This is a genomic window from Streptomyces canus, from assembly GCF_001514145.1.
In the GTDB taxonomy this organism is placed as follows: domain Bacteria; phylum Actinomycetota; class Actinomycetes; order Streptomycetales; family Streptomycetaceae; genus Streptomyces; species Streptomyces canus.
In genome coordinates, this window is sequence record NZ_KQ948659.1 from 170,336 (window position 1) to 228,006 (window position 57,671).

Consider the following 57,671-nt stretch of genomic DNA (forward strand, 5'->3'; position numbering starts at 1 on the left):
CGGAAGAGGGGTGGTTCGCGGGCCGCTGTTCGCTTCGTCGCGGGTGTGCGAGCATGAAGAGGACAGGCGAAAAGACAAGTTGCTCGGCCCGGAATGAATCCGCGGCCCCGGCGGTTGCAATCGTCGGTAAGCAGTCTCCGTACAACCCGGGAGAGATGTAGATGTCCGTATCGGACGAGACCGGCACCGTCACCGACGGCATCATCCTGTCCGACGCCGCCGCGGCGAAGGTCAAGGCCCTGCTCGACCAGGAAGGCCGTGACGACCTGGCCCTGCGCGTCGCCGTTCAGCCCGGCGGCTGCTCCGGCCTGCGTTACCAGCTCTTCTTCGACGAGCGTTCCCTCGACGGGGACGTCGTCAAGGACTTCGGTGGCGTCAAGGTCGTCACCGACCGCATGAGCGCCCCGTACCTGGGCGGCGCGTCCATCGACTTCGTGGACACCATCGAGAAGCAGGGCTTCACGATCGACAACCCGAACGCGACCGGCTCCTGCGCCTGCGGCGACTCGTTCAGCTAAGCCTCGGGTTCGACCAAGGCTCGAGCGACAGAAGGCGGCGGCCCCCTCCGACGGGGCCGCCGCCTTCTCGTATCTCCAGGGCTACCGGGCCCCGGAGGTCTCCGGCAGCCGTGCCCCCGCCTTCTTCAGCGGGATCTCCTTGCCGTCCGAGCCCACGACCTTGCGGTCACCGAGTGGCTCGTTCAGCGGCACGGTCTTCTGAATCTCCTTGGCGATCATGATGCAGACCTTGTCCGGCCACGGCGTATAGGTCACCTTGGCCGTCACCTCGCCCGAGGTCTCGCTCGCCGTCGCCGCGTAGTCCCCGCACACCCCGCCCGTGAAGCTCAGCGTCAGCTCGTCGCCCTCGGCCGAGTAGCCGTCCACCTTGACGTCGCGCGTCTTCGGCGCGGAGGTCGGCTGGTCCGAGGGTGCCGTGGGTGTGGCGGGTGACGTGGGTGTCGCCGTCGCCGGGGAGGCGATGTACGTCGGGTCGACCGCCGGATACGTCACCGTGAAGGCGTCCTTCGCGCCCGTCGCCCGCACCTCGAACAGCCAGGACGGCACGAGCGCCTGCCTGCCGGCCACAAGATGCGACGCCAGCCCGAACACCGCCTTCTCGACGGTGAGCGTGTTCCTCGCGGGGCTCGCCGTCGACTCCCCGCAGGGCGCCTCCAACCGGTCCTTGAGCGGTACGGGACTGGCGCAGCCGCCGATCCCCATGCGGTGGCCGGTCGCGGGCACCTCGTTCAGCAGGCCCAGCGTCTTCTCGGCGCTCAGCACGGGATACGTGTCGCTCTTCACCGGCGCCTTCAACTGGCCGGTGCCGCCGACCACTTCACCCTGACCGTTCACGGTGACGCCGGTCGTCCAGCCGTACGTGGGCAACCCGCCCACGACCGGATCGGCGTTCACGACCCGCTGGGCGCCCATGACCTGGCTCGCGTCCAGCTTCGCGCCGTCCTGACCCGCCGCCTTCAGTACCGGCGCGGCGGCCTTCTCCGCGACCGCCACGCTCACCGGAGATCCGGTGGGGGTCTGCTCGGCTCCGCACACGGTGGCGCTGTCACAGTTGTCGATGACGCGGGAGTAGCGCTGGAACGTCCACGCGCCCGGCGCCTGCCGGTTCACCTGGAGGCTCGGCCCGGACCCGTCCTTGGTCCCGACCCGCCAGACCTGCCCCTGCGCCACCGGCGTCCCGTCGACCCCGAGCGCTTCGGCGAGCCGCACCACGTCGTCCTCGGTGACCTGCCCCTGGGTCCGGTAGACCGGCGCCGAGCGGGGCCCCGCCGGGAGGCTGCCGTCGACGCGGTAGGTCGTGCCGTACGGATTCGGCTCCCCGGGCGCGATCCCGTTCCCCGCACCACCGCTCACGCGGTAACCGTCGAGTGCGAGGGGCGGGGGAGTGTCGTCCCCCGACGCACCGGAGGCCGCGCCGTCGCCGGACCCTCCGGAGGTACTGGCGGCGAGATACGCCCCACCGCCCCCGACCAGCAGGACGGCAGCGGCGACGGCGGCGATGACGACGGGGGAGCGGTGCCGACCGGAACGGGGGGCGTCGGGGTCGGGGAGGGCGGCAACGGCGGGAACGTGATCGTGGTCGGAGTCCGCCCCGGAGCCGGCGGTATCGGGGGTAGGGGGCTGAGGCTGATCGAGATCGGTGTCCAGGCCCACAGGCTCGTCCGGGCCGGCAGAGGTGTCGGGTGCCGGAAGCCTGCCGAGGCCGGTGCGGCTGGGAGCCGCCGAGCTCTCGCCATCGGTGGGAGCCCGTGCCGTGTCAGCGTCGGCATGGGCGTCGGTGGCCGCGGGGCCGTCCGGCTCGTCGGCGTCGGCGTCGGCTACGGAGCCGGAGGCCGGGGAGCCGTCCGCCGCTTCCTCGGCGTGCTCCGTCGAGCCTCCGGCGGCAGCGGAGGCTTCCTCGGTGCCCTCGGTGCCCTCGGCTCCACCGGCGCTCGTCTCGTCGCCGTGAGCATCGGAACCCCGCGTCTCCTCGGCGCCGAGCGCCCCCGCACCGCGCGCTTCCGCAGAGCTCCCGTCCCCGCCGCCGGAGGCCTCGTCGTTGTCGGGTCGCTCGGTGTTCACCGCATCGCTCCTTCTGCTGCGCAACTGTCCCTCGACCCTGACCCGACCCTGTCAAAAAGGTCGGCAAGCGGGTCGTATCCCGCATCCCCTTTCCGGGGGACGGCGATGGGACGCAGCGGGGGAGCGCGCGGTTCCCTCGAACGCGCCGACGCGAGCGCCGTGGCTCAGTCGCCGTACTCCGACATCGCCTCCAGCAGCCGCGCGGAGCCCTCGGGAACCGTCACGCCGTGGATGAGTGAGGGAGAAACCGGAAGGGAAACGATCCGGTCGGGCGCTGCCCAGTGCGGAGCCATCCGGGCGCAGTCACCGAGCAGCGACGCGAGGCCCCCGTCCAGGTCGGCCGGAGCGGAGACGTACAGCTCAAGGTTGGTCATGACGGCACCGTATGCACGCCGGAGCCCGCGAAGAAAGATCTACTATCGGGTAGTTTTACCTGCTTCACCGTGCCGTCGGCCGCCTCGCAGTACCCCATACGGACCCGATAGCGTGAACCGTCAATACACCCTCCCCCCAGGAGAGCCACGCCGTGCGCATCGCAGTCACCGGCTCCATCGCCACCGACCACCTCATGACCTTCCCCGGCCGCTTCGCCGACCAGTTCGTCGCGGACCAACTGCACACGGTCTCGCTCTCCTTCCTGGTCGACAACCTCGACGTACGCAGGGGAGGCGTCGGCGCGAACATCGCCTTCGGTATGGGCCAGCTCGGCACCAACCCGATCCTCGTCGGCGCCGCGGGCTTCGACTTCGACGAGTACCGTGCCTGGCTGGACCGGCACGGCGTCGACACCGCGTCCGTCCGCATCTCCGAGACCCTGCACACCGCCCGCTTCGTGTGCACCACCGACGCCGACCACAACCAGATCGGCTCCTTCTACACGGGCGCGATGAGCGAGGCCCGCCAGATCGAGCTCAAGACCGTGGCCGACCGGGTCGACGGCCTCGACCTCGTCCTCATCGGCGCCGACGACCCCGAGGCGATGCTCCGCCACACCGAGGAGTGCCGGTCGCGCGGTATCCCCTTCGCCGCGGACTTCTCCCAGCAGATCGCCCGGATGAACGGCGACGAGATCCGGATACTGCTGGACGGCGCCACGTACCTCTTCTCCAACGAGTACGAGAAGGGGCTCATCGAGTCCAAGACGGGCTGGTCCGACGCGGAGATCCTGGCGAAGGTGGGCCACCGGGTCACGACGCTCGGCGCGCAGGGTGTGCGGATCGACCAGGTCGGCGAGGAGCCGATCGTCGTCGGCTGCGCGGAGGAGGAGCGCAAGGCGGACCCCACGGGCGTCGGCGACGCGTTCCGCGCCGGGTTCCTGTCGGGGCTGGCCTGGGGGGTCCCGCTGGAGCGGGCGGCTCAGGTGGGCTGCATGCTGGCGACGCTCGTCATCGAGACCGTGGGAACGCAGGAGTACCGGCTGCGGCGGGGGAACTTCATGGAGCGGTTCACCAAGGCGTACGGGGACGAGGCCGCGGCGGAGGTCCAGGGGCACCTGGGCTGAGTCCCGTCATCAGCTGATCCGGCGGATCACATAGGCCGTTCCGTTTTCCGCCGGTTCCTCTCCTACGTACTCCTGCTCCCGCATCTCGCACCATGCCGGGATGTCCAGGCGGGCCGCCTCGTCGTCCGACAGGACCCGGACGGTCCCGCCCACCGGCACGTCTCCGATCACCTTGGCCAGTTCGATGACCGGGATGGGGCAGCGCTTGCCGAGGGCGTCCACGACAAGTGAGTCCTCCCGCACCACAGCCGAAGGCGTCGGTGCGCCCAGCTTCTCCCGCACCGCCGCCACCGCCCCCGGCAACACCTCCAGGAACCGGTCGACCTCCTCAGAGACCGCCCCGAAGGGCAGCGAAACCCGCACATTCCCCTCACTCAGTACGCCCATCGCCTTCAGTACATGGCTCGGCGTCAGCGTGCTGCTCGTGCAGGACGATCCGGAGGAAACGGAGAACCCCTCCCGGTCCAGCTCGTGCAGCAAGGTCTCTCCGTCGACATAGAGACAGGAGAAGGTGACGATCCCCGGCAGCCGCTTCTCGGGATCGCCCACCACGTCCACGTCCGGCACCAGCCGCGGCACCCGTGCCCGGATCCGCGCCGTCAGCTCCCGCAGCCGTACGGCCTCTTGCGCCGCCTCGGCCCGCACCGCCCGCAGCGAGGCAGCCGCCGCGACGATGGCCGGCAGGTTCTCGAACCCCGGCGCCCGCCCCGACTCCCGCTCGTCGACCGGTCCCTGGGGTGAGAACCGGACACCTTTCCTTACGGCGAGCAGGCCGACCCCCGACGGACCGCCCCATTTGTGCGCGCTGGCCGTCAACAGCGACCACTCGCCCTCGACCGGCCCCCACCCGAGCGACTGCGCCGCGTCCACCAGCAACGGCACCCCCGCCTGACGGCACACGGCGGCCACCTCGGCCACCGGCTGCACGGTCCCCACCTCATGGTTCGCCGACTGGAGACACGCCAGCGCGGTGTCGGGGCGAAGAGCATCGACATACGACTGCGGGCTCACCGCTCCCGTACGGCTCACCGGAACCTCGGTCACCTCGAACAGCTCCGCCGAATGAAGTACCGAGGAGTGTTCGACGGCTGACACGATCAGGTGACGTCCGACCCGACGCCGACCGGCCAGCGCCCCCGCGATCCCGTCATGCACGGCCCGCGTCCCGGAGGACGTGAAGGCCAGTTCGTCAGGCCGGCACCCCACGGCCTCGGCAGCGGCCTCCCGAGCGGCATCCAACAACAGCCGAGCCCGCCGCCCTTCCCGGTACAAGCGAGAGGGATCAGCCCACCCTTCATCCAGAGAGGCCAACAGCGCCTGACGGGCAACGGGATGAAGAGGCGCACTGGAAGCAGCGTCGAAATATGACACACGGCAACGCTAACCTCCCCAGGGGCGCGGGGCTGTATCCGATAGCGGCTCCGCCGCGGGGCGCGACCAGCCACAACGGGCCCGCGGCCGCCAATTCAGCGAACGCCCTACCCAGTAGGCACCCCTCCCGCTGAACCCTCGGAGAGCGTCGGCTAGGGTTTGGTCCGCATAAACATCCAAACCCCTGCCCGACGCAGGGCGGCGACCGACCACCGAGTAAGGGCAGGCCGCAGCCAATCCGCGCGGGCGAGACTCTCGGGAAGGCGCTACGTGAGTCCCAACGGCTCCGACCGCTCGCCGCGGCGCCCGATGCGGCGGAAGCTGCTGCAGGCAATGATTGCGGGCCTGGTCCTGGCGACCGCCACCGGTTGCTCGTACAACTGGGAAGACTTCCCCCGCCTTGGTATGCCCACCCCGACCACGGAAGAGGCTCCGCGGATCCTCTCCCTGTGGCAGGGCTCCTGGGCTGCCGCGCTGGCCACCGGTGTGCTGGTGTGGGGCCTGATCCTGTGGAGCACGATCTTCCACCGGCGCAGCCGTACCAAGGTGGAGGTTCCTCCGCAGACCCGGTACAACATGCCGATCGAGGCGCTGTACACGGTCGTTCCGCTGGTCATCGTCTCGGTCCTCTTCTACTTCACGGCCCGCGACGAGTCGAAGCTCCTCAGCCTCAAGGATGAGCCCGACGTCACCATCAACGTCGTCGGCTACCAGTGGAGCTGGGCCTTCAACTACATCGAGCCCGTCGCGGGTTCCACGGGCGACGCGAAGACCGACAAGAACCTGGACGCGATTCCGACCCGGTTCAAGAACGACTTCCCGGCGAACGCCGGCGGTGTCTACGACTTCGGTACGCCCGCCACGCGGAACCCGCAGACCGGCAACCCCGGCCCGACCCTCTGGCTCCCCAAGGGCAAGACGGTCCGCTTCGTCCTCACCTCGCGTGACGTCATCCACTCCTTCTGGGTGGTGCCGTTCCTGATGAAGCAGGACGTGATTCCGGGCCACACCAACGCCTTCCAGGTGACTCCGAACAAGGAGGGCACCTTCATGGGTAAGTGCGCCGAACTGTGCGGCGTCGACCACTCCCGGATGCTGTTCAACGTGAAGGTCGTCTCCCCCGAGCGCTACGAGCAGCACCTCAAGGACCTCGCGAAGAAGGGGCAGACCGGTTACGTTCCCGCGGGCATCGAGCAGACCGCCCACGAGAAGGACCGGGAGACGACGAACCTGTGAGCATCCTCAACGAACCCCAGGGTGCCGCCGAAGCGGGGTCCCACTACGCGGACGAACTGCCGGTCCGGCGCCAGAACCGCGGCAGCGTGGTCATCAAGTGGCTCACCACCACTGACCACAAGACGATCGGCACGATGTACCTGGTCACGTCGTTCGCGTTCTTCCTCATCGGCGGCGTGATGGCGCTCTTCATGCGCGCCGAGCTGGCCCGGCCGGGTCTGCAGATCATGTCGAACGAGCAGTTCAACCAGGCGTTCACGATGCACGGCACGATCATGCTGCTGATGTTCGCGACGCCGCTGTTCGCCGGCTTCACCAACTGGATCATGCCGCTGCAGATCGGCGCGCCCGACGTGGCGTTCCCGCGGCTGAACATGTTCGCCTACTGGCTGTACCTGTTCGGCTCGACGATCGCGGTCGGCGGCTTCCTCACCCCCTCGGGTGCGGCCGACTTCGGCTGGTTCGCCTACTCCCCGCTCTCCGACGCCGTCCGCTCTCCGGGCATCGGCGCCGACCTGTGGATCATGGGCCTGGCCTTCTCCGGCTTCGGCACCATCCTCGGCGCGGTCAACTTCATCACCACGATCATCTGCATGCGCGCGCCCGGCATGACCATGTTCCGCATGCCGATCTTCGTGTGGAACGTGCTGCTGACCGCGGTGCTGGTCCTGCTCGCCTTCCCCGTGCTCGCCGCCGCGCTGTTCGCGCTGGAGGCGGATCGGAAATTCGGGGCACACGTCTTCGATGCCGCGAACGGCGGAGCGTTGCTGTGGCAACACCTCTTCTGGTTCTTCGGCCATCCAGAGGTGTACATCATCGCCCTGCCGTTCTTCGGCATCATCTCCGAGGTCATCCCGGTCTTCTCCCGCAAGCCGATGTTCGGCTACATGGGTCTGATCGCGGCGACCATCGCGATCGCGGGTCTGTCGGTGACGGTGTGGGCGCACCACATGTACGTCACCGGCGGCGTACTCCTCCCGTTCTTCTCCTTCATGACGTTCCTCATCGCCGTACCGACAGGCGTGAAGTTCTTCAACTGGATCGGAACGATGTGGAAGGGGTCCCTGAGTTTCGAGACCCCGATGCTCTGGGCCACCGGCTTCCTGATCACCTTCACCTTCGGTGGTCTGACCGGTGTCATCCTGGCCTCGCCCCCGCTGGACTTCCACGTCTCGGACTCGTACTTCGTGGTGGCGCACTTCCACTACGTCGTCTTCGGCACCGTCGTCTTCGCGATGTTCTCCGGCTTCCACTTCTGGTGGCCGAAGTTCACCGGCAAGATGCTCGACGAGCGCCTCGGCAAGATCACGTTCTGGACGCTGTTCATCGGCTTCCACGGCACCTTCCTGGTCCAGCACTGGCTGGGCGCCGAGGGCATGCCGCGTCGTTACGCCGACTACCTGGCGGCCGACGGCTTCACCGCCCTGAACACGATCTCGACGATCAGCTCGTTCGTGCTCGGCCTGTCGATCCTGCCGTTCCTCTACAACGTGTGGAAGACGGCCAAGTACGGCAAGCCGGTCGGCGTCGACGACCCGTGGGGCTACGGCCGCTCACTCGAATGGGCGACCTCCTGCCCGCCGCCGCGCCACAACTTCCTCACCCTGCCGCGGATCCGCAGCGAATCGCCGGCGTTCGACCTGCACCACCCCGAGATCGCCGCTCTCGACCAGCTCGAGAACGCCGGTCACGGTGAGAAGGCTCTGGCCGGCAACGGCGGCAAGGAGGCCGGCAAGTGAAGATCCAGGGACGGATGTTCATCTGGCTGAGCGTCTTCATCCTCGTCATGGCGATCGTCTATGGCGTGTGGTCGAAGGAGCCGGCCGGTACCACCGCGCTCTTCCTGGCCTTCGGGCTGTCCATCATGATCGGCTTCTACCTGGGCTTCACGGCCAGGCGGGTGGACGCAGGCGCGCAGGACAACAAGGAGGCCGACGTCGCGGACGACGCCGGCGAGGTCGGGTTCTTCAGCCCGCACAGCTGGCAGCCGCTCGCCCTCGGCTTCGGCGGCGCCCTGGCCTTCCTGTCGGTCGCGATCGGCTGGTGGCTGCTGTACTTCTCGGTGCCGGTGATCCTGATCGGCCTGTACGGCTGGGTCTTCGAGTACTACCGCGGTGAGAACCGCACGCAGTAGCACGAGCAGAGCTCATCAGGAGCCCGGACACTCCGACAGGAGGGTCCGGGCTCCTGCTTCTGCAGCAATCCTTGTCCCTCGTACGAGTCACCCAGCGCGCCGTTCTTGACGGGGCTTCCTAGCGTGAAGTCATGAACCACGCACCGCGTACCCGCATCGTCGTGAGCTGCACGCTTCTGGTGATCGCCCTCGGCGCGAGCGCCGCCGCCTGTGGGTCCGACGGGAACCCGCTGGCGGCCACGCCCTTCGACGCGGCGGACCAGATCGCCTTCAACGCGCCCACCGGCGACGGCAAGAAGGCCGACCCGGACAAGCCGCTCGAGGTCACCGCCGACGAGGACGACGGCCGCATCACCGATGTCACGGCCACGGACGCCACAGGCCGCTATCTGGCGGGCGAACTCTCCGCCGACGGCACCCGCTGGCGCAGCACCTCCCCGCTGGCGGCAAACGCCCACTACACCGTCCGGGTGAGCACCGAGGACGAGGACGGGGCACCTGGCCGCAAGGTCCTCGACTTCGACACCAGCAAGCCGCTGGGCAAGAAGCGTCTGAAAGTCACCTTCGGCCCCAAGTCGGGCACGTACGGCGTCGGCCAGCCCGTCACCGCCACGCTGGACCGACCTGTCAAGGACAAGGCTCAGCGGGCCGTCATAGAACGCGCCCTCAGGGTCGACTCCACGCCCGCCGTACCGGGCGCCTGGCACTGGGTGGGCGACAAGGAGCTCCACTACCGGCCCAAGGAGTACTGGCCGGCCCACGCCACGATCCAGGTCCGCAGCGACCTGGAGGGCATCAAGATCGGCGACCGGCTCTATGGCGGCAAGGCGAAGCCCCTGAAGCTGACCACCGGCGACCGCATCATCGCCGTGACGGACGCCTCGTCACACTCGATGAAGGTCTACAAGAACGACGAGGTCATCAAGGAGCTCCCGGTCACCACCGGCAAGCCGGGCTTCGACACCCGCAACGGCGTCAAGGTCGTGCTGGGCAAGGAGTACTTCGTACGTATGCGCGGCACCAGCATCGGGATCGCCGAGGGTTCCTCGGAGTCGTACGACCTCCCGGTCTACTACGCCACCCGCGTCACCTGGAGCGGTGAGTACGTCCACGCCGCCCCGTGGTCGGTCGGCTCCCAGGGCTACGCCAACGTCAGCCACGGCTGCACCGGCATGAGCACGTCCAACGCCGAGTGGTTCTTCAACACCGTCCACGAGGGCGACGTGGTCCAGGTCGTCAACTCGGACGGCAACACCATGGAGCCGTTCGGCAACGGCTTCGGCGACTGGAACCTCGACTGGAAGAAGTGGCGCGACGGCAGCGCCCTGGTGGCCGGCACCCCGGACGCCCCCCGCCCCGACCAGACGGCAAGGCTGAGGCCACAGAGCGTCTAGAGGGCCGTGGGAGCGGCTCTCAGGCGCTCAAAGCCTTCCGGTCCCGCAGCAGGGAAGCCAGCGCCGAGGCGAACTCCACCGGATCCACCGGATGGGTCACCGCGGCCTCCGCCCGGCTCCACGTCGCCAGCCACGCGTCCTGCGGCCGCCCGATCAGCAACAGCACCGGCGGGCAGTCGAAGACCTCGTCCTTGATCTGCCGGCAGAGACCCATGCCGCCCATCGGCACGGCCTCCCCGTCCAGCACACAGACGTCGATCCCGCCCTTGTCCAGCTCCTTCAGCACCGCCGCAGGCGTGGCGCACTCCAGGAACTCGACCAACGGGACGTCGGGAGCCGGCCGACGGCCCGCGGCGAGCCGTACCTGCTCGCGGGTGTTGGAATCGTCGCTGTAGACCAGCACCGTGGCGGTCGGCTGCATTGTTCCTCCGTGACGTCAGCGTCGTAAGGACAGGCCCGTTGGGCCGGATGCTACTCCCTTGAACACCACGTCAACACCGGTATGGAACAGCGAGACACTCCGAACGGCACCCCCCGGGGTGAGGGCGGGATAAGCGACCGACATAATGTCGGTCGTGGCGACAGCAACGACAGTAGAAACCGGGCACGCGCACCCGTCGGTCAACCGGCCGAACCTCACCAGCGTCGGAACCATCATCTGGCTGAGTTCCGAGCTGATGTTCTTCGCGGCCCTCTTCGCGATGTACTTCACCCTGCGATCGGTGACGGGTCCTGATCACTGGAAAGAGATGGCGCACGCCCTGAACGTTCCGTTCTCGGCGACGAACACCACGATCCTGGTGCTCTCCTCTCTCACCTGCCAGCTGGGCGTTTTCGCCGCCGAGCGAGGTGATGTGAAGAAGCTCCGGGGCTGGTTCATCATCACCTTCATCATGGGCGCGATCTTCATCGGCGGTCAGATCTACGAGTACACCGAGCTGGTGAAGAAGGACGGGATCTCCCTCTCGTCCGATCCGTACGGGTCGGTCTTCTACCTGACCACCGGCTTCCACGGTCTGCACGTGACAGGCGGCCTCATCGCCTTCCTGTTCGTCCTCGGCCGTACGTACGCGGCGAAGCGGTTCACCCACGAACAGGCCACCGCGGCCATCGTCGTGTCCTACTACTGGCACTTCGTCGATGTCGTCTGGATCGGCCTCTTCGCCACGATCTACCTGATCAAGTAGCCGGGCCCGCTCCCGACATCGCAAGCATCGACGCAGAAGATCCTGACACCGGGGTAATCCGTGAAAAAGCTCTCCGCACGACGACGCCACCCGCTGGCGGCGCTCGTCGTCCTACTCCTCGCGCTGGCATGCACCGGGGGGCTGTACGCCGTGTTCGCACCCGCGAGCAAGGCGCAGGCAGATGAAACCGCCCAGTCCCTGGCCATCGACGAGGGCAAGAAGCTCTTCGCCGTAGGCTGCGCCAGTTGCCACGGCGCCGGCGGTCAGGGGTCCTCCGACGGTCCGAGCCTCGTGGGCGTGGGCGCCGCCGCCGTCGACTTCCAGGTCGGCACCGGCCGTATGCCGGCCCAGCAGCCGGGCGCGCAGGTTCCGCGCAAGAAGGTCATCTACACGCAGGCCGAGATCGACCAGCTGGCCGCGTTCGTCTCCTCGCTGGGCGCGGGTCCGAACATCCCGACCGAGGCGCAGTACGGCCCCGACGGTGCCGACATCGCCAAGGGCGGCGAGCTGTTCCGTGACAACTGCACGCAGTGCCACAACTTCACCGGCAAGGGTGGCGCGCTGACGCACGGCAAGTTCGCGCCGAGCCTCGAGGGCGTCGACCCGAAGCACATCTACGAGGCCATGCAGACCGGCCCGCAGAACATGCCGTCGTTCCCCGACACCACGCTGTCGGAGCAGAACAAGAAGGACATCATCGCGTACCTGAACGCGGTCAACGGCGACGACACCGTGAGCCCCGGCGGCCTTGAGCTGGGCGGTCTCGGCCCGGTCTCCGAAGGCCTGTTCGCCTGGATCTTCGGCCTCGGCGCGCTGATCGCGGTCGCCGTCTGGGTCGCCGCTCGGACCGCAAAGGCCAAGAAGTCATGAGTAGCCAAGACATTCCAGAAGAGAACCTGCCCGCAGAGCAGGACGCGCACGGCGCGGTAGGCGTCGCGGACGAGAAGGACCCCTTCGCGGACCCCGGCCTCCCGCCCCACGAGCACCGGGTGCAGGACATCGACGAGCGGGCCGCCAGGCGGTCCGAGCGCACGGTGGCCATGCTGTTCACGGTGTCGATGCTGGCCACCGTCGGGTTCATCGCCTCGTACGTGGGCATCCCCCACGACAAGTCGATCTTCGTGTTCCCGATCGGGCACATCAACGCACTGAACTTCGCGCTGGGCCTGACCCTGGGTCTCGCCCTCTTCTCGATCGGCGCGGGTGCGGTCCACTGGGCCCGCACCCTGATGTCCGACGAGGAGATCGCCGACGAGCGCCACCCGATCGAGGCGTCCCCCGAGGTCCGCGCGAAGGTCCACGCGGACTTCAAGCAGGGCGCCAAGGAGTCGGCGCTCGGCCGTCGCAAGCTGATCCGCAACACGATGTTCGGCGCGCTGGCCCTGTTCCCGCTCTCCGGCGTCATGCTGCTGCGCGACCTCGGCCCGCTGCCCGGCACCAAGCTCCGCCACACCATGTGGCGCAAGGGCCTCCAGCTCGTCAACATGAACACCAACGAGCCGCTGCGTCCCTCCGACGTCGCGGTCGGCTCGCTGACCTTCGCCAAGCCCGAGGGCCTGGAGGAGCACGACGAGGAGTTCCAGACCGAGATCGCCAAGGCCGCCCTGATGATCATCCGCATCCAGCCGGACAACATCAAGGACAAGCGCGAGCTCGAGTGGTCGCACGAGGGGATCGTCGCGTACTCGAAGATCTGCACCCACGTGGGTTGCCCGATCTCCCTGTACGAGCAGCAGACGCACCACGTGCTCTGCCCCTGCCACCAGTCCACCTTCGACCTCTCCGACGGTGCCCGGGTGATCTTCGGCCCCGCCGGTCACGCCCTGCCGCAGCTGCGCATCGGCGTGAACGACCAGGGTTACCTCGAAGCGCTCGGCGACTTCGAGGAGCCCGTCGGTCCTGCATTCTGGGAGCGCGGATGAGCACAAACGAGAGCACCGCGGCCAACGGGGCGCGGCGCGACAAGGCCCCTGCGGGCGAGCGCGTCGCCGACTGGGCCGACGGCCGACTGGGGATCTACTCCCTGGCCAAGGCCAACATGCGCAAGATCTTCCCGGACCACTGGTCCTTCATGCTGGGTGAGATCTGCCTCTACAGCTTCATCATCATCATCCTCACGGGTGTGTACCTGACGCTGTTCTTCCACCCGTCGATGAACGAGGTGGAGTACCACGGCAGCTACGTCCCGCTGCAGGGCCAGCTGATGTCCGAGGCGTTCAACTCGACCATGCACATCTCCTTCGATGTGCGCGGTGGCCTGCTGATCCGGCAGATCCACCACTGGGCGGCGCTGATCTTCCTCGCCGGCATGTTCGTGCACATGATGCGTGTGTTCTTCACGGGCGCGTTCCGCAAGCCGCGTGAGGTCAACTGGCTGTTCGGCTTCCTGCTGTTCGTCCTCGGCATGTTCACCGGCTTCACCGGTTACTCGCTCCCGGACGACCTGCTCTCCGGCACCGGTGTCCGCTTCATGGAGGGCGCGATCCTGTCCGTGCCCATCGTCGGCACGTATCTGTCGTTCTTCCTCTTCGGCGGCGAGTTCCCGGGCGGCGACTTCGTGGCCCGCTTCTACTCGATCCACGTGCTGCTGCTGCCGGGCATCATGCTCGGCCTGGTCGTCGGCCACCTGATCCTGGTCTTCTACCACAAGCACACGCAGTTCGCGGGCCCCGGAAAGACGAACAACAACGTCGTCGGCATGCCGCTGCTGCCGGTCTACATGGCCAAGGCCGGAGGCTTCTTCTTCCTGGTCTTCGGTGTCATCGCGGCCATCGCGGCGATCGCCTCGATCAACCCGATCTGGGCGATGGGCCCCTACCGTCCCGACCAGGTGTCCACGGGCGCCCAGCCGGACTGGTACATGGGCTTCTCCGAGGGCCTGATCCGTGTCATGCCGGGCTGGGAGATCAACTTCTGGGGCCACACGCTGGTCCTGGGTGTGTTCATCCCGCTGGTGATCTTCCCGCTGGTCCTGGTCGCGATCGCGGTCTACCCGTTCATCGAGTCCTGGGTCACCGGCGACAAGCGCGAGCACCACATCCTGGACCGCCCGCGCAACGCGCCGACGCGTACCGCCTTCGGCGTCGCGTGGATCACCTGGTACATGGTGCTGCTGATCGGTGGTGGAAACGACCTCTGGGCCACCCACTTCCACCTGTCGATCAACGCCATCACCTGGTTCGTCCGGGTCGCGTTCTTCGTCGCCCCGGTCCTCGCGTTCATCGCCACCAAGCGGATCTGCCTCGGCCTCCAGCGCCGCGACAAGGACAAGGTGCTGCACGGCCGCGAGTCCGGCATCATCAAGCGCCTGCCGCACGGTGAGTTCATCGAGGTGCACGAGCCGCTCAGCCAGGAGCAGCTGCACACGCTCACGGCGCACGAGCAGTACGAGCCGGCCGCGATCGGTGCCACGGTCGACGAGAACGGTGTCGAGCGCAAGGTGAAGGGCTCCGAGAAGCTGCGCGCCAAGCTGAGCGAGGCGTACTACGGCGAGGAGTCCCAGATCCCCAAGCCCACCGTCGAGGAGTACAAGGAGATCACGAGCGGCCACGGCCACCACTGATCGCTGCGCTCGCCACGCGCGACGAAGGGCCCCGTCCGAACACCGGACGGGGCCCTTTGCCGTGCCCCGGGCTGGATAGGGTGGGAGCACCTTGTTCTACGACATCTGGAGCGGCCCCATGAGCGCTGTGACCCCCGCTGGAGGCGACACCGCGGCGGGCCGTTCCTGGCCCGGTCTGCTCAACGGTCTGTTGGAGGGCCGTGACCTGTCCGCCGACGACACCGCCTGGGCGATGGACCTGATCATGCGCGGCGAGGCCACGGACGCGCAGATCGCCGGGTTCGCGGTGGCGTTGCGAGCCAAGGGCGAGACCGTCCAGGAGATCACCGGGCTCGTCCGGACGATGTACGAGCACGCGAACGTCATCGAGGTGCCGGGCCGGACCGTCGACATCGTCGGCACCGGCGGCGACGGGGCGAAGACGGTGAACATCTCCACGATGTCGGCGATCGTCATCGCCGGCACGGGTGCGAAGGTCGTCAAGCACGGCAACCGGGCCGCCTCCTCCGCGTCCGGCGCCTCGGACGTGCTGGAGAAGCTGGGCGTCAATCTGGAGCTGACGCCGAAGCGGGTGGCCGAGGTGGCCGAGGAGGCCGGGATCACCTTCTGCTTCGCCATCAAGTTCCATCCGGCGCTGCGTCATGTGGCGGCCGCGCGAGGGCAGTTGGGGATCCGGACCACTTTCAACGCGCTCGGTCCGCTGACCAACCCGGCCAAGGTGAAGGCGCAGGCCGTGGGCGTGGCCGACCCCCGCCTGGCGCCGCTCATCGCCGGCGTGCTGGCCGAGCGGGGCAACTCCTCCCTCGTCTTCCGCGGCGACGACGGCTTCGACGAGCTGACCACGACGTCCACGTCCCGGGTGTGGGTCGTGCGCGACGGCAAGGTCACCGAGGAGAGCTTCGATCCGCGGGACGTCGGCATCGAGCTGGTCCCGGTGGAGGCGCTGCGGGGCGCGGACCCGTCGTACAACGCGGAGGTCGCGCGGCGGCTGCTGGACGGCGAGAAGGGCCCGGTCCGGGACGCCGTACTGCTGAACTCGGCGGCGGCTCTGGTGGCGCTCGACCCGGGTTCGGGGACGCTGGCCGAGCAGATCGGCGCCGCCATGACGAAGGCCGCTGAGTCGATCGACTCCGGGTCCGCCAAGCGCACGCTGGAACGCTGGGTGGCAGCGAGCCACGCGTAGCCGGCATCGCGGTCCCGTCATCCGGACACGGGTTGCGGGACCGCGATCACTTCACGTACGTTCCTGTACCAGGTCATGAGTGACAGTCATGAGGCCCCGGCCGACTGTCCGGCAACCCTCCGTCCGTGGCGGGGTGCCCCGGGTGAAGACCAGGCCGTAGGCAGCGAGGTCTACGGCAAGCGCGGGCCCCTCTCGATACCAGGGGTCCTGGTCATTCGAGGGAGTCTTCCGTGAGCAAGCGAATGCGATAGGGCGCCGAGCCCCGCCTCCGCACACCCATCTCACCTTTCTTTTCACGGGAGTTCCCCATGTCTGTCTCCACCGCTGCCTCCGCCCGGACCATTTGTGCCCAGCTGCCCGTTCTGGGGCGAGACGTCACCGTCCCGCTCGTCACCGGCGGCGAGGTCACCTACGCGGCCCTCGACTACGCGGCCAGCGCCCCCGCCCTCCAGCGCGTCTGGGATGACGTGGCGGCCTACGCCCCCTACTACGGCAGCGTGCACCGCGGCGCCGGCTACCTCTCCCAGCTGTCGACCGACCTGTTCGAGAACGCCCGCAGGACCGTCACCGAGTTCCTCGACTGCCGGGACGACGACCAGCTGGTCTTCACCCGGTCGACCACCGACTCGCTCAACCTCCTCGCCGCCGCCCTCCCCGCCGACTGCCAGGTCTTCGTCTTCGAGACCGAGCACCACGCCTCGCTGCTGCCGTGGAAGGACGCCCGGGTCACCTACCTCGACGCCCCGCGCACCCCGCGGCAGGCCGTCGAGACCCTGGAGAAGGCCCTCGCCGACCGGGACCCCCAGGGCCCGGCCCTGGTGTGCGTCACCGGCGCCTCCAACGTCACCGGTGAGCTGTGGCCCGTACGGGAGCTTGCGGCGGCCGCTCACTCCCACGGCGCCCGCATCGTGCTCGACGCGGCCCAGCTGGCCCCGCACCACCCGCTGAGCGTCCGTGACCTCGACGTCGACTGGGTCGCCTTCTCCGGCCACAAGCTCTACGCACCCTTCGGCTCCGGCGTCCTGGCCGGCCGCGCCGACTGGCTCCGGGCCGCCGACCCCTACCTCGCGGGCGGCGGCGCCAGCCGCAAGGTCACGCGGCGCGAGGACGGGGGAGTGGACGTGGAGTGGCACGAGAGCGCCGCCCGCCACGAGGCCGGCTCGCCGAACGTCATCGGCGCCTACTCCATCGCCTCCGCCTGCCGGGCCCTCACCGAGGCAGGCTTCGACACCCTGGTCGCCCGCGAGCAGCACCTGATCGAGAAGGTGCGGACGGGCCTCGCCGACGTCCCCGAGGTCCGCGTCCTGTCCCTCTTCGGCGACGACGCCCCCCGCGTCGGCGTGATCTCCTTCGTCGTCGAGGGCTGGAACAGCTCCCATTTCGCCGCCGCCCTCTCCGCCGAGTACGGCATCGGCGTCCGCGACGGCCTCTTCTGCGCCCACCCCCTCGTCCGCACCCTCCTCGGCAGCGACCCGCAGTCCCAGGGCGAGTGCGGCGCCCCCGAGGCCGCGCCCGGCGAGAAGTCCCTCAACGCGATCCGGGTGAGCTTCGGCGCGGGCACACCGGACGAGCACGTGGAGCGGTTCGTGCGCGCCGTGAAGGAACTGGTCGCGGACGGCGCGAAGTGGACGTACCGCACCGAGGACGGCCGTTGCGTCCCGGCCGTCTGACGTACTGACGTCCGGCGCGCGTATACGCTCCCTCTCAGCAGCCGTACGGAAAGCAGGGGGAGCACGGGGTGCAGGAGCTGCGCGAGACGGACCCGCGGACCATCGGGCCCTACGAGGTCCTGGGCAGACTCGGGTCCGGCGGCATGGGCGAGGTGTATCTCGCCGAGGCGCGGGCCGGGCTGCGGCTGGCCGTGAAGGTCGTACGGGCCGAGCACGCCGAGGACCGAACCTTCCGCGCCCGGTTCCGGCACGAGGTGCGGGCCGCGCAGACCGTCGGCGGCGCGGGCACCTACACCGCGCGCGTCGTGGACGCGGACACCGAGGCCGCGCGGCCGTGGATGGCGACCGAGTTCGTGGCGGGGCCCAATCTGCGGGACGCGGTGCTCGACCGGGGACCGTTGCCCGCGGACGCGGTACGGCTGCTGGCGGCCGCGCTCGCCGAGGCACTCGCCGCGATCCACGCCAAGGGGCTGGTGCACCGGGACCTCAAGCCCTCCAACATCCTGCTCTCGCCGGACGGGCCCAGGGTCATCGACTTCGGGATCGTCAGGGCTCTGGAGGGCACCGCGCTGACCCGCACCGGCGTGGTCGTCGGGTCGGTCGGCTATCTCTCGCCCGAGCAGATCCGCAACGGCGCCCAGGTGGTGCCGGCCAGTGACGTCTTCTCCCTGGGCGCGGTCCTCGCGTACGCGTCCGGCGGCAAGGAACCGTTCGGCGAGGGGCAGGATTCGGTTGTTCTGCTGCGGATCCTGACCGGGGACGTCGACCTGTCCGCCGTACCGGAGGAACAGCTGCCGCTGGTGGAGGCGTGTCTGCGGGACGACCCCGGCGCGCGGCCGACGCCCGCGGAGCTGGTCGCGGCCGCGGGGCACACCGCGGGATCGCTGCGCGAGGGACTGCGGGCGGGGTGGTACGGCCCCGGCGCCGTGAAGGAGCCCGAGGTGGCCGCGCAGAGCGGTGCGCGCTGGGTTCCCGGGCACGACTCGGGGGAGCGGGAGAGCCGGGTCGAGTACGTGGCGCCGGTGACCGTCACGGACCTCCCCGCGGCCACCCATGTCTCACCGACGCCCGCTCCGCCGTCCCGGCGCCGGCTGCTGCGGGCCGCGGTGGGCGGTGCCGGGGTCGTGGCGGCCGGCGGCGCGGGCGGGTGGCTGTGGCTGCGGGACTCCTCGGACGGCTCCGCGACGGGCGTGCGGGGGGCCGGGGCGAGCGGTACGGGGTCCGCGACGGGCTGGCAGTACAAGGTCCAGGGGCTCGGCGGGCGGCGCGGCCCCTGCGCCGCCCTCTCGCCCGACGGCACGCGGGTGTACGTCGGCGGCGCGGACGGCTCGCTGCACGCGCTGGACCTGGACGGGCGGACCGTCTGGCACACCGCACTGGGCGCCGAGGCCATGTCCCCGCTCGCCACCGCGCAGGGCGTGTACTGCCTGCTCGAGGACGACCAGGAGGGCGCCTCCAAGCTGTGCGCGCTCGGCCGGGGCGGCAAGGTCCGCTGGACCAAGGCGTTCGCCGCGAACAGCCAGTTCCTGGTCACCGCGGGGCAACTGATCCTGGTGTCCTACGGCGACGGCTCCGACGCGGGCGGGGTGCGGGCCTACGCCCCCGACGGCAGCGTGCGCTGGTCCACGCCGACCGGGCCGGCGCCCACCAGTGAGCCCATGGTGGCGAACGGGGTGGTCTACGTCGGCACGTTCGGGGACCAGCTGCAGGCGCTGGACGCGAAGACCGGCAAGCGGCTCTGGGCGACGGCGGCCGGCCTCGACACCGGGCGGCCCGCGCTGGTCGGCGACACGCTGGTGGTCGGGTCGGGCGGCGAGCAGATGCTGCACGGCATCGGCCGCAAGGGCAAGCCGCTGTGGAACGTGACCAACGACAAGGTGTACGGCAGCCGCTACTTCACCTGCGTGCCCTTCGGCGGCCTGGGCGTCACCGCGTCCGACTACGAACTCGTCGCCCTGGACCCCGCCGACGGGTCGACGGCGTGGTCCTTCCGGTTCACCGACGAGGGAAGCCAGTACAGCAACCCGACGGTCTTCGGCGACACCGTCTACGTACGCCACGGCTCGACGCTCTACGGCGTCAACCGCAAGGGCAAGCAGACCTGGCAGAAGCGCGTCGAGGGCGGTGCCTCCGTCGGCACCCAGTCACCGGTCGTCCGGAGCGGCCGCGTGTACGTCGCGACCGCCGACGGCATCACCGTGCTCGCGCTCGACTCCTAGGCCCTAGCCGTCGAGGCCGATCGCGAACGCGGCCTCCAGGTCGTGCTGGGAGTAGGTCCGGAACGCCACATGCGTGTCCGTTCCCTCCACGCCCGGGATCTTGCTGATGCTGCCCGGGATGACCTCGGCCAGGTCCTCGTGCTGCTTGACACGGACCATGGCGATCAGGTCGTACGTGCCCGTGACGGAGAAGACCTCGCTCACGGACTCCAGCGCGGCGATCCGCTCCGCGATCTCGGGGATCCGGTCCACGCTGGTCTTGATGAGGACGATCGCGGTGATCACGGCTGGTTCTCTCCCTCGGGGGACGGAGCTGGGGCGGACTTCACTCTAGTGGCACGGCCGAAGCGCACCCACGCGAAGACCAGGCCCAGGCCGAAGCCCACCAGGTGGGCCAGATAGGCCACCCCGGGGCCGTCGGAGGCACGGCCCGCCGCCAGCCACTGCAGGGCCGCCCAGAACGGGAGGACGACCCAGGCCGGGAAGCGCAGCGGGAGAAAGAAGAGGAACGGCAGAAGACTGGTCACCCGGGCCCCGGGGAACAGGAACAGGAACGCGCCGAGGACCGCCGAGATCGCCCCGGAGGCACCGACCAGGGACTGCTCGGAGTCGGCGTTGGCGGCCGCGTAGCCCAGCAGGGCGAGGTAGCCGCAGCCGACGTAGAAGAGGAGGAACTGCACCCGGCCCATCCGTTCCTCGGTCATGACCCCGAAGACGTAGAGGAAGAGCATGTTGCCCAGCAGGTGCACCCAGCTGCCGTGCACGAACAGCGCGGTGGCCGGGGTGAGGGCGGCATTGGGGGAGTGCGCGAAGAGCTCGGAGGGGACCACGCCCCAGCGGTGGAAGTAGGCCCGCTGAGCGGCCAGGGCCGCGTCCCCGGTGCCGTACGCCGGATCGAGACCCGAGGCGGGGCCGACCAGGAAGACCAGACAGCACAGGGCGATCAGGCCGTAGGTGACCGGTGCCGGCCCCCACAGCGACCTTTTCGCTCCACCGACCGTCACCCTCCAGTTACTGATCACGAACACAGAGCATGGCGTAACGGGACGCAACAGCACAGACCGCCTCGCCGTCGGACAGGCGCTGTGGACGCCCGAGCGGCGAGTACCCGCCAGGCCTTAGGGTTACGAGCCACACGCACCGGGCCGCCGGTGTGTCACGGACAATGGCTAGTAGGAAAGAGCACAGTCACGATGACGGTTCCCCTCCCGACCGCCTCGACGCGGTGGCGCTGCACCCTCTGCGGCAACCTCACGCGCTTCGACGTGACCCGCTCGTCGAAGGTCGTCGAGTACGTCCACCTCGACCTGGCCGGAGAGCCGAAGGTCGAGGAGCGCGAGGTGGTCAGTGAGACCATCGAGTCGGTGCGGTGCCGCTGGTGCAACGCCGTGGACCAGGTGGAACTCGTGGACAGGCCGGGCGCCGACTCCTGACAGGGCCGGCCCCGCACAGCGATGGGGTGTGACGGATGGTGGAGACACAAGGCGGGGAGCCGGGCGACGGCGCCGCCGAGGTGCTCGACCGTCCGCTGCCCGACGGTGTGCGGCGCAGGGTCGTGCACATCGTCTCGGAGGGCTTCGGCGGGCTGACCGTCGGTGAACTGCCCGCACAGCTCAGGCAGTACGCGCGCTTCGCGCCGAACCGGCGGGCCAAGTTCGCGGGCAACGCCATGGCGGCCGCGCTGGAGACCGATCCGCTGTTCCGCCAGCGGATCGCGGAGAAGTTCAGAGAGGCCCAGCCGGAGCTGGCCGGGGCCCTCGACTCCGGTGCGCCGCCCCCTGCCGCGGACCCGCTCGATGTGGCGGCCGCGGCCTATGTTCTGCGGCCGACCGGCTGGGTCAAGCTGGTCACCGCGGCCGGCGAGGAGGCCCTGCGGGCGGACGCCGAGCGTGCCGACGAGGAGAGCCGCGCCGAGCTGGAGCGGCTGCGCGAGGAGCTCGCGGCCGCCCGCGACCAGACGCGCGCCGAGACCGAGCGGCTGCGCTCCGAGCTGGAGTCGGCCAAGAAGGAAGCCGAATCGCTTCACCGCAAACTGCGCGCGGCACACAGTGACGTCAAGCGCGGCGAGGCGGCCCTGCGCAAGCTGCAGGGCGAGATGGAGACCGTACGCACCGAGGGGCAGGCCCAGCTGTCCGCCGCCGAGAGCGAGTCCCGGCGTCTGAAGGCGCGCCTCGGGGAGTCGGAGGCCGCTCTGGAGGCCACGCGCAGAGCAGCGCGGGAGGGGCGCAGTGTCGAGGACATGCGCGTGCGTCTGCTTCTGGACACCGTTCTGGACGCGGCCCAGGGGCTGCGGCGGGAGCTGGCCTTGCCGCCGGTCTCCGTGCGGCCCGCCGAGACGGTGGACGCCGTCGAACCGGGACGAATGACCCCGAAGGACATCGCCGCGCGGGCGCTGTCCGAGAACGACCCTGCGATCCTGGACCAGCTTCTGGCCCTGCCCCAGGCGCACTTGGTGGTCGACGGCTACAACGTCACCAAGACCGGCTATCCCCAGATGCCGCTGGAGAAGCAGCGCCTGAGGCTCCTCGGGCAGCTCTCCCAGCTCGCCGCGCAGACGGGGGCGGAGGTGACCTGTGTCTTCGACGGGGCCGAGCTGGCCGCGCCCGTGCTGCTCGCGCCGCCGCGCGGGGTGCGGGTGCTGTTCTCCAAGGCGGGTGTCACCGCCGACGAGTTGATCCGCCAGCTGGTGCGCGCAGAGCCGCCCGGACGGCCGGTGATCGTCGCCTCGACCGACCGCGAGGTCGCCGACGGCATCGCCAAGGCGGGGGCGCGGCCGGTCGCTTCCGCGGTGCTTCTGAAGCGGCTGTCCTAAACATCAAAGTCCAGGCTGAATGACCGAATTAGCCGTATCGTCACGCAACGTAGTGTCAAGTTGACATCACTGCATGTGAGTTATGTGCAAAGAATGCAGGGCGTGACGAGATTTTGCTCCTGAGGATTTGAACTGATCACGGGAAGGTCACTAGGGTCTGGGCTCGAACCTCCGAGCGGGTGATCACTCAAAAGAAGGAGTTCACCTCCGTGGCGTCCCACCGTCGACCCAAGCAGCCGAGCCGTACGCGCGTGACCGTGCTCACGACCGCAGCCGCTGCCGCCGTGGCCCTCAGTGCCAATGCCGCCAATGCCGCGCCGAGCGAGAAGCCGAGCAAGGACGAGGTCAAGGCGAAGGTCGACGCCCTCTACGAGCAGGCCGAGCAGGCCACCGAGAAGCTCAACGGCGCCAAGGAGAAGCAGGAGAAGCTCCAGAAGGAGATCTCCACCATCCAGGACAACGTGGCCCGCGGCCAGGACGACCTGAACGAACTGCGGGACTCCATAGGCCTCGCGGCCGCCGCGCAGTACCGCAGCGGCACCATCGACTCCTCGCTCCAGCTGTTCCTGTCCTCCAACCCGGAGGACTACCTGGACAAGGCGTCCACCGCGGACCAGCTCAGCTCCCAGCAGGTCGAGGCGCTGAAGAAGATCCAGGAGAAGCAGCGCGAGCTGGCCCAGGACCGCGCCGAGGCCGCCGAGAAGCTCAAGGACCTCTCGAGCACCCGCACCGAACTGGCCAAGCAGAAGAAGGCCGTTCAGGGCAAGCTCGCCGAGGCGCAGAAGCTCCTCAACACGCTGACGGCCGCCGAGAAGTCCGCCCTCGCCGCCGCCGACGCCCGTGCCAGCCGCTCCGCGAGCGAGCGCGTGGACCTCGGTGACGCCCCCGCGTCCTCCGCCCGGGCCCAGGCCGCCTTCAACGCCGCCCAGACCCAGCTCGGCAAGCCGTACGTCTACGGCGCCACCGGCACCGCCTCCTACGACTGCTCGGGCCTGACCTCCTGGGCCTACGCCCAGGCCGGCATCACCATCCCGCGCACCTCCCAGGCCCAGGCCAACGCCGGCACGCGCATCTACAGCATGAGCGACCTCAAGGTCGGCGACCTGGTCATCTTCTACGGCGACCTGCACCACGTCGCCCTGTACGCGGGCAACGGCCAGGTCATCCACGCCCCGCGCACCGGCACGGTCGTGCGCTACGAGTCGATCAACAACATGCCGTTCCAGTTCGGCGTGCGGATCTGAGCCTCCCGACTGCTCAAGATCGCGACGACTCGCCGTCCGTTCGGGCGAATCACGACAAGCACAACTGACTCCGCACCCCGCCCATGACCTGCGTCATAGGCGGGGTGTCACGTTGTGTGCCCACGGAGGTCGTTGGATACGCCCCCGCCGCGGGGCTACTGTCGGCCGCGTTTCCCCCTCGCCGGGGAACGTCTCTGTCCGTCAGTGGAAGGAGCGCGGCTTCCCGTGGGGTCCCATCGCCGCCTTGTCCAGACGTCCGGGTTCAACCGGGGCGCCGGTGCCGCCCTGTCCGTGCTGTCCGCGGCGGCCGCCGCGCTCGGCGCCGTACCGGCCGTCGCCGCCCCGTCCGACGACACCCGGGCCGAGGTGGACCGTCTCTACGAGGAGGCCGAGCACGCCACCGAGGCCTACAACAAGGCCGACGAGCGCGCCGACTCGCTGCGCGAGGAGGTCGGAACCGCGCAGGACGGGATCGCGCGGCAGCAGGAGCGCATCAACTCCATGCGTGAGGCGCTCGGTTCGCTGGCCGGAGCCCAGTACCGCTCCGGCGGCCTCGACCCGTCCCTCGCGCTGCTGTTCTCCGACGACCCGGACGAGTACCTCGACAAGGCCGCCGTCCTCGACCGGATCAGCGCCCACCAGGCGGGTGAGCTCAAGGACCTCCAGGAGGCCATGCGCGAACTCGCCCAGGAGCGCAGCGAAGCGGCACAAAAGCTCGGCGAACTGGAGAAGAGCCGCAAAGCCGTCGCCTCCCACAAGCGGACCGTCGAGCGGAAGCTCGCCGGCGCGCGCGAGCTGCTCAACTCCCTGCCGTCCGACGAACGCGCCGCCTACGACCGGGCATCCCGCTCCGGCCGCTCCGGGATGCCCGACCTCTCGGGTGCGGTCGCGCCCTCGGGCCGGGCGGCCGCCGCGGTGTCCGCCGCGCAGTCCGCGATCGGCATGCCGTACGTGTGGGGCGCCAACGGGCCCACCGGCTTCGACTGTTCGGGCCTGACGCAGTGGGCCTACGCCCAGGCCGGCGTCGCCCTGCCCCGCACGTCCCAGGCCCAGCGCTACGCCGGCCGCCAGGTCCCGCTCTCCCAGGCGATGCCCGGCGACCTGGTCACCTACCGGGGTGACGCCAGTCACGTCGGCATGTACGTCGGCAACGGTCAGGTCGTCCACGCCCCGTACCCCGGCGCCCCGGTGCGCTACGACCCGGTGGGCATGATGCCGGGGGCGACGGTCACACGCCCCTGACCGACGGCTCCGTTACCCGTACGATCGGGAAACATGGCTGGTCGAAGGCGGGCGTCGAAACACGGTGTCGTGGTGCTGTGCCTGCTGCTGACCTCCCTGGTGGCCTGCGGCGGGAGGCCGACGGCCGCCGACACCGCGAAGTCCGACGTGCAGCGCGTCCTGGACCGGCGGGCCACCGCCGTCCTCGACCGGGACAAGGCGGCCATCGCCGAGACGGGCACCGCGAGTTGGTTCGAGGACGTCAGCGCGGTACCGCTCGCCTCCTGGTCCTACAAGGTCACCGGTGTCCACCGCAGCGGCTCCACCGCCACCGCCGACGCGGAACTGCGCTACCAGGTCCAGGGTTACGACAGTGCCCCCGTCACCGTCGCCCGCACCCTGGACCTGTCACTGGACGCGTCCGACCAGTGGTACGTCGTCGGTGAGAAGCCCGCCAGGAAGGCCCCGCAGCAGCTGTGGGACCAGGGCGAGGTGACCGTCGTCCGCGGAACGCACAGCCTGGTCCTCGGCGTCGGACAGTCCGGCGAGAGGCTGCACTCCTTCGCGGATCTGGCCGACCGCGCCGTGCCCGCGGTGTCGGACGCCTGGGGCACCGAGTGGTCCCGGCACGTCGTCGTGCTCGTCCCGAGGTCCGTGGAGGGGATGGCGGGCCTGCTCGGCTCGCCCGCCTCCTCGTACCGCGGGATCGCGGCCGTCACCACCGGCGAGACCGGCGCCCCGGCGCAGGCGCCCGCGGACCGGATCATCGTCAACCCCGACGCGTACGGCCTCCTCGGCACCGTGGGCGGGCAGGTCGTGCTCACCCACGAGACCACCCATGTCGCCACCCGCGCCGACACCACCGCCGCGACCCCGCTGTGGCTGTCGGAGGGGTACGCCGACTGGGTCGGTTACCGCGGCACCGGACGCACGCCGGCCGAGGCCGCACCGGAGCTGGGAGAGGCCGTCGCCGAGCGCAGGGTGCCGACGGTCCTGCCGTCCGACGCGGACTTCGGTTTCGCCGGCAGCGCGACCGCGCTCGCCAGGTCCTACGAGGGCGGCTGGATGGCCTGCCGGATGATCGCGGACCGGTGGGGCGAGGCCAAGCTGGGCGCGTTCTACCGGGCCGTGGGCACACACACGAAGCGGCCGGGGGCGGTGGAGGAGGCCATGGCCAAGGTGCTCGGCACCGACCTGAAGGCTTTCACGGCCGAGTGGCGCGAGTATCTGCGGGCTCAGCTCGGCTGATCCAACCGCTCGATGGCCTCCGCCAGCCACGCCCGCTCGGCCTGGCCGGTCGCCCGCGCCACCCGCAGGATGCCCTGCCGGAACAGGTCGTCCGTCTCCTCCGCGCGCACCGGTTCGCCGCCGTCGTAGAAGAAGCTGGCGGGCGTCCGGAGGAACTCCAGCCGCCGGCGCAGTACGGCTGCCTGCTCCCGCCGGTCCGGCAGGTGCCGCAGGAACGCCAGGACGGTGTTGAAACGGACCTGGTCGGTGATCTCGGCCTGTTTGGGGTGCCGCAGCCGCTCCAGCAGCTCCTCACGCCCCAGAGCGGTCAGGGACAGCGTCCGACGCGGGGCCGCGCTCGCGCCCGGCTCCGTCCGCTCGTCGAGCTTGCCCGCCTTGACGAGACGGGTGATCGCCGGATAGAGCGCGCCGTCGCTGACCGGGCGGACATGGCCGGTGAGTGCCTTGATGCGCTCCTTGAGCTCGTAGCCGTGCAGGGGTTCCTCGGCGAGGAAGCCGAGGATCGACAGCTCCAGCACTGCATTCCTCCTTGCGGGGGTCCTGACGCCATGCTACCTCTTATCGAGCTACCTCTATTCGAGGTAGTTCGATAGGAGGGGGGTTCCGGATGAACAGCCATCGCAAGCAACTCGTCGCGCTCGCCCACCCCGTGTACCTCGGCCTGCTGGCCTCCGTCGCCGCCGGGATCATCAACACCGTGTGGGTCTCCCGGCTCGGCGGCCCCGCCGTCGCCGCCGTGGCTGTCGCGACCAACGCCGAGAACGTGCTGCTCGGCGTCGCGCTCGTCTTCGCCTCCGGGACGACCGTGCTGGTGGCGCACGCCCGGGGCGCGCGGGATCCCGCCGGGGTGCGCGCGGCCGTGCGCGGCGGCGTGGCGCTGTGGGCGCTGGTCACCCCGGTGGTCGCCGTGGGCGGCTTCCTGCTGCGCGAGCCGCTGGCCCGGCTGGTGCTCGACGGCGGCCGGGCCGTGACCCTGGCCACCGCCTACTTCGCGATCTCGATGCCCGGCATCGCCGTCTTCTTCGCCCAGCAACTGGTCGACGGCATCCTCAAGGGCGCCGGCGACACCCGGACCCCCATGCGGCTCGCCCTCCTCGCGAACGGGCTGATCCTGGTGTGCGATCCGTTCCTGATCCACGGGTACGGCGTCCAGGGCGCCGCGGCCTCGACCGTGCTGTGCCGGGCCCTGACCCTCGGGGTGGGACTGCTCGCCCTGCGCCGGAACACGCTGCTCCGGTCGGGCAGGGGTGTCCCGGCCGGTGTCCCGCTGCGCGCGACGCTGACCACCGGGCTGCCCATGGCCGCCGACTTCACCGTGCGCCAGGGCGGCGCGCTCGTCCTGGTGGCGATCGTGGCGCGGCTCGGGGTGACGGCCGTGGCCGCCTACTCCCTCGCGTACAAGGTCATGTACGTGGCCACCATGGCCTTCTACGCCGTGCGGCAGGCCGCCTCCCTCCACACCGCGCACCTACGGGGCGCCGGGCGGGACGCGCGGCGGGCGATCGGGCGGGAGGCGGTGGTCGTGTCCGGCGCGGTGGGGCTCGTGGCGGCGGTGCTGCTCTTCGTGACCGCCCCCTGGATCATGGCCGCCTTCGGTGCGGGCCCCGAAGTCGCCCACGACGGCGTGCTGTTCCTGCGCTGCGTCGGTCCGTACCTGCTGCTGATGGCGTGCTTCATCGCGCTCGGCGGGGTCTTCGAGGGCAGTGGACAGGCGCCGGCGCTGCTGCGGGTGACGCTGCTCGGCACGGCGGCCCAGCCGGCGCTGGCGTACGGCTGCACGGGCCTCGGACTGCCCGGTGTGTGCCTGGCGATGGCGCTGGCCATGGCCCTTCAGTGCGCGGTCGTGACGGTGCTGTTCCGGCGTACGCGCGCCGGAGTTCAGGACGAGGCGGAGGCCTCCTGGGCCGGAGCCTCGGCCTGATCCGGCACCGGGACCGCCGGGGCCGGCTTCCGGACCGTCGCCTTCCACAGCTCGCGCATGCCGATGACGGTGGCGAGGACCAGAAGGCCGTTGCGCGCGACCAGGAGCACGATGCCGCGCGGGGTGCTCCCGACGACGTCCGCGAACCAGATCGGGAACTCCAGGACCGTCACGAAGCATGCCATCAGCACCAGGACGGCCGGCACGCCCATCCGGCTCGCGCGAAAGCACAGACAGGCCGCCGCGAGACCGACCAGCCACACCATGTACTGCGGGCTGATCACACGGCTGGTGGTGGTGAACATCAGCACCGCCACCAGCGCCGCGTCGGCCGCCGTATGAGCCTCGAACCGGGTGGCCGCGAGCCGCCACAGCAGCAGCAGTCCGAAGGCCATGCCGGTCAGCGCGAGCGCCGCCGTGCTGACCATGGTCACCCAGGGGCCGAGGAACTCGACCGAGCCGTAGTTGAGCAGGACCGAGCCGTTCCAGCCGTGGTGCCGGGCGATGTGGAAGACCAGCGAGCCCAGCGACTCCACCTCGGTGCCCCGCTCCCGCTGGAAGGTCAGGAAGGCGAAGGCCCCGGGCATCGCGACGGAGAACAGTCCGGCCACCACCACGACCGTCGCCGCCGCCGAGGCCCAGACGCTCCGCCTGCGGATCCCGACGAGGATCAGCGCGGGCCACACCTTCAGCAGCGCCCCGAAGCCCACCAGCGCCCCGGCCACCTTCGGATGCCGGGCGGCCGCGAGGACCGCGGCGACGGCCACCGCGGTCACCATCACGTCGTAGCGGGAGTAGACGGTCGGGCCGAGCAGCGGTACGCCCGCCACCCACACCCAGGCTCCCCGCAGCCGCCGTCCGGGACGCAGGCCCGCGTACAGCAGCAGGAGGAGGGCGGCCAGGTCCGCGGCGAAGGCCATGAGGAAGAAGGCCTGCGTGTACTCCAGGAAGGGCAGCAGCGCGGGGGAGAGGATCGCGAGGGCCGCGGCGGGCGGATACTGCCATGTCACGTCCGACTGCGGGAACGTTCCGGTGCGCAGGACGTCGTACCAGCCCTGGTAGATGACCGACACATCACTGGTGACGTCCGGCCCGGGGAAGACGTACACCTTGAAGACGAACAGGAGCAGCAACAGCCTGGTCACGCCCCAGGTCAGCAGCAGCCACGTCAGGGACCGCCGCACGCCCGTCGTCTCCACGTGGTTCCCCGCCGTTCGCCGTCGCCCTGAAATGGTCGCTTGAGGAGAACATGATGTCCCGCTCTCCTGTGAGGGTGCCATAACGGCGGCCGTCCCCGGCTGTGAGCTGCCGGTTCGGTAGGGTCGGCGGCGATGCACAAGACCCTGATCGTGACGAACGACTTCCCGCCCCGCCCGGGTGGTATCCAGGCGTTCCTGCACAACATGGCGCTCCGGCTCGACCCCGAGCGCCTGGTCGTTTACGCCTCCACCTGGAAGCGGAGCCGGGAGGGCGTCGAGGCGACCGCCGCCTTCGACGCGGAGCAGCCCTTCACCGTCGTACGGGATTCCACGACCATGCTGCTGCCGACCCCCGGGGCAACCCGCAGGGCCGTCGGTCTGCTGGGTGAGCACGGCTGTACGTCGGTGTGGTTCGGGGCGGCCGCGCCGCTCGGGCTGATGGCGCCGGCGCTCAGGAGGGCGGGTGCCGAGCGACTGGTGGCCACGACCCACGGGCATGAGGCCGGGTGGGCCCAACTGCCCGCCGCGCGGCAGCTGCTGGGCCGGATCGGGGAGTCCACCGACACTCTCACCTACCTCGGCGAGTACACGCGCTCGCGGATCGCCGGCGCGCTGACGCCGCGGGCGGCCGGGCGGATGGAGCAGCTGCCGCCGGGCGTCGACGAGAAGATCTTCCATCCCGGGTCGGGCGGCGACGCCGTGCGGGCGCGGCTGGGCCTGACGGACCGGCCGGTGGTCGTGTGCGTGTCCCGGCTCGTGCCGCGCAAGGGGCAGGACACGCTGATCCTCGCCATGCCGCGGATCCTCACGAAGGAGCCCGACGCCGTTCTGCTGATCGTCGGCGGCGGGCCCTATGAGAAGGAGCTGCGCAGGCTCGCCCACGAGACCGGTGTCGCCGACTCCGTGCGCTTCACCGGAGCCGTGCCCTGGGCCGAGCTGCCCGCCCACTACGGCGCCGGGGACGTCTTCGCGATGCCGTGCCGGACCCGCAGGGGCGGGCTCGACGTCGAGGGGCTCGGGATCGTCTACCTGGAGGCCTCCGCGACCGGCCTGCCCGTCGTCGCAGGAGACTCCGGAGGTGCCCCGGACGCGGTCCTCGACGGCGAGACCGGCTGGGTCGTGCGCGGTGGATCGGCCGAGGAGACCGCCGAGCGGATCGTCGTCCTCCTCGGCGACGCGGAACTGCGGAGGCGTATGGGGGAGCGGGGACGGGAGTGGGTCGAGGAGAAGTGGCGATGGGATTTGTTGGCGGAAAAGTTGAAGGCGTTGCTATAGCCGGAGGCCAATAATCCGCCGATGCTGCGCGCATGACAGCAAAACTGATACAGCGTCAGCTGACTAGACGTCAGATCCTTGGTATGGCCGCCCTCCAGACGGCGGCCACTCTCGGCTTCACCCGCGTCGGGCTCCAGTCGGCCCGCGCGGACGAGCCCGCCGCGGTCGAGTCCGCCCCCGCCATCGTCGTCGGCTCCGGCTACGGCGCCTCCGTCGCCGCCCTCCGCCTCGGCCAGGCCGGCATCCGCACCCTCGTCCTCGAGATGGGCCGGCTCTGGAACACCGCCGGCCCCGACGGCAAGGTCTTCTGCAACACCGCCAACCCCGACCAGCGCTCCATGTGGTTCCGCACCCGCACCGAGGCGCCGTTGGCCACCTTCCTGTGGCTGGACGTCGTCAACAAGGACATCAACCCCTACCCCGGCGTCCTGGACCGCGTCCGCTTCTCCAACATGTCCGTGTTCGTGGGCCGCGGGGTCGGCGGCGGCTCCCTGGTCAACGGCTCGATGGCGGTCACCCCGCGCCAGTCCTACTTCGCCGAGCAGTTCCCGGGCGTCGACACCGCGGAGATGTACAACACGTACTTCCCGCGCGCCCGCGCCATGCTCGGCGTCAACAGCGTCGACCCGGCCTGGTTCGAGTCGACCGAGTGGTACCAGTTCAGCCGGGTCTCCCGGAAGCACGCCGGCAACACCGGCCTGAAGACCACCTTCGTGCCCAGCGTCTACGACTTCGGCTACATGCAGCGCGAGGCCGCCGGTACCGCCACCAAGTCGGCCCTCGGCCAGGAGGTCATCTACGGCAACAACCACGGCAAGAAGAGCCTCGACAAGACGTATCTGGCGTCCGCGCTCGGCACCGGCAACGTCACCATCCACACCATGGAGAAGGTCACCGGGATCAGCCGGGCGAGCGACGGCAGTTGGGTGCTGACCGCCGACCGTATCGACATCACCGGCGCGGTCGTCGAGACCAAGCAGTACGGCTGCACCTATCTGTTCCTGGGCGGCGGCAGCCTGGGGACGAGTGAACTCCTGCTCCGGTCACGGCAGTCGGGGACCCTCCCGGCGCTGGACGCGAGCGTCGGGGCCGGCTGGGGGCCCAACGGCAACGTGATGCTCGGGCGGGCCAACCACCTGTGGGACACCGTCGGCGCCAACCAGTCGACCATGCCGGTCATGGGCATCGACGACTGGGCCAACACCGACAACCCCGTCTTCGCCGAGATCGCGCCCTTACCCACGGGACTCGAGCACTGGGTGAGCCTGTACCTCGCGATCACCAAGAACCCGCAGCGCGCGGCCTTCTCGTACTCGGGCGGCGCTCTGAACCTCAACTGGAGTGCCGTGCAGAGCTCGGTCTCCTCCGGCATGGCCAAGAAGCTCTTCGACCGGATCAATTCCGCCAACTCGACCATCTACCGCTACGACCTCTTCGGCTCCCCCAGCAGGGTCTTCGCCGACGACTTCACCTACCACCCACTGGGCGGCTGTGTGCTGGGCAGGGCCACCGACAACTACGGCCGGGTGAAGGGCTATCCGAAGCTCTACGTCACCGACGGCTCGCTGATCCCCGGCAACATCGGGGTCAACCCGTTCGTCACCATCACCGCCCTCGCCGAACGCACGATGGCGCGGGTCCTCGCCGAGGACACCGCGCCATGACGCTCTTTCAACAGGCGCTCTACTTGGCGTAGATCGCCTCGATCTCGTCCGCGTAGTCCTTCGCCACCACATTGCGCTTCAGCTTCAGCGACGGCGTGAGGTGGCCCGTCTCCTCCGTGAACTGGGAGGACAGAATGCGGAACTTCCGCACCGATTCCGCCTTCGACACCGCGGCGTTGCCGTCGTCGATCGCGGCCTGGATCGCCGCGTTCAGGTCCGCGTCCCCGGCCAGCGACGCCGCGGTGGCACCCGCAGGCTTGCCGTGTTCCTCGGCCCAACGGCCCGGGAACTCCTCGTCGATGGTGATCAGCGCGCCCACGAACGGCCGTCCGTCGCCCACCACCATGCACTCCGCGACCAGCGCGTGCGCCCGGATACGGTCCTCGATCACGGCCGGAGCGACGTTCTTGCCGCCCGCGGTGACGATGATCTCCTTCTTGCGGCCGGTGATCCTGAGGTAGCCGTCCTCGTCGAGGGTGCCGATGTCACCGGTGTGGAACCAGCCGTCGGTCAGCGCCTCGGCCGTGGCGGCCTCGTTGTTCCAGTAGCCCTTGAACAGGTGCTCGCCGTGCAGCAGCACCTCGCCGTCGTCCGCGATCCGGATCACCGAGCCCGGCAGCGGCTGACCGACCGTGCCGATCTTCGTGCGGTCCCACGGGTTGAACGCGGTCGCGGCACAGGACTCGGTCAGGCCGTAGCCCTCCAGGACCGTGAAGCCGATGCCGCGGAAGAAGTGCCCCAGGCGCTCGCCGAGCGGGGCGCCGCCGGAGATGGCGTACTCGCCCTTGCCGCCGAGGACCGCGCGCAGCTTGCTGTAGACCAGCTTGTCGAAGGTCTTGTACTTGATCTTCAGGCCCAGCGCCGGACCTGACGGGGTGTCCAGGGCCTTGCTGTAGGCGATCGCCGTGTCGGCGGCCTTGTCGAAGATCTTGCCCTTGCCGTCCGCCTGCGCCTTGGCGCGCGCCGAGTTGTAGACCTTCTCGAAGACGCGCGGCACGCCCAGGATCAGCGTCGGCCGGAAGGACGCCAGTTCGTCGGTGAGGTTCTTGATGTCCGGGACCATGCCCAGCTTGATCGGTGCCATCATCGGCGCGATCTGCACGAGCCGGCCGAAGACGTGCGCGAGCGGCAGGAAGAGCAGCACCGAGCAGTCACCGGTGCGGAACAGCGGGCGCAGCCGCTCCACGATGTTGCCGCACTCCGCGAAGAAGCTGCGGTGGGTGAGCACACAGCCCTTGGGGCGCCCGGTGGTGCCGGAGGTGTAGACGATGGTCGCCGGGTCGTCGGCCTTCGCCAGCGAGCTGCGCTCCTCCACGGCCGCGTCGCTGATGTCCTTGCCCGCGCGGGCCAGCTCCTCGATCCCGCCGCCCTCGATCTGCCAGACGTGCTTGAGAGCGGGCAGCGAGTCGCGCACCGACTCGACGGCCGCGGTGTGACCGTCCAGCTCCACGACGCAGGCGGTCGCGCCCGAGTCGCCGAGGATCCACTGGATCTGCTCCGGCGAACTGGTCTCGTACACCGGCACGGTGATCGCGCCCGCGCTCCAGATCGCGAAGTCGAGCAGCGTCCACTCGTAGCGGGTACGGGACATCAGGCCGACCCGGTCGCCCGGCTGGACGCCGGAGGCGATGAGCCCCTTGGCGGCGACGTGCACCTCGGCCAGGAACGCCGTGGCCGTCACGTCCTGCCACTGACCGCCCACCTTGCGGGCGATGACGGCGACGTCGGGATGCTGCGCGGCGTTTCTACGGACGATGTCGGTGAGATTGCCGTCCGCAGGGACCTCGTACAAAGCCGGAAGGCTGAACTCGCGCAAGACTGCTGCTCCTCATAGGGCGCCGGCGCCACGACGTTGTGTGATGCGACGGTCGGTCCAAGGCTCGGGCAGGTACTCAGGGTTTCAGTAGTTGAAAGCTGAGCACGACTGGACTGCCCGGACGTTACCCGCCGGTATGGCTTCTTCGACAGGGGGTCCCGGCGAGATGTTCGCTGCGTCACACGGATTGGGGTTCTTCGCGCACAGTAGTCCACCTGCTTGCTGACTGGCCAGTAACCGCAGGACCGGTCGGCTCTGTTCACGTATGCCGCACAGGCCTACTCTTGATCGTCATGGCACCCACACCGGCCGGAAACCGGAAGACGCGCGTTCACGTGGTCAGCGATGTGCACGGCAACGCCCGTGACCTGGCCAGAGCCGGCGAGGGTGCCGACGCCCTGATCTGTCTGGGTGACCTCGTTCTCTTCCTCGACTACGCCGACCACTCGCGCGGGATCTTCCCCGACCTGTTCGGGACGGAGAACGCCGATCTGATCGTGGAACTGCGCACCGCCCGGCGTTTCGAGGAGGCGCGAGAGCTCGGGGCGCGGCTGTGGGGCGGAATCGGCGCGGACCGGGCCTCCGTGATCGAGACGGCGGTGCGCAAGCAGTACGCCGAGATGTTCGCCGCGTTCCCGACACCGACGTACGCGACCTACGGCAATGTCGACATGCCGCCTCTGTGGCCGGAGTACGCCGGACGCGGTACGACCGTGCTCGACGGCGAACGGGTGGAGATCGGCGGCTGGACGTTCGGCTTCGTGGGTGGCGGTCTCAGGACCCCCATGCGGACGCCGTACGAGATCAGCGACGAGGAGTACGCGGCGAAGATCGAGGCGGTGGGCGAGGTGGACGTGCTGTGCACGCACATCCCACCGGAGGTGCCGGAGCTGGTGTACGACACGGTGGCGCGGCGGTTCGAGCGGGGGAGCCGGGCGCTGCTGGACGCGATCCGCCGCACCCGGCCCCGGTACGCGCTGTTCGGTCACGTCCACCAGCCCCTGGTCCCGCGGATGCGGATCGGGGCGACCGAGTGCGTGAACGTGGGGCACTTCGCGGGGACCGGCAAGCCGTGGGCGCTGGAATGGTGAGCCCGGACGCGCGGTAGCCTTCACGCTGCACAGACGTGCGTACCACCCTTCCTCACCGGACCATATCTGGAGGAGCCACGGCGATGGCGGAACACACCAGTTCGAGCATCACGATCGAAGCTGCGCCTGCCGACGTCATGGCGGTGATCGCGGACTTCGCCCGCTACCCGGACTGGACGGGCGAGGTGAAGCAGGCGGAGGTCCTCTCGACGGACCCGTCCGGCCGCGCCGAGCAGGTCCGGCTGGTCATGGACGCGGGCGCCATCAAGGACGACCAGGTCCTCGGCTACACGTGGACCGGCGAGAACGAGGTCTCCTGGACGCTGGTGAAGTCCCAGATGCTGCGGCAGCTGGACGGTTCGTATGTGCTGAAGCCGGCGGGTGCGGGGGCGACGGAGGTCACGTACCTGCTGACGGTCGACGTCAAGATCCCGATGCTCGGCATGATTAAGCGCAAGGCGGAGAAGGTCATCATCGACCGGGCGCTGGCGGGGTTGAAGAAGCGGGTGGAGTCGGGGGAGTAGGGGTTCGCGGTCGGCTGCGGGCCGGTGGGGGCCGGTCGCGCAGTTCCCCGCGCCCCTTTGGGGCACGTTCCAGCCGGCGTGGCCGCACCCACTTAGGGGCGCGGGGAACTGCGCGACCAGCCACATCGCGCCCGCAGCCATAAGACCGCACAACGAGGCATGTCCTTGTGTCCGTTACGGTTCACCCCTATGCGCACCATCCTGATCACCGGCCCCGGCGGCAGCGGTCGTACGACAGTCGCCGCCGCCACCGCCCTGCGCGCCGCAGGCAACGGCATCCGCACCCTGGTGCTGAGTGCCGACCGCACGGACACCCTGGGCACGACTCTCGGCGCGACGACGGGCCCCACCCCCACCCGGATCACCCCGCACCTCACCGCCTGGCGCCCCGACGCCACCGCCGGTTTCCGGGATGACCTCGCCCGCTTCCAGGACCGCGCTTCCCACGTCCTCAACCTGCTCGGCGCCTCCCGCCTGGACCCCGAGGAGGTCACCCCCCTCCCCGGCGCCGAGGAACTCACCCTCCTGCGGGCCGTGCGCGACGCGGCGCTCTCCGAGCGGCACGAGCTGCTCGTCGTGGACCTGCCGCCCACCCAGCAGGCCCTCGCCCTTCTCTCCCTGCCCGAGGAACTCCGCCGCTACCTGCGCCGCCTGCTCCCGGCCGAGCGCCAGGCCGCCGCGGGCCTGCGCCCCGTACTCGGAAGGCTCGCCGGCGTCCCCATGCCCTCGGAGTGGCTGTACGAGACCGCCGCCCGCTGGGACACCGAACTCGGCGCGGTCGAGGCCGTCCTCGCCGAGCGGGAGGCCGTCGTGCGACTCGTCGCCGAACCCGGCCCCGCCGGCATCGACGACGTACGGTCCGCGAGCCTCGCCCTCGCCCTGCGCGGCCTGCGCCCCGACGCGCTGATCGCCAACCGCGTCGTACCGGAGGAGTGGCCCGCCGGCCTCGTCGCCCAGCAGCGCAAAGCCCTGGAGGAGTGGCAGGAGTCGTACGACGTCCATGCCGTCCCGCACCTCGGCCACGACCCGCGCGGCGCCGACGACCTCACCGCCCTCGCCGTCCCCGAGGTCAACGACACGACCTCCACCGTCGAGTGGCCTGTCGTCGATCACCTCGCCGAGGACGGCGTCCTGGTGTGGCACCTCCCGCTGCCCGGCGCCATACGCGACGAGCTGGACCTGATCCGGCGCGGCGACGAACTCGTCGTCAGCGCGGGGCAGTTCCGCCGGATCGTCCCGCTGCCCTCGGCCCTGCGCCGCTGCACCGTCGCCGGCGCCGCCCTGCGCGAGGGCGAGCTGCGCATCCGGTTCGCGCCGGACCCGGATCTGTGGCCCCGGACCCCGTGAACCGTGTACGCCCGTTCGGGTAACGTCGTAGGGACGAACCGTAGTCAGGAGGTCGTCATGAGCGAAGAGCTCCCCCCGTCCGACGCCGGAGACCGCGAGCCCGTGGATTCCGTGGACGAGGTACGGGCGACCGACGCCGACGCGTGGGCGACGGCGGTCGCGGAGGACCTCGCGGCGGAGAAGGCCCGCCGCCGCACCCAGTACGGCCCGCCCCCGGGCTCGGCCGCCGAGGAGCTGCGCAAGCTCGTCGACAACGTCGCCGAGAAGCTGTCCGGCCTCCAGTCCCCGCTCCTCGGTGGCATCGCCGGACCCGCCGCCCAGCAGGTGGTCAAGCAGGTCGTCCAGCAGGCCAAGGCCGCGGTCGAGCCGGTCATCGAACGCAATCCGGACGTCTTCGACCACCTCGCCGCCGCGGGGGGCGAGCTCCTCGCCGCCTACCGTTCCGCGGTCCAGGCGCAGGAGCAGCGCTGGAGCCGCCGCGACGACGACACGCTGCGCGACCGGGGCGAGGACCCCGGCCCCGGCGAGCGCATCGACTTGGACTGAAACCCCCTGACGGCAGGGGCTCGGGTACGGTTGGCCGTAGCGGGGCTCGACCGAAACTGAGGGATTCATGGGACTCACCATCGGCGTCGACATCGGCGGCACGAAGATCGCGGCCGGCGTGGTCGATGAGGAAGGCAACATCCTCTCGACCTACAAGGTGCCGACCCCGGGCACGGCCGAGGGCATCGTGGACGCGATCGCCTCGGCGGTGGAGGGCGCGCGCGCCGGGCACGCGATCGTGGGCGTGGGCATCGGTGCGGCCGGATACGTCAACCGCCAGCGCTCGGAGGTCTACTTCGCGCCCAACATCCACTGGCGCAACGAACCGCTGAAGGAGAAGGTCGAGACCCGGGTCGGCCTTCCGGTCGTCGTGGAGAACGACGCCAACGCGGCCGCGTGGGGCGAGTACAAGTTCGGCGCGGGCAAGGGCCACCGCAACGTCATCTGCATCACCCTGGGCACCGGCCTCGGCGGCGGCATCATCATCGGCAACAAGCTGCGCCGCGGCCACTTCGGCGTGGCGGCCGAGTTCGGCCACATCCGCATGGTGCCCGACGGTCTCCTGTGCGGCTGCGGCAGCCAGGGCTGCTGGGAGCAGTACGCCTCCGGCCGCGCCCTGGTGCGCTACGCCAAGCAGCGCGCCAACGCCACCCCGGAGAACGCCGAGATCCTCCTCGGACTCGGCGACGGCAGCCCCGACGGCATCGAGGGCAAGCACATCTCCATGGCCGCCCGCCAGGGCGACCCGGTGGCCGTCGACTCCTACCGCGAGCTCGCCCGCTGGGCCGGCGCCGGCCTCGCGGACCTGGCCTCCCTCTTCGACCCCTCCGCGTTCATCGTCGGCGGCGGCCTCTCCGACGAGGGAGAACTGGTCCTGGACCCGATCCGCAAGTCCTACAAGCGCTGGCTGGTGGGCGGCAACTGGCGCCCGGTCGCCGACGTCATCGCGGCCCAACTGGGCAACAAGGCGGGCCTGGTGGGCGCGGCGGACCTGGCGAGAGAGCCCGACCCGATCATGTAAACCTGCATTCAGTGGACCTACTCAGGGGCGCGGGGCGGCACACACCTCGCGCCCCTCCCTCTTGCTCGTGGCAGTAAATTGATCCACATGGTTCCGGTCAAAGTCCTGAGCTACAACATCCGCTCGATGCGAGACGACACAGACGCGCTGGCCCGAGTCATCAGGGCCTGCGAACCCGATCTCGTACTGATCCAGGAAGCCCCCCCGCTTCTTCCGCTGGCGCAAGAAGCTGGCACGGCTGGCGTCAGCGTCAGGGCTGGTCATCCTCACCGGAGGGGGCACAGCGGCGGGCCCCGCGATCCTCTGCAACCTGCGGGCAACGGTCGAACGTACGGAGGACGTCCTCCTCCCTCTCACCCCCGGCCAGCACCGAAGAGGCTTCGCCACCGCGGTCGTACGCCTCGGCGGCGCCCGCCTCGGCGTCCTGAGCTGTCACCTGTCGTTGCAGGCGGACGAGCGCTACGACCAGGCGGGCATGCTCCTCGACCGCCTCGCCGGCATGGGCGTGGACCACGTCATCGCGGGCGGCGACCTGAACGACCGCCCCACCGGCCGCACCTTCAGGCGCCTCGCCACGAATCTCCAGGACTGCTGGGCGACCAGCCCGATGGGTGCCGAACACACCTGGACCCATACGGAACCCCACCAGCGCATCGACGCGATCTTCGCCACGAAGGGCATCGACGTGCTCGGCTGCGGAGTCCCCACGCACCTCCCCGGGATCACGGAGGCAGACATGAGGGCGGCCACCGACCATCTCCCGGTCCTGGCCACCCTCGAAATCCCCGCGAACTGAGCGGGGCTAGACCACGGCACCCCGGCCGGGATCCTCGTCGTCCTCGTCGTCCGCCCGCATCCGCGTCACCAGCGTGACGAAACCACCCAGGAAGCCGCCGATCCCCGCCGTGGCCAGCCACCACGTCATCTCCCAGCCGAGCAGCACCGCGACCAGCAGCAGAACCGGCCCGCCCAGCACTCCCAGCCAGGCGAACCTCGAGGTGGTGTCGGCGGACGGCAGCGGCGGCGGCTCCGGGGGGACGAAGTGCCCCTCGTCGTCCTCCTCGAAGTCCTCCTCGGACGGCTCGGGCGCGCTGTAGTCACGAGGTCCGACACCGGGCGCGAAGGCGACGGAACCGCCCAGCGGCTTCGCCGGGTTCTCGTCCTGCTTCGGCGCGTCCTTCTTCACCCCGTCCTTCTTGGGCTGCGTCTCCGTGGTCGTCGGCTCGTCGTTCGTCTCGGTCTCGAGCAGCGCGAGATCCTCGACCGACTTGAACGGCTTCGTGCCCGGCGGGTCCTTCGGCTCCTCGCCGTACCCGGCCACGATGGCCGCCCACGCGGCCTCCTCGTCGAACGGGACGCCCTGCTCGTCCGGCTCGCGGTCCTCGCGGTCGGAGTCGTGCTCAGCCACGTGCGGCCGTCCCTTCGCTGCCGATGCCGGTGGTGTGCCGGCCGATGAACGCGAGGCTCTCGTCGAAAATCCGCTCCGCGTCATGGTCCAACGTCGCCACGTGGTAGCTCTGTTCCAGCACGATCTCAGTTACGTCCGTCGACGACACCCGGCTCAGCACGCGCGCGGAATCGGCCGCCGGCACCACATGGTCCTGGGCGCTGCGCAGCACCAGCAGCGGCTGGGTGACCTGCGGCAGCTCGCCGTCGACCTGCCGGAAGAAGGTGCGCAGGGAGTGCGCCGCGTGCAGCGGCACCTTGTCGTACCCCAGCTCGACGCTGCCCTCCTTGGCGATGTCGCTGGCGATCCCGGGCGCCGTACGGACGAAGTGACGGGCCACCGGAAGGGCGTACGGCGCGAGGCCGTGCATGCGGTTCGCCGGGTTGACGACCACGACACCGCTCACCGCGTCCCCGTGCTTGGCCGCCAGCCTCAGGGCCAGGGTGCCGCCCATGGACAGACCGGCCACGAACACCGAGGTGCAGCGCTCGCTGAGGGCGCGCAGCTCGCGGTCCACCTCGGCGTACCAGTCCTGCCAGCCGGTGAGGGCCATGTCCTGCCAGCGGGTGCCGTGCCCGGGCAGCAGCGGCAGGGAGACCGTCAGGCCGTGCTCGGCGAGGTGCTGGGCCCAGGGGCGCAGCGACTGGGGGGAACCGGTGAAGCCGTGGCAGAGAAGGACACCGGCCTCCCCGCCCTCATGGCGGAACGGCTCGGCTCCGGGGAGGACCGGCACCTAGGTCTCCTGTTCATGAAAGAAGCGTGAGCAAGTCCAGGTGAGGTTCACCGTACGCGACCGCACTGACACCGACCAGGGCCGTCGGGCTGTTTGACAGGGCTCCGGGTTAAGGTCTCATCGACGGACACAGGAGGCACTCGGTTGTTGTACGGCACGATGAAGGTCGCCATCGGAGGGCCGCTGAAGGTCGCCTTCAGGCCCTGGGTGGAAGGCCTCGAGAACATTCCCGCCGAGGGCCCCGCGATTTTGGCGAGCAACCACCTCTCCTTCTCCGACTCCTTCTTCCTGCCCGCGGTCCTCGACCGCAAGGTCACCTTCATCGCGAAGGCCGAGTACTTCACCACTCCCGGGGTGAAGGGCCGCCTCACGGCCGCCTTCTTCAAGGGCGTCGGCCAGCTTCCGGTGGACCGCTCCGGCGCGCGCGGCGCGGGCGAGGCGGCCATCAAGAGCGGCCTCGACGTGCTGGAGCGCGGCGAGCTGTTCGGCATCTACCCTGAGGGCACCCGCTCGCCCGACGGCCGCCTCTACCGCGGCAAGCCGGGCGGCCTCGCGCGCGTGGCGCTCGCCTCCGGCGCCCCGGTCGTCCCGGTCGCGATGATCGACACGGAGAAGATCCAGCCGCCGGGCAAGGTCATGCCCAAGCTGATGCGGCCGGGCATCCGCATCGGCGAGCCGCTGGACTTCAGCCGCTACCAGGGCATGGAGCACGACCGTTTCGTGCTGCGCGCGGTGACCGACGAGGTCATGTACGAGATCATGAAGCTCTCCGGCCAGGAGTACGTCGACATCTACGCGACCGCCGCCAAGCGGCGGATCTCGGAGGCGGCCAAGGCGGAGAAGGCCGCCAAGGCCGCTGCCGCGAAGGCCGAGCAGGACAAGCCCGGGCAGTCGGCGTCCTAGGATCCTGGGACACGGCAGTCGGAGCCCAGGGGTGGGGGACATGGTCAAGCAGGTGCGCGTCATGCGCATGTCGGTCGAGCAGCCGCTGTGGCGTGCGCTGACCGGGTACCGGGTGCTCACCATGCTGTACGCGGTCGGGCTCTTCGCCACCGCGTACGACGAGTTCGACCGGCCCGGCATCGCCATCGCCTACTACGTCGTCCTGTGCGTGTGGACGTTCGCCACGCTGCCCCGCGTCCAGAACGCGGCCGCCTGCACCAAGCGCTTCCTCGCCGCCGACCTCGCGATCGCGGTCACCGGGATCGTGCTGACCCCGCTGGTCGTCAACGACCACCACATCGACAGCGGCGGCCCCACCCTGCCGTCGATATGGACGGCCGGTTCCGTCCTGGCGTTCGCCATCAAGGGCGGCTGGCGCTGGGCCGCGCTCGCCTCCACGCCGGTCGCCGCCGCCAACCTGTTCGAGCGCGGGCACCCGGCCCGCGACACCGTCCACAACGTGATCCTCGTCTGGGTCGCCTCCATCGCCATCGGCTACGTCGTCGAGGTCGCCCGCGCCTCCGAGCGCACCCTCGCCCGCGCCCTGGAGATCGAGGCGGCGACCCGGGAGCGTGAGCGGCTGGCCCGGGACATCCACGACAGCGTCCTCCAGGTGCTCGCCATGGTGCAGCGCCGGGGCGCGGTCATGGGCGGCGAGGCGGCCGAGCTGGGCCGGATGGCCGGTGAACAGGAGGTGGCGCTGCGCACCCTGGTCTCCGGTGGCCTGACCTCCGTCTCCCGGGTGTCGCGGGACGCGGCCCAGGGGGCGGTCGTCCACGTCATCGATGACGAGCGGGACGACGACGGGCCCGTCGACGACGGTCCGCTCGACCTGCGCGCACTGCTCGCCCCGTACGCCTCGGCGAAGGTCTCCCTCGTCGAGCCCGGCGCCCCCGTCCCGCTGCCCCCGCCCGCCGCGCGCGAGCTGGCCGCGGCCGTGGGGGCCGCCCTGGACAACGTGCACCGGCATGCCGGTGAGCACGCGCGTGCGTGGATCCTCGTCGAGGACGAGCCCGACGAGGTGATCGTGACCGTACGGGACGACGGACCCGGCATCCCGGAGGGCCGGCTCGCCCAGGCCGAGGGCGAGGGGCGGCTCGGGGTGGCCCTGTCGATCCGGGGCCGGCTGCGCGACCTCGGCGGCAGCGCCGAGCTGATCTCGCCTCCGGGGCAGGGCACCGAGGTCGAGCTGAAGGTACCGAAGGTTTCACGGGGGAAGGCAGGACAGCGATGAGTGACGAGGGTCCGATCAAGGTCATGGTGGTCGATGACCACCCGATGTGGCGCGACGCGGTCGCCCGGGACCTGGCCGAGTCCGGCTTCGACGTGGTCGCGACGGCGGGCGACGGCGACCAGGCCGTACGCCGGGCCAAGGCGGCGGACCCCGACGTGCTGGTGCTCGACCTGAACCTGCCGGTGAAGCCCGGCGTCCAGGTCTGCAAGGAGCTCGTCGGGCACAACCCGGCGCTGCGTGTCCTCGTGCTGTCGGCGAGCGGCGAGCACGCCGACGTACTGGAGGCCGTGAAGTCGGGCGCGACCGGTTATCTGCTGAAGTCGGCCTCGACCGAGGAACTCCTGGACGCGGTCCGCCGCACGGCCGTCGGAGACCCCGTCTTCACGCCCGGCCTCGCAGGCCTGGTCCTCGGCGAGTACCGCCGCCTCGCCACCGACCCGGCGCCCACCACCGATCCCGACCAGCCCCGGGTCCCGCAGCTCACCGAGCGCGAGACCGAGGTCCTCAGGCTGGTCGCCAAGGGCCTGAGCTACAAGCAGATCGCCGAGCGCCTGGTGATCTCCCACCGCACGGTCCAGAACCACGTCCAGAACACCCTCGGCAAGCTGCAACTCCACAACCGGGTCGAGCTCGTCCGATACGCCATCGAACGAGGCCTCGACGACGAGTGAGACGGGCGTCACACTGACCCTTCGTCAGGCACCTGCGGCGAAGGGATCTGTCCATGCGCGTCGGAGTACTGACCGGAGGCGGCGACTGCCCCGGCCTCAACGCCGTCATCCGGGCCATCGTCCGCAAGGGCGTTCAGGAGTACGGCTATGACTTCACCGGCTTCCGGGACGGCTGGCGGGGTCCACTGGAGGACGCCACCGTGCGTCTCGACATCCCGGCCGTGCGTGGCATCCTGCCCCGCGGCGGCACCATCCTCGGCTCCTCCCGTACGAACCCGCTGAAGCAGGAGGACGGCATCCGCCGGATCCAGGAGAACCTGGCCGCGCGGGAGGTCGAGGCGCTCATAGCGATCGGCGGCGAGGACACGCTGGGCGTGGCGGCCGAGCTGTCCGACCGGCACGGCGTGCCCTGTGTCGGCGTACCGAAGACCATCGACAACGACCTCTCCGCCACCGACTACACGTTCGGCTTCGACACCGCGGTCGGCATCGCCACGGAGGCCATCGACCGGCTGCACACCACCGCCGAGTCCCATATGCGCGTCCTGGTCTGCGAGGTGATGGGCCGTCACGCCGGCTGGATCGCCCTGCACTCCGGCCTCGCGGGCGGCGCCAACGTCATCCTCATCCCCGAGCAGCGCTTCGACGTCGACCAGGTGTGCGCCTGGATCACCTCCCGCTTCCGGGCGTCGTACGCCCCGATCGTGGTCGTCGCCGAGGGCGCCATGCCGAAGGACGGCGACATGGTGCTCAAGGACCAGTCGCTCGACTCCTTCGGACACGTGCGGCTGTCCGGGGTCGGCGAGTGGCTGGCCAAGCAGATCGAGAAGCGCACCGGCAAGGAGGCCCGCACGACGGTCCTCGGGCACATCCAGCGCGGCGGCACCCCCAGCGCCTTCGACCGCTGGCTCGCCACCCGCTTCGGCCTGCACGCCATCGACGCCGTCCGCGAGGGCGACTTCGGCAAGATGGTCGCCCTGCGCGGAACGGACATCGTGCGGGTTCCCATCGGGGAAGCCACGGCGAAGCTGAAGACGGTGGATCCCAAGCTGTACGAGGAGGTGGGGGTGTTCTTCGGCTGACGCCGGCCGGCTCACACGGTCGTGCGGCGCAGCTGCCTCACCAACTCCCGTACGACGACGGCGCCGTTCAGGGTCAGGACCGACTCCGGGTGGAACTGGACGCCCGCGAAGCCGGGGCCGCGCAGGGCGTGCACCTCTCCGTTGTCCGCCCGGCTGACCTCGACCTCGTGCGCGGCCAGCTCGGTCGCCGTCTCGTCGTCGCAATGCGCCACGAAGCTGTTGTAGAAGCCCACGGTCTCGGGCCGCCCGAACAGATCGACCGTCGTCTGCGCGCCCTGGTACGGAACTTCCTTCCGTACGATCTCCAGGCCCAGCTCGGCCGCGATCAGCTCGTGTCCGAGGCAGACGCCGAGGACGCCGTGCCGGTGCTGCCTGATCACCTCGGTGGTCAGGCCCCGCAGGAAGCGCATCTTCGGGTCGTCCAGATCGGAGGGGTCACCGGGACCGGGGCCCAGCACGACCGGTCCCTCGTGCGCGAGCACCGCCTCCCGGAGCCCTTCCTCGTCGTACCGGCGGACGGTGACGTCCAGCCCGCTCGACCGCAGGACGTGCGCGAGCATCGCGGTGAAGGTGTCCTCGCCGTCGACGACCAGGGCGTGTCCGGTGAGCTCGTCGAGGGGTTCCTGCATCCGCAGCCAGAACGGCGCCAGCGAGGTGCGGCGCCCGTCGAGCGCGGCACGCACGCGTGGATCGTCGGCGAGACTCACGCGCGCGTGCTCCGCACGGGGCCGGGACGGTCGTACGCCGAGAGCCGCCAGTACCCCCGCCGCCTTGGCGTGGGTCTCCGCGACCTCGCTCGCCGGGTCCGAGCCGCGCACGAGGGTCGCGCCGACGGGGACCCTGAGGCGGCCGTCGGCGGAGATGTCCGCGGTGCGGATGAGGATGGGGGAGTCGAGGGTCTGCGCCCCGGCAGATCCTTCCCGCCCGCCACCCGCGTACCGGCCGAGCAGGGCCAGCGCGCCGGCGTAGTACCCGCGCCCCCCGACCTCGTGCCGCTCGATGACCCGGCAGGCGTTCTGCACGGGGGAACCGGTGACGGTGGCCGCGAACATGGTCTCCTTCAGGACCTCCCGCACGTCCAGCGAGGACTTCCCGCGCAGCTCGTACTCGGTGTGCGCGAGGTGGGACATCTCCTTCAGCCGGGGCCCGATGACGACCCCTCCCATGTCACCGACGGTGCACATCATCTTGAGCTCCTCGTCGACGACCATCGACAGCTCCTCGATCTCCTTGCCGTCGGCGAGGAAGTCGAGCAGGTGCTCGGGGGTGGGGCCCTCGGCGGGGTAGCGGTACGTCCCGCTGATCGGGTTCATGACGACGGTCCCGCCGGACATCCGGACGTGCACCTCCGGGCTCGCGCCGACCAGGGTGCGCTCGCCGGTGTGTACGACGAAGGTCCAGTACGCGCCCCGCTCGCCCTCCAGGAGCCGCCGGAACAGGGCGAGCGCGTCCGCGCGGGAGAACCCCGGGATCCCGCCCTCGTAGGTCCGCCGGATCACGAAGTTGGCGCCCTCGCCGCGCCCGATCTCCTCGTGCAGCACCCGTCCGACGATCTCGGCGTACTCCTCGTCGGCCACGTCGAAGCCGCCGTTCTCGACGCGGACGTCGTGGGCGGGAAGCTGCGCGAGGGCCTCCGTGAGGGAGAGGGCGTGGGTCTCCTCGGGCGTCAGCACCGCGAGCGGCGTGCCGTCGTCCCGCACGTCGAAACCGCGCTCACGGATCTGGCGAAAGGGGACGAGCACCAGGCCCTCGTCCGGGAGGTCGGCGAGACGGTCGCAGGTGCCGACCGGGCCGACGAGCAGTTCGACGGTGTTCTCGTCGTGGCCCGGGGTGCGGCGGCGGAGCAGGGCGAAAGGGCGGTCGTCGTGCAGGAGTTGGGTCAGGTCCATGGGTCCCTCAGCTGTTGATGGCGAGGAACGACCCCGGAAACACCGAAGGCCGCCCCTCGGGCGGCCTTCGCGAAGTCTTGCGTACGCGCTTGTCAGTGGGCCGCCGGATGAGCGGTCCACCACCAGTTCTGGGTCGAGTGCGCGTGCATGGCGCGGATCTTACACGTTTTTCCTTCACAGGAATGTCTCAGACTCAACCTTGACGTGCTCATGATCCTATCGTGACGCTTGGGGCTTTACGGGTGGAGGGGGACTCATGAAGCGCTTCAGGTCATCCTGCGTCGCCGCGGTCGTCCTGGCACTGGGCCTGTCGGGCCTGCAGCCGGTGATCGCCCAGGCCGCACCGGGGGAGACCGCCTCGGTCGCCGACGCGGAGAGATCCGTGACCACGATCGACCGCACCGAGTTACGGGACGGCGCCCCGTTCGACGCGAGATCCGTCGACGCTCAGGGCCGACCCCTCGCCGCCGCCAAGGCGGCGAAGGTCCACTGGCCCGAGGCCGGCGAGGACACCGTCACCGTCGGCACCAAGCCGGCCCGCGCCGCCGGTACCGCCGTGTCGGTCACCGCGCCCCGCAACCGCAGCGCCGCTCCCGACACCGTCGGCATCACCGCGTACGGCAACGGCAAGGCTCGCCAACTCGGCGGTCACGCCACGGCGTTCACCCTCGCAGCCGCACAGCCCGCCGACCGGGTCGGCGTCCGGGTCGACACCTCCGGCTTCCGCCAGGCCTTCGGCGCCGACTTCGAGACCCGGCTGCGCCTCATCGCCAAACCCGCCTGCGCGCTGACCACACCGCGCGCCGCGAAGTGCGAGCAGAGCGCGCCGGTCAAGAGCCGCATCGACCTCACCACGCACACGCTCTCCGCCGAGGTGGCCGCCGACCCGGACACGGTGTTCGTGGTCGCCGCCGCGCCGGGCGGTGAGACCGGCTCGGCCACCGCCACCACACTCGCCTCCTCCAGCAAGTGGCAGGTCGGCCTCAACTCCGGTGACTTCTCCTGGTCGTTGCCGCTCCCGCAGGTCCCGGCGATCGCGGGCGACGCCCCCGACATCAGCCTCGGCTACTCCTCGCAGGCCGTCGACGGCATGGTCGCCGCCGAGAACAACCAGCCGTCCTGGGTCGGCCAGGGCTGGGACCTCGCCCTGCCCTACATCGAGCGCCGCTACAACGGCTGCGCCGACGACGGCGGCGACACCGGCGACCTGTGCTGGGCGGGAGACGAGTACCGCATCTCCCTCCAGGGCACCTCGTCCTCGCTGGTCAAGGACAGGACCGCGGGCGGCGACAGCTGGCGCGCCCAGGAGGACCCGGGCTGGCGGATCCAGCGGAGGACCGGCGCGGACAACGGTGACGACAACGGCGAGTACTGGGTGGTGACCACCCCGCAGGGCACCCAGTACACCTTCGGCCGCGGCAAGCAGGCCACCACCGGCACCGCCACCGACTCCGTCTACACCGTCCCGGTCTTCGGCGACGACGAGGGCGAGCCCTGCCACGCCGGTGGCGTCGAGGACTCGTACTGCACGCAGGCCTGGCGCTGGAACCTCGACGGGGTCGTGGACGCGCACGGCACCTCCAACACCTACTTCTACGAGCAGGAGACCAACCGCTACGCACGCAACGGCGACCCCGACAAGTCGACCTCGTACGTCCGCGGCGGGCACCTGAGGGACATCGTCTACTCGCAGCGCTCCGGCACCGAGGACCAACAGGCTCCGGCACGGCTGCACTTCGCGACCGGCCTGCGCTGCGTCGAGGCCGCCGACGGCAGCGGGGACTGCCCGGCCTTCGACGCCGACCACGCGACCTCCTACCCGGACGCCCCGCTCGACTCCCTGTGCGCGAGCGGCGACTGCACCGGCGAGGACCAGAAATCGCCGACGTTCTTCACGAACGCGCTCCTGCGCTCCGTCACCGCCCAGCGCTCCGGCGCCGACGGCGGTTGGACGGACGTCGACCGGCTCGACTTCACCTACGACTACCCCGAACCCTCCGACGGCACCAGCGCCATGCTGTGGCTGACCAAGGTCCAGCAGACCGGCCTCGCCGGGGACGGCGAATCCAAGCTGCCCGCCGTCGAGTTCACCGGCAAGGAGTACGCCAACCGCGCCGACGCATCTCCGGAGGAGGGCGCTCCTCAGATGCGCAAGCTGCGCATCAGCGAGTTCGTCGACGAACTGGGCCGCCGTGTCGGCGTGACCTACGGTCAGCCGAACCCGTGTCCGGTAGACGATCTGCCCGAGGGCCGCTTCGACTCCAACACCCAGGACTGCTTCCCGGGTTGGCGCACCAACGGCGAGTCCTCCGGCTTCGGCGTCTGGCACAAGTACCTCACCACCAAGGTCACCGTCCGTGACAACAGTGGCGGTTCACCCCCGCAGACCACCGAGTACCGCTACCGGTCCACCCCCGCCTGGCACCACGACGACGACCCCGTCACCAAGGCGGAGCGCCGCTCCTGGAGCGACTGGCGCGGCTATGGCAGCGTCGACGTCGCCAAGATGACCGACCCGGACTACCGGGGCGAGGACACCTCCCGGGCCGCCCAGATCACCCGCACCCTGCACTTCCGCGGCATGGACGGCGACACCAGGGCCGACGGCTCCCACAAGTCCGTCGACGTCACCGACTCGCAGGGCACTTCCCTGAAGGACCTGCCGTATCTGCGCGGCAAGGAGCGGGAGAGCATCCAGTTCCAGGTGAACGCGGCGGGCGAGGCGACGTACGAGCTCGGCGGGACCCTGCACGGCTACACGTCCGCGCACACGACCCCGGCGAAGGAGGGGGAGAGCGATCCGGACGCGGACGCCCATCTCGTCGTCGAGAACAGCTCCGAGAACCGCACGACGGTCGTCGCGGACAACGGTGACCGGTCCCGGCGCACCACCAGCCTGAAGACCGACCACGACACCTACGGCCAGGTCACCTCGGTCCTCGACACGGCCGGCTCCGACGTCCGCTGCACCAGGACCTCGTACGACCGCTCGGCCGGCACCCTCGACGGCTGGATGCTCGCCTTCCCCTACCGGGTGCGCACCTACAGCGGCACCTGCGACGACCCGAAGAAGCTGGTCACCGGCAAGGACCAGTACTACGACGGGTCCGAGGAACTCGGCGCCGCGGTCACCGGGGGAGACGTCACCCGAAGCGTCGCGGCGGTGACCGCGAGCGCGCCCGACACCGTCACCGCCACGGTCACCACGAAGGCCACCTTCGACGCCTACGGCCGCACCCTCACCGAGACCGACGCCAACGGCAACACGGCACGGACCGTCTACGCTCCGGCCACCGGCCGGCCGACGACGATCACCGAGACCGACGCCCTCGGCCACGCCGAGGTCACCACCCTCGACCCCGACCGCCAGCAGCCGCAGACCGTCAAGGACGCCAACGGCCGTATCACGACCAACGGCTACGACCAGTCGGGCCGCCTGGTCTCGGTGCGTGAGCCGGAGCAGGGCAAGGACGACCCGCCCGCGCGGACCTTCGCCTACGCCCTCGACGCCGAGCACCGCAAGCCGCCGCTGGTGACCACCCGCACCCTCCAGTCCGGCGACCGGTACGTCACCACCTGGCAGTACCTCGACGCGCTCGGCCGCAACCGGCAGAGCCAGGAACGCTCGCCCGCCGCGACCGGCGACAGCCCGAAGACCGTGGTGACCGACCAGCGCTACGACGACCTGGGCAACCCCGTCGCCGAATCGCTGCCCGTGGTGACCGACGGCGCCCCGGGCACCGCGCTGGTCACCGTGCCCGCCGACCGGGCGGACGAGACCCGCAGCAGCTTCGACGCCCTCGGCCGGGTCGTGCGCTCCGCGCAGTTCGGCGGCGGCGAGGAACTGTGGGCGACCACGTACACCTACTACGGCGACCGGACCCGGATCGTGCCCCCGAAGGGCGGGGTCACCAAGCTCACCACGACCGACGCCCGGGGCCGCCAGACCGCCCTGCGGGAGGGCACCGGCGCCGACGCCGTCACCACGTCCTACACCTACACGCCGGCCGACCAGGTCGCCTCGGTCACCGACCCCGCGGGGCACAGGTCGACGTACGAGTACGACCTGCTCAACCGCAGGACCGCAGCCCAGGACGCCGACTCCGGCCGCTCCCGGGCGCGTTACGACGGCAACGGCAACACCGTCGCCACCTGGGACGCGGCCCACGTCGACGCCGCGACCCCGGGCGTCGCCACCGACTACGACGCGCTGAACCGCCCGGTCACCCGCTGGGCCGGAGCCTCCGGCAGCGGTGAGAAGACCGCGACGTGGACGTACGACGACCCGGACGTGCCGGACTCGATCGGCCGCAACACCGCCCAGACCACCTACCAGGACGGCAAGAAGTACACGATCCAAGCCACCGGGTTCGACCCGCGCGGCCGGGTCACCGGGCGCACCTGGACCTTCCCGGCCGGCCTCGGCGGCTCCCTGCACGAGAAGTCGTTCACCGTCCGCTACGGCTACGACGCCGCCGACCACGTCGTCAGCAAGACGTACCCGGACAACGCCGTCGGCACCCCCGCCGAGACGCTGACCACCCGCTACGACGACCTCGGCAACCCCGTCACCCTCGACGGCACCACCACCGATCCGCTCACCGGCAAGGAGTCCCGTACCGCGTATGTGAGCGCCACCGGCTACGCCGCCGACGGCAAGCTCGCCTCCCGTGACTACGCCAACCCGCACCTCACCCTGCGCCGGGCCTACGCCTACGAGGACGACAGCCAGCGCCTGTCCCGCATCCAGACCCTCGTCGAGCAGCCGCTGAGCGGCGAGCTGAAGGCGGAGCAGGACGACACCTACGCCTGGGACGACGCGGGCAACCTCACCTCCGTCACCGACACCGCCCGGCACCAGCCGGTCGCCAGCTGCTTCACGTACGACGCGCTGAACCGGCTCGAACACGGCTGGACCACCACGACGACCGACTGCTCCGACGCCGCCTCCACCACCACGCACGCGGGACCGGCCGGATACAACCAGTCCTGGACCTACAGCACGGACGGCAACATCACCTCCGAGCGGGGCCTGCTGGGGACCACGAAGTACGCCTACGACGACCAGGACCATCCGCACGCCGTGACCGAGGCGGGCCACGACAGCTTCACCTACGACGCCAACGGCGCGCTCAGGAAGAAGGTCCAGGGGCTCGTCGCCACCACGTACGACTGGGACGCCCAGCAACGGCTGGAGAAGGCCACCGCCAAGCTGGTCGAGCACACCCGGTTCGTCTACGCGCCCGACGGCACCCGGCTCGCCCGGATCGACCCGCTCGGCGTGGCCACCCTCTACATCGACGGCCAGGAGCTCACGGTCGCCCTCGGCATCGCCAAGGGCACCCGCTACTACAACGTCGAGTCCACGACGGTCGCCGTCCGGCTGCCCAGCGGCGCGCTGAAGTGGCAGCTCAACGACACGCAGGGCTCGGCGCAGCTCGCGGTACCGGCCGGGACCGGGCTGGTCGAGCGCACGTACTACAACCCGTTCGGAGAGATCCGCGCGGGCTCGCTGTCACCGCCCACCGACCACGGGTGGCTGGACAAGACCAGGGACCCCACCACCGGCCTCAACGAGCTGGGCGCCCGCTACTACGACGCCGACCTCGGCCGGTTCATCTCCACCGACCCCGCGGTCGACAACTCCTCGGCGCAGGCGGCCAACCCCTACTCCTACGGCGCCAACAACCCGATCCTGTACGTCGACCCGACCGGCCTGTGGTCGTTGTCCGGGGCGTGGAACGCGGTCAAGGACGGGGCCTCGGCGGCCTGGGACTGGGCCAAGGAGAACAAGGGCCTGATCGCGGACGTCGCCGTCGGCATCGGGGTCGGCATCGCCGTGGGCGCCCTGTGCTCGACCGGCGTCGGCTGCCTGGTCGTCGCCGGTGTGGCCGCGGGCGCGGCGGGCGCGGCCGCCGGGTACGGCGTCGATGTCGCCGAGGGCAAGACGGACTTCTCCTGGGGCGGCCTCGGTACCCGGGTGGGAATCGGCGCGGCGGCCGGCGTTCTCGGCGGTGTCGTCGGCAAGGGCGTGAGCGCGGTCGCCTCGCGCGCCGTCAACGCGGTCGCGGCCACCTCGGTCGGCAAGGCCGTCTCCGCCTCGACCAGCAGGGCGGCCTCGGCCCTCACGGGCGCGGCGGCCAAGTCGGGCCGGGCCGTGTCCAACGCGGTGCGGGCCGGCGGCAGCAAGGTCGCCGCCGCCGCGAAGGTCGTGAAGGACACGGTCGGACGCTCCCCGCGCCCGGCGACCCGGCAGCCCATGGGCGGCGGCGGGCGGGTCCTCTCCGACGGCGAGGGCGCGACCGCCAGGGAGATCGCCCTGTCCACGGGGCCGACGGTGCCGGGCTCCAGAGCAGGCCAGGACGCCGTACGCCAGCAACTGCTCGCCGAGGCCGACGAGGCGGGCGGCGTCTACACCTGCTGGCGCTGCGGGCAGACCACCCGGAACCCGGACAACGTCCAGGTGGGGCACCGCAACGTGCCCACGGCCGAGGGCGGTAACCTCTCGCGCTACAACGTCTGCCTCGAGGGTGCCGCGTGCAACAGCAGCGCGCAGAACCGCGGCAGGCCCAGTCCGGGCAAGTCCTGCTACGAGAGGGGTAGTTGCGGTGCCGGGTTCGGCAGAACCGACTAGGAGGGACACCGTGCGGCTGCTGGTCGCGACCGGTCCTTCCGGACGCCCCGTCGTCGAGGACGTGCCGGCCCGCGAGCTGGGCGGCGGCCGCTGGCAACTGCTCGGCTCGCCGGGTCTGGCCAGGGGCGCGGCCGCGGGCGACACCCTCGTGGTGGCCGGTGACGGGTCCTTCACCGTCACCGGCCGGGGCGGGAACGTCGCCGTCCAGGTCAGCGGTCCCGCCGGGACGGAGGAACGGCTCGGGGAACTCACCGAGCGGGTCAAGGCCCTGGGCGGACTGCTCGACAGCCGCGGTGCCACCCGCGACGGCCGGCACACCTTCTCCGTCTACACGGTCCCGGCGGCGGCGGGGTTCCCGGCCATCGAGGAGGCCTTCCAGGCGTACACGGCGGCCGTGCCCCAGGGGCAGTGGACCTACGCGAACGTCTTCGACGACGACGGCCGACCGCTCAATTGGTGGGCCGCGGACTGAACGTCATCCGGCCGCCCGCGTCAGAGAGGCGCGGGCGGCCTCCGCCACGTCCTCCCGGGGTCCCCGGGCGCACTTCCTCAGATAGGACCGCGCTCGGCGGCCCGGCCAGCGGCCGGCCGCCACGGCGGGCCAGTACCGCAGATGGTGCTCGCGGGGAGTGCGCTCCACGAAGTCCAGGATCGCGTCCCGCACCGGCTCCGCCGGGACGAGACCCAGGTGGGCGACCGCGCGCAGTGCCCCGTCGGCGAGCATCTCCGGTCCCTGCCCAAGACACCACAGCACCGCACCGGCCGGATCGTCGGCGAGCCGGACGACCGACTCGCCGACCGCCACGTACACCATGGTGGCGGTGAAAGGACGCCCGGCGAGTTCCCGCAGGAACGGCTCGGCCTCGCGGTATCCGCACAGGCCGAGGCCGAGGGCCATCTCGTACTGGGTCTCCCAGGTCCTGGGGTCCTCGACCTCGGTGCGCAGTGCGTCGAGCAGCGCCGGGCCCGCGGCCGCGTCAGCGGCCCGCCCCAGTCGTTTCGCGGCCGAGCGGCGGCGGGAGGAGGTGCGGTCGGAGAGCTGTGCGAGCAGCGCGGCGTCCGTTCCCATGTCCGCAGAGCGTAACCGTTGTCTCACTTGCTGGTCGTGGGCCGGGGGCCACGACATCACCCCGTAATGTGGAGGACGTGACCGTGAACGCTAAGACCAGCGCGAGCGCTGGCAACACCTGGCGAGACCTGCCCGCGGCGCAGCAGCCCGAGTACCCCGACACCGAGGCTCTGCGCGCAGTGATCGCGGACCTCGAGTCGTATCCGCCGCTCGTCTTCGCGGGCGAGTGCGACCAGCTGCGCGCCCGGTTGGCGGCCGTCGCCAAGGGAGAGGCGTTCCTCCTCCAGGGCGGCGACTGCGCCGAGGCCTTCGACGCCGTGTCCGCGGACCACATCCGCAACAAGCTCAAGACCCTGCTCCAGATGGGCGCCGTGCTGACGTACGCCGCCTCGGTGCCGGTCGTGAAGGTCGGCCGGATCGCCGGCCAGTACTCCAAGCCGCGCTCCAAGGGCACCGAGACCCGCGACGGCGTGACGCTGCCGACGTACCGGGGCGACTCGGTCAACGGCTTCGAGTTCAACGAGAAGGCCCGCATCCCGGACCCCGAGCGCCTGAAGCGGATGTACAACGCCTCCGCCTCCACGCTCAACCTGGTGCGCGCCTTCACCACCGGCGGCTACGCGGACCTGCGCCAGGTGCACGCCTGGAACCAGGACTTCGTGAAGTCGTCCCCGTCCGGCCAGCGCTACGAGCAGCTGGCGCGCGAGATCGACCAGGCGCTGAACTTCATGCGGGCCTGCGGGACCGACCCGGAGGAGTTCAAGACCGTCGAGTTCTACTCCTCCCACGAGGCGCTGCTGCTCGACTACGAGTCGGCGCTCACCCGCGTGGACTCGCGCACCGGGCGGCTGTACGACGTCTCCGCGCACATGGTGTGGATCGGTGAGCGCACCCGGCAGCTGGACCACGCGCACATCGAGTTCGCCTCGCAGATCCGCAACCCGATCGGCATCAAGCTCGGCCCCACGACCACGGCCGAGGAGGCGCTGCAGTACATCGAGCGCCTGGACCCCGACCGTGAGCCCGGCCGGCTGACCTTCATCGTCCGCATGGGCGCCGACAAGGTCCGCGACAAGCTGCCCGAGCTGGTCGAGAAGGTCACCGCGTCCGGCGCGACCGTGGCCTGGATCACCGACCCGATGCACGGCAACACCTACGAGGCGGCCTCCGGCCACAAGACCCGCCGCTTCGACGACGTGCTCGACGAGGTCAAGGGCTTCTTCGAGGTCCACAAGGGCCTGGGCACCCACCCGGGTGGCATTCACGTCGAGCTCACCGGTGACGACGTCACCGAGTGCGTGGGTGGCGGCGACGAGATCTTCGTCGACGACCTGCACCAGCGCTACGAGACGGCCTGCGACCCGCGCCTCAACCGCAGCCAGTCCCTCGACCTGGCGTTCCTCGTCGCGGAGATGTACAGGGACCAGTGACGGGGGCACCTGTTACCGGCACGTGAATGGGGCGCGGATCACATACGATCCGCGCCCCGCTCCACTTTTGCGCTTCCTGAGCGCCGGGTAAGGTTAGGTTAGCCTCACCGATCATCGGGATGGCGAGACCGAGCAATCCCGGCGGGAGGTGGAGCCGCGTGTACATCTGCAGTTGCTTCGGCATCACTGAGCAGCAGGTCAAGAAGCACGCCGAGGACGGTGCCTGCACCCCCCGCCAGGTGGCCTCCGCCTGCAAGGCGGGCACGGACTGCGGTTCGTGCGTACGACGTATCCAGGCGCTCCTGCGCCGGGGCGAGTACCCCCGCCGTGAGCTCGCCGAACAGGGCAAGCCGGCCCTCGCCGCACTGGACGAGGCCGCCTAGCTCTCCGGCTGCTCGATCAGCTGCGCGATGTAGAGCGCCTCGCCGAGCTTCTCCAGAAGCTCCAGCTGCGTGTCGAGATAGTCGATGTGGTGCTCCTCGTCCGCGAGGATCGACTCGAAGATGTTCGCCGACGTGATGTCGCCCTTGGTGCGCATCACCTCGATACCGCGCTTGAGGCGGTCGATGGCCTCGACCTCGACCTGCCGGTCGGCCTCGAACATCTCCTTGACGGTCTGGCCCACGCGTACGTGGAACAGTCGCTGGTAGTTCGGCAGCCCCTCCAGGAAGAGAATGCGGTCGGTCAGCACCTCGGCGTGCTTCATCTCGTCGAACGACTCGTGCCGCGTGTACTTCGCGAGCTTCGTCCAGCCGAAGTTCTCCTGCATCTTCGCGTGCAGGAAGTACTGGTTGATCGCGGTGAGCTCGCCCGTGAGCTGCTCGTTGAGGAATTCGATGACCTCGGGGTCGCCCTGCATCGCAGAGGCTCCTTCCAACCGTGGGGAACTGGCAGGTTGCGCCGCATCCTCGCACCGGTGAAGAAGATCGTCCAGTAAGTCTTCACTTAGTAAGTAAGGGCATGCTTAGTCCAATTTGCGGGGGTTCGGGCGAGCGCTGGTCGGGTGCATCCCCTCGGGTCTGTCAGGATGGAAGGCATGGGTCAGCCGGTGGAGAGTGAGAGCGGAGAAGCGGCACACTCCGAGCTTCCGCCGGGGCAGCGACTGCAGCGCGGCTGGCCGGTCACGCACTACGGCCCGGTCCCCAAGTTCCGGCCCGAGCGCTGGGAGTTCCGGGTCTTCGGCGCCACCGCGGACAGCGAGAAACACTGCTGGAACCACGAGGAGTTCACGGCGCTGCCGTACACCACCGTCGTGGGCGACCTGCACTGCGTGACGAAGTTCAGCATGCTCGGTGCCGAGTGGGGCGGAATTCCCGCCCGCACGATCCTGGAGATCGCTCCGCCCGCGCCGGCGGTCACCCACGTGATGGTCTGGGCCGAGTACGGCTTCAGTTCCAACCTCCGCCTCGAGGACTTCGCGTCCGAGCGCGCGATCTTCGCCACCCACAAGGACGGGGAACTGCTGACCGCGGAGCACGGCTTTCCGCTCCGGCTGGTCGTCCCCCATCTGTACGCCTGGAAGGGGCCCAAATGGGTCCGTGGCGTCGAGTACATGACCGCCGACCGCCGGGGCTT

General features: G+C 70.2%; 50 protein-coding genes, 1 pseudogene and 1 riboswitch (1 of these 52 cut by a window edge). Of the genes and pseudogenes, 36 read left to right on the plus strand and 15 right to left on the minus strand.

Annotated elements, in window-relative coordinates:
* The first annotated feature begins 161 nt into the window (after positions 1 to 161).
* Positions 162 to 518 (plus strand): iron-sulfur cluster assembly accessory protein, encoded by a 357-nt coding sequence (locus tag AQJ46_RS14425; protein ID WP_020137379.1) that lies wholly within the window; start codon positions 162 to 164, stop codon positions 516 to 518.
* 81 nt (positions 519 to 599) lie between these two features.
* On the opposite strand, the gene AQJ46_RS14430 is transcribed toward AQJ46_RS14425, so the two are convergent.
* On the minus strand, positions 600 to 2,579 hold the full coding sequence (locus AQJ46_RS14430) for an ICP22 family protein (RefSeq protein ID WP_059205988.1): 1,980 nt from the start codon (positions 2,577 to 2,579) through the stop codon (positions 600 to 602).
* A 164-nt stretch (positions 2,580 to 2,743) separates the two neighbouring features.
* Positions 2,744 to 2,953, minus strand: a complete 210-nt coding sequence (locus AQJ46_RS14435) for a hypothetical protein (protein WP_057611779.1) — start codon at positions 2,951 to 2,953, stop codon at positions 2,744 to 2,746.
* A gap of 152 nt (positions 2,954 to 3,105) precedes the next feature.
* On the opposite strand from AQJ46_RS14435, the gene AQJ46_RS14440 reads away from it, so the two are divergent.
* Positions 3,106 to 4,080, plus strand: a complete 975-nt coding sequence (locus AQJ46_RS14440; RefSeq protein WP_059205989.1) for a carbohydrate kinase family protein — start codon at positions 3,106 to 3,108, stop codon at positions 4,078 to 4,080.
* Positions 4,081 to 4,089: 9 nt separating this feature from the next.
* On the opposite strand, the gene AQJ46_RS14445 is transcribed toward AQJ46_RS14440, so the two are convergent.
* A complete protein-coding gene (locus tag AQJ46_RS14445) occupies positions 4,090 to 5,451 on the minus strand; it encodes a cysteine desulfurase/sulfurtransferase TusA family protein (protein WP_059205990.1) in 1,362 nt (453 codons plus the stop codon).
* A gap of 270 nt (positions 5,452 to 5,721) precedes the next feature.
* Between AQJ46_RS14445 and ctaC the strand changes: the two genes are divergently transcribed.
* From ctaC to AQJ46_RS14465, 4 genes are all read left to right on the plus strand, one after another.
* A complete protein-coding gene (gene ctaC, locus AQJ46_RS14450) occupies positions 5,722 to 6,687 on the plus strand; it encodes an aa3-type cytochrome oxidase subunit II (protein ID WP_059205991.1) in 966 nt (321 codons plus the stop codon).
* Entirely contained in the window at positions 6,684 to 8,426 is a 1,743-nt protein-coding gene (ctaD, locus tag AQJ46_RS14455) for an aa3-type cytochrome oxidase subunit I (RefSeq protein WP_059205992.1), read from the plus strand. Before ctaC ends, ctaD begins: the two co-directional genes overlap by 4 nt.
* On the plus strand, positions 8,423 to 8,821 hold the full coding sequence (locus tag AQJ46_RS14460) for a cytochrome c oxidase subunit 4 (RefSeq protein ID WP_057611784.1): 399 nt from the start codon (positions 8,423 to 8,425) through the stop codon (positions 8,819 to 8,821). Before ctaD ends, AQJ46_RS14460 begins: the two co-directional genes overlap by 4 nt.
* A gap of 131 nt (positions 8,822 to 8,952) precedes the next feature.
* The gene (locus AQJ46_RS14465; RefSeq protein WP_059205993.1) at positions 8,953 to 10,215 is read left to right on the plus strand and encodes a L,D-transpeptidase; all 1,263 of its coding nucleotides are present in this window, start codon (positions 8,953 to 8,955) and stop codon (positions 10,213 to 10,215) included.
* Between the two features lie 19 nt (positions 10,216 to 10,234).
* Here the strand turns inward: AQJ46_RS14465 and AQJ46_RS14470 are convergent, their stop codons facing one another.
* A complete protein-coding gene (locus AQJ46_RS14470; protein WP_057611786.1) occupies positions 10,235 to 10,636 on the minus strand; it encodes a response regulator in 402 nt (133 codons plus the stop codon).
* A gap of 145 nt (positions 10,637 to 10,781) precedes the next feature.
* On the opposite strand from AQJ46_RS14470, the gene ctaE reads away from it, so the two are divergent.
* The 7 genes from ctaE (at position 10,782) to AQJ46_RS14505 (ending at position 20,036) form a co-directional block, all read left to right on the plus strand.
* Positions 10,782 to 11,402, plus strand: coding sequence for an aa3-type cytochrome oxidase subunit III (gene ctaE, locus AQJ46_RS14475; protein WP_020115835.1), 621 nt, complete (start codon positions 10,782 to 10,784; stop codon positions 11,400 to 11,402).
* Between the two features lie 60 nt (positions 11,403 to 11,462).
* Positions 11,463 to 12,272: a cytochrome bc1 complex diheme cytochrome c subunit gene (gene qcrC, locus AQJ46_RS14480; protein WP_059205994.1), complete on the plus strand. Its 810-nt coding sequence runs from the start codon at positions 11,463 to 11,465 to the stop codon at positions 12,270 to 12,272.
* Positions 12,269 to 13,324, plus strand: a complete 1,056-nt coding sequence (gene qcrA / locus AQJ46_RS14485; RefSeq protein WP_057611788.1) for a cytochrome bc1 complex Rieske iron-sulfur subunit — start codon at positions 12,269 to 12,271, stop codon at positions 13,322 to 13,324. The genes qcrC and qcrA overlap by 4 nt, the downstream gene beginning before the upstream one ends.
* On the plus strand, positions 13,321 to 14,964 hold the full coding sequence (gene qcrB, locus AQJ46_RS14490; RefSeq protein ID WP_059205995.1) for a cytochrome bc1 complex cytochrome b subunit: 1,644 nt from the start codon (positions 13,321 to 13,323) through the stop codon (positions 14,962 to 14,964). The genes qcrA and qcrB overlap by 4 nt, the downstream gene beginning before the upstream one ends.
* A 118-nt stretch (positions 14,965 to 15,082) precedes the next feature.
* Entirely contained in the window at positions 15,083 to 16,147 is a 1,065-nt protein-coding gene (gene trpD, locus AQJ46_RS14495) for an anthranilate phosphoribosyltransferase (RefSeq protein ID WP_059205996.1), read from the plus strand.
* A gap of 71 nt (positions 16,148 to 16,218) precedes the next feature.
* Positions 16,219 to 16,335, plus strand: a riboswitch (SAM riboswitch).
* Positions 16,336 to 16,455: 120 nt separating this feature from the next.
* Positions 16,456 to 17,817 carry an aminotransferase class V-fold PLP-dependent enzyme gene (locus AQJ46_RS14500; RefSeq protein WP_059205997.1) on the plus strand — a complete coding sequence of 454 codons (1,362 nt, stop codon included), beginning with the start codon at positions 16,456 to 16,458 and terminating at the stop codon, positions 17,815 to 17,817.
* 68 nt (positions 17,818 to 17,885) lie between these two features.
* Positions 17,886 to 20,036 carry a protein kinase domain-containing protein gene (locus AQJ46_RS14505; RefSeq protein ID WP_059205998.1) on the plus strand — a complete coding sequence of 717 codons (2,151 nt, stop codon included), beginning with the start codon at positions 17,886 to 17,888 and terminating at the stop codon, positions 20,034 to 20,036.
* A 3-nt stretch (positions 20,037 to 20,039) separates the two neighbouring features.
* On the opposite strand, the gene AQJ46_RS14510 is transcribed toward AQJ46_RS14505, so the two are convergent.
* The gene (locus AQJ46_RS14510) at positions 20,040 to 20,321 is read right to left on the minus strand and encodes an Lrp/AsnC family transcriptional regulator (protein ID WP_057611794.1); all 282 of its coding nucleotides are present in this window, start codon (positions 20,319 to 20,321) and stop codon (positions 20,040 to 20,042) included.
* Positions 20,318 to 21,058 (minus strand): rhomboid family intramembrane serine protease, encoded by a 741-nt coding sequence (locus tag AQJ46_RS14515; protein WP_059206339.1) that lies wholly within the window; start codon positions 21,056 to 21,058, stop codon positions 20,318 to 20,320. Before AQJ46_RS14515 ends, AQJ46_RS14510 begins: the two co-directional genes overlap by 4 nt.
* Before the next feature lie 171 nt (positions 21,059 to 21,229).
* Between AQJ46_RS14515 and AQJ46_RS14520 the strand changes: the two genes are divergently transcribed.
* The 5 genes from AQJ46_RS14520 to AQJ46_RS14540 all read left to right on the plus strand — a co-directional run bounded on the left by AQJ46_RS14520 (position 21,230) and on the right by AQJ46_RS14540 (position 26,561).
* A complete protein-coding gene (locus AQJ46_RS14520; RefSeq protein ID WP_020137397.1) occupies positions 21,230 to 21,469 on the plus strand; it encodes a hypothetical protein in 240 nt (79 codons plus the stop codon).
* Between the two features lie 35 nt (positions 21,470 to 21,504).
* Positions 21,505 to 22,848, plus strand: coding sequence for an NYN domain-containing protein (locus tag AQJ46_RS14525; protein ID WP_057611795.1), 1,344 nt, complete (start codon positions 21,505 to 21,507; stop codon positions 22,846 to 22,848).
* 209 nt (positions 22,849 to 23,057) lie between these two features.
* Positions 23,058 to 24,092 carry a C40 family peptidase gene (locus AQJ46_RS14530; RefSeq protein ID WP_059206340.1) on the plus strand — a complete coding sequence of 345 codons (1,035 nt, stop codon included), beginning with the start codon at positions 23,058 to 23,060 and terminating at the stop codon, positions 24,090 to 24,092.
* 225 nt (positions 24,093 to 24,317) lie between these two features.
* A complete protein-coding gene (locus tag AQJ46_RS14535; RefSeq protein ID WP_059205999.1) occupies positions 24,318 to 25,334 on the plus strand; it encodes a C40 family peptidase in 1,017 nt (338 codons plus the stop codon).
* 33 nt (positions 25,335 to 25,367) lie between these two features.
* Positions 25,368 to 26,561: a hypothetical protein gene (locus AQJ46_RS14540; RefSeq protein ID WP_059206000.1), complete on the plus strand. Its 1,194-nt coding sequence runs from the start codon at positions 25,368 to 25,370 to the stop codon at positions 26,559 to 26,561.
* On the opposite strand, the gene AQJ46_RS14545 is transcribed toward AQJ46_RS14540, so the two are convergent.
* Positions 26,549 to 27,079: a PadR family transcriptional regulator gene (locus AQJ46_RS14545; RefSeq protein ID WP_059206001.1), complete on the minus strand. Its 531-nt coding sequence runs from the start codon at positions 27,077 to 27,079 to the stop codon at positions 26,549 to 26,551. The two genes, AQJ46_RS14540 and AQJ46_RS14545, sit on opposite strands and share 13 nt — an antisense overlap.
* An 89-nt stretch (positions 27,080 to 27,168) precedes the next feature.
* Between AQJ46_RS14545 and AQJ46_RS14550 the strand changes: the two genes are divergently transcribed.
* A complete protein-coding gene (locus AQJ46_RS14550; protein WP_059206002.1) occupies positions 27,169 to 28,482 on the plus strand; it encodes an MATE family efflux transporter in 1,314 nt (437 codons plus the stop codon).
* Here AQJ46_RS14550 and AQJ46_RS14555 read toward each other — a convergent pair.
* Positions 28,440 to 29,681, minus strand: a complete 1,242-nt coding sequence (locus AQJ46_RS14555; protein WP_059206003.1) for a glycosyltransferase 87 family protein — start codon at positions 29,679 to 29,681, stop codon at positions 28,440 to 28,442. The two genes, AQJ46_RS14550 and AQJ46_RS14555, sit on opposite strands and share 43 nt — an antisense overlap.
* Before the next feature lie 132 nt (positions 29,682 to 29,813).
* Between AQJ46_RS14555 and AQJ46_RS14560 the strand changes: the two genes are divergently transcribed.
* Both AQJ46_RS14560 and AQJ46_RS14565 read left to right on the plus strand, forming a co-directional pair.
* Positions 29,814 to 30,956: a glycosyltransferase family 4 protein gene (locus AQJ46_RS14560; RefSeq protein ID WP_059206004.1), complete on the plus strand. Its 1,143-nt coding sequence runs from the start codon at positions 29,814 to 29,816 to the stop codon at positions 30,954 to 30,956.
* 32 nt (positions 30,957 to 30,988) lie between these two features.
* Positions 30,989 to 32,620, plus strand: a complete 1,632-nt coding sequence (locus AQJ46_RS14565) for a GMC oxidoreductase (RefSeq protein ID WP_455770090.1) — start codon at positions 30,989 to 30,991, stop codon at positions 32,618 to 32,620.
* Positions 32,621 to 32,639: 19 nt separating this feature from the next.
* Here AQJ46_RS14565 and AQJ46_RS14570 read toward each other — a convergent pair whose 3' ends face one another.
* Entirely contained in the window at positions 32,640 to 34,436 is a 1,797-nt protein-coding gene (locus tag AQJ46_RS14570) for an AMP-dependent synthetase/ligase (protein WP_059206006.1), read from the minus strand.
* A gap of 335 nt (positions 34,437 to 34,771) precedes the next feature.
* On the opposite strand from AQJ46_RS14570, the gene AQJ46_RS14575 reads away from it, so the two are divergent.
* From AQJ46_RS14575 to AQJ46_RS14600, 6 genes and pseudogenes are all read left to right on the plus strand, one after another.
* A complete protein-coding gene (locus AQJ46_RS14575) occupies positions 34,772 to 35,527 on the plus strand; it encodes a metallophosphoesterase family protein (RefSeq protein WP_059206007.1) in 756 nt (251 codons plus the stop codon).
* Between the two features lie 83 nt (positions 35,528 to 35,610).
* Positions 35,611 to 36,051 carry an SRPBCC family protein gene (locus AQJ46_RS14580; RefSeq protein ID WP_057611805.1) on the plus strand — a complete coding sequence of 147 codons (441 nt, stop codon included), beginning with the start codon at positions 35,611 to 35,613 and terminating at the stop codon, positions 36,049 to 36,051.
* A 189-nt stretch (positions 36,052 to 36,240) separates the two neighbouring features.
* A complete protein-coding gene (locus AQJ46_RS14585; RefSeq protein ID WP_059206008.1) occupies positions 36,241 to 37,398 on the plus strand; it encodes an ArsA family ATPase in 1,158 nt (385 codons plus the stop codon).
* A 57-nt stretch (positions 37,399 to 37,455) separates the two neighbouring features.
* Positions 37,456 to 37,944 carry a DUF5304 domain-containing protein gene (locus AQJ46_RS14590; RefSeq protein WP_057611807.1) on the plus strand — a complete coding sequence of 163 codons (489 nt, stop codon included), beginning with the start codon at positions 37,456 to 37,458 and terminating at the stop codon, positions 37,942 to 37,944.
* A 67-nt stretch (positions 37,945 to 38,011) separates the two neighbouring features.
* A complete protein-coding gene (locus tag AQJ46_RS14595) occupies positions 38,012 to 38,965 on the plus strand; it encodes an ROK family glucokinase (protein WP_057611808.1) in 954 nt (317 codons plus the stop codon).
* Positions 38,966 to 39,052: 87 nt separating this feature from the next.
* Positions 39,053 to 39,761: pseudogene (locus AQJ46_RS14600) on the plus strand (endonuclease/exonuclease/phosphatase family protein).
* A gap of 6 nt (positions 39,762 to 39,767) precedes the next feature.
* Here AQJ46_RS14600 and AQJ46_RS14605 read toward each other — a convergent pair.
* On the minus strand, positions 39,768 to 40,373 hold the full coding sequence (locus AQJ46_RS14605) for a hypothetical protein (RefSeq protein WP_059206009.1): 606 nt from the start codon (positions 40,371 to 40,373) through the stop codon (positions 39,768 to 39,770).
* A complete protein-coding gene (locus AQJ46_RS14610) occupies positions 40,366 to 41,145 on the minus strand; it encodes an alpha/beta hydrolase (RefSeq protein WP_059206010.1) in 780 nt (259 codons plus the stop codon). The genes AQJ46_RS14605 and AQJ46_RS14610 overlap by 8 nt, the downstream gene beginning before the upstream one ends.
* Before the next feature lie 144 nt (positions 41,146 to 41,289).
* Here AQJ46_RS14610 and AQJ46_RS14615 point away from each other — a divergent pair, with 144 nt between their 5' ends.
* The 4 genes from AQJ46_RS14615 to AQJ46_RS14630 are packed head-to-tail and all read left to right on the plus strand — an operon-like array spanning position 41,290 to position 45,074.
* A complete protein-coding gene (locus AQJ46_RS14615; RefSeq protein WP_057611812.1) occupies positions 41,290 to 42,048 on the plus strand; it encodes a lysophospholipid acyltransferase family protein in 759 nt (252 codons plus the stop codon).
* Between the two features lie 40 nt (positions 42,049 to 42,088).
* Complete coding sequence (gene macS, locus AQJ46_RS14620) at positions 42,089 to 43,321, plus strand: MacS family sensor histidine kinase (RefSeq protein WP_059206341.1); 1,233 nt, start codon at positions 42,089 to 42,091, stop codon at positions 43,319 to 43,321.
* Positions 43,318 to 43,992: a response regulator gene (locus AQJ46_RS14625; RefSeq protein WP_059206011.1), complete on the plus strand. Its 675-nt coding sequence runs from the start codon at positions 43,318 to 43,320 to the stop codon at positions 43,990 to 43,992. Before macS ends, AQJ46_RS14625 begins: the two co-directional genes overlap by 4 nt.
* Before the next feature lie 53 nt (positions 43,993 to 44,045).
* A complete protein-coding gene (locus tag AQJ46_RS14630) occupies positions 44,046 to 45,074 on the plus strand; it encodes a 6-phosphofructokinase (protein ID WP_059206012.1) in 1,029 nt (342 codons plus the stop codon).
* Between the two features lie 11 nt (positions 45,075 to 45,085).
* On the opposite strand, the gene AQJ46_RS14635 is transcribed toward AQJ46_RS14630, so the two are convergent.
* Both AQJ46_RS14635 and AQJ46_RS59025 read right to left on the minus strand, forming a co-directional pair.
* Complete coding sequence (locus tag AQJ46_RS14635) at positions 45,086 to 46,963, minus strand: anthranilate synthase family protein (RefSeq protein ID WP_059206013.1); 1,878 nt, start codon at positions 46,961 to 46,963, stop codon at positions 45,086 to 45,088.
* A gap of 92 nt (positions 46,964 to 47,055) precedes the next feature.
* A complete protein-coding gene (locus AQJ46_RS59025; protein ID WP_107117267.1) occupies positions 47,056 to 47,175 on the minus strand; it encodes a trp operon leader peptide in 120 nt (39 codons plus the stop codon).
* Positions 47,176 to 47,219: 44 nt separating this feature from the next.
* Here AQJ46_RS59025 and AQJ46_RS14640 point away from each other — a divergent pair, with 44 nt between their 5' ends.
* The gene (locus AQJ46_RS14640; protein WP_079072264.1) at positions 47,220 to 53,597 is read left to right on the plus strand and encodes an RHS repeat-associated core domain-containing protein; all 6,378 of its coding nucleotides are present in this window, start codon (positions 47,220 to 47,222) and stop codon (positions 53,595 to 53,597) included.
* Between the two features lie 10 nt (positions 53,598 to 53,607).
* Positions 53,608 to 54,069, plus strand: coding sequence for a DUF4265 domain-containing protein (locus AQJ46_RS14645; protein WP_059206014.1), 462 nt, complete (start codon positions 53,608 to 53,610; stop codon positions 54,067 to 54,069).
* 3 nt (positions 54,070 to 54,072) lie between these two features.
* Here the strand turns inward: AQJ46_RS14645 and AQJ46_RS14650 are convergent, their stop codons facing one another.
* The gene (locus tag AQJ46_RS14650) at positions 54,073 to 54,666 is read right to left on the minus strand and encodes a hypothetical protein (protein WP_059206015.1); all 594 of its coding nucleotides are present in this window, start codon (positions 54,664 to 54,666) and stop codon (positions 54,073 to 54,075) included.
* 77 nt (positions 54,667 to 54,743) lie between these two features.
* On the opposite strand from AQJ46_RS14650, the gene AQJ46_RS14655 reads away from it, so the two are divergent.
* Both AQJ46_RS14655 and AQJ46_RS14660 read left to right on the plus strand, forming a co-directional pair.
* Complete coding sequence (locus AQJ46_RS14655; protein WP_020119869.1) at positions 54,744 to 56,096, plus strand: class II 3-deoxy-7-phosphoheptulonate synthase; 1,353 nt, start codon at positions 54,744 to 54,746, stop codon at positions 56,094 to 56,096.
* A 158-nt stretch (positions 56,097 to 56,254) separates the two neighbouring features.
* Complete coding sequence (locus AQJ46_RS14660) at positions 56,255 to 56,479, plus strand: (2Fe-2S)-binding protein (RefSeq protein WP_225887332.1); 225 nt, start codon at positions 56,255 to 56,257, stop codon at positions 56,477 to 56,479.
* On the opposite strand, the gene bfr is transcribed toward AQJ46_RS14660, so the two are convergent.
* The gene (bfr, locus tag AQJ46_RS14665; protein ID WP_059206016.1) at positions 56,476 to 56,955 is read right to left on the minus strand and encodes a bacterioferritin; all 480 of its coding nucleotides are present in this window, start codon (positions 56,953 to 56,955) and stop codon (positions 56,476 to 56,478) included. The two genes, AQJ46_RS14660 and bfr, sit on opposite strands and share 4 nt — an antisense overlap.
* Before the next feature lie 177 nt (positions 56,956 to 57,132).
* Here bfr and AQJ46_RS14670 point away from each other — a divergent pair, with 177 nt between their 5' ends.
* Positions 57,133 to 57,671: the 5' portion of a sulfite oxidase-like oxidoreductase gene (locus AQJ46_RS14670; protein ID WP_059206017.1), read on the plus strand. Its footprint extends 94 nt past the window's final position; 539 of the gene's 633 nt are visible here — the first part of the coding sequence; it begins with the start codon at positions 57,133 to 57,135; its stop codon lies off the right edge, out of view.

Bases quoted from the DNA above. Each gene is read 5' to 3' on its own strand.
- AQJ46_RS14425 (WP_020137379.1), top strand. From the start codon at position 162: ATGTCCGTATCGGACGAGACCGGCACCGTCACCGACGGCATCATCCTG.
- AQJ46_RS14435 (WP_057611779.1), bottom strand. From the start codon at position 2,953: ATGACCAACCTTGAGCTGTACGTCTCCGCTCCGGCCGACCTGGACGGG.
- AQJ46_RS14465 (WP_059205993.1), top strand. From the start codon at position 8,953: ATGAACCACGCACCGCGTACCCGCATCGTCGTGAGCTGCACGCTTCTG.
- AQJ46_RS14470 (WP_057611786.1), bottom strand. From the start codon at position 10,636: ATGCAGCCGACCGCCACGGTGCTGGTCTACAGCGACGATTCCAACACC.
- ctaE (WP_020115835.1), top strand. From the start codon at position 10,782: ATGTCGGTCGTGGCGACAGCAACGACAGTAGAAACCGGGCACGCGCAC.
- qcrA (WP_057611788.1), top strand. From the start codon at position 12,269: ATGAGTAGCCAAGACATTCCAGAAGAGAACCTGCCCGCAGAGCAGGAC.
- qcrB (WP_059205995.1), top strand. From the start codon at position 13,321: ATGAGCACAAACGAGAGCACCGCGGCCAACGGGGCGCGGCGCGACAAG.
- trpD (WP_059205996.1), top strand. From the start codon at position 15,083: ATGAGCGCTGTGACCCCCGCTGGAGGCGACACCGCGGCGGGCCGTTCC.
- AQJ46_RS14500 (WP_059205997.1), top strand. From the start codon at position 16,456: ATGTCTGTCTCCACCGCTGCCTCCGCCCGGACCATTTGTGCCCAGCTG.
- AQJ46_RS14520 (WP_020137397.1), top strand. From the start codon at position 21,230: ATGACGGTTCCCCTCCCGACCGCCTCGACGCGGTGGCGCTGCACCCTC.
- AQJ46_RS14525 (WP_057611795.1), top strand. From the start codon at position 21,505: ATGGTGGAGACACAAGGCGGGGAGCCGGGCGACGGCGCCGCCGAGGTG.
- AQJ46_RS14540 (WP_059206000.1), top strand. From the start codon at position 25,368: ATGGCTGGTCGAAGGCGGGCGTCGAAACACGGTGTCGTGGTGCTGTGC.
- AQJ46_RS14550 (WP_059206002.1), top strand. From the start codon at position 27,169: ATGAACAGCCATCGCAAGCAACTCGTCGCGCTCGCCCACCCCGTGTAC.
- AQJ46_RS14560 (WP_059206004.1), top strand. From the start codon at position 29,814: ATGCACAAGACCCTGATCGTGACGAACGACTTCCCGCCCCGCCCGGGT.
- AQJ46_RS14565 (WP_455770090.1), top strand. From the start codon at position 30,989: ATGACAGCAAAACTGATACAGCGTCAGCTGACTAGACGTCAGATCCTT.
- AQJ46_RS14580 (WP_057611805.1), top strand. From the start codon at position 35,611: ATGGCGGAACACACCAGTTCGAGCATCACGATCGAAGCTGCGCCTGCC.
- AQJ46_RS14585 (WP_059206008.1), top strand. From the start codon at position 36,241: ATGCGCACCATCCTGATCACCGGCCCCGGCGGCAGCGGTCGTACGACA.
- AQJ46_RS14590 (WP_057611807.1), top strand. From the start codon at position 37,456: ATGAGCGAAGAGCTCCCCCCGTCCGACGCCGGAGACCGCGAGCCCGTG.
- AQJ46_RS14595 (WP_057611808.1), top strand. From the start codon at position 38,012: ATGGGACTCACCATCGGCGTCGACATCGGCGGCACGAAGATCGCGGCC.
- macS (WP_059206341.1), top strand. From the start codon at position 42,089: ATGGTCAAGCAGGTGCGCGTCATGCGCATGTCGGTCGAGCAGCCGCTG.
- AQJ46_RS14625 (WP_059206011.1), top strand. From the start codon at position 43,318: ATGAGTGACGAGGGTCCGATCAAGGTCATGGTGGTCGATGACCACCCG.
- AQJ46_RS14630 (WP_059206012.1), top strand. From the start codon at position 44,046: ATGCGCGTCGGAGTACTGACCGGAGGCGGCGACTGCCCCGGCCTCAAC.
- AQJ46_RS14635 (WP_059206013.1), bottom strand. From the start codon at position 46,963: ATGGACCTGACCCAACTCCTGCACGACGACCGCCCTTTCGCCCTGCTC.
- AQJ46_RS59025 (WP_107117267.1), bottom strand. From the start codon at position 47,175: ATGAGCACGTCAAGGTTGAGTCTGAGACATTCCTGTGAAGGAAAAACG.
- AQJ46_RS14640 (WP_079072264.1), top strand. From the start codon at position 47,220: ATGAAGCGCTTCAGGTCATCCTGCGTCGCCGCGGTCGTCCTGGCACTG.
- AQJ46_RS14650 (WP_059206015.1), bottom strand. From the start codon at position 54,666: ATGGGAACGGACGCCGCGCTGCTCGCACAGCTCTCCGACCGCACCTCC.
- bfr (WP_059206016.1), bottom strand. From the start codon at position 56,955: ATGCAGGGCGACCCCGAGGTCATCGAATTCCTCAACGAGCAGCTCACG.